Origin of the sequence: Pseudomonas sp. Irchel s3h9 (genome assembly GCF_900187475.1) — a bacterium.
GTDB classification, from domain to species: domain Bacteria; phylum Pseudomonadota; class Gammaproteobacteria; order Pseudomonadales; family Pseudomonadaceae; genus Aquipseudomonas; species Aquipseudomonas neuropathica.
Window position 1 is genome coordinate 287273 of record NZ_FYDH01000003.1, and the last position, 57671, is coordinate 344943.

At 58.1% G+C, this 57671-nt stretch carries 52 protein-coding genes (2 of these 52 running past the window's edge); 28 read left to right on the top strand and 24 right to left on the bottom strand.

All coding sequences use genetic code 11. The annotated features are described in order from the left end of the window. Positions 1-1505, bottom strand: partial view of a YncE family protein gene (locus tag CKW26_RS06315; protein ID WP_095047921.1) — the 5' portion only. The gene continues 493 nt to the left of window position 1, outside the view; only the first 1505 of its 1998 coding nucleotides appear in the window; the start codon lies at positions 1503-1505; its stop codon lies beyond the left edge, outside the window. A 150-nt stretch (positions 1506-1655) separates the two neighbouring features. Between CKW26_RS06315 and CKW26_RS06320 the strand changes: the two genes are divergently transcribed. The 3 genes from CKW26_RS06320 (at position 1656) to CKW26_RS06330 (ending at position 3333) form a co-directional block, all read left to right on the top strand. Further along, positions 1656-1958, top strand: coding sequence for a helix-turn-helix transcriptional regulator (locus CKW26_RS06320; protein ID WP_077572353.1), 303 nt, complete (start codon positions 1656-1658; stop codon positions 1956-1958). A 61-nt stretch (positions 1959-2019) separates the two neighbouring features. After that, positions 2020-3003 (top strand): zinc-dependent alcohol dehydrogenase family protein, encoded by a 984-nt coding sequence (locus CKW26_RS06325; RefSeq protein ID WP_095047922.1) that lies wholly within the window; start codon positions 2020-2022, stop codon positions 3001-3003. A gap of 21 nt (positions 3004-3024) precedes the next feature. After that, on the top strand, positions 3025-3333 hold the full coding sequence (locus CKW26_RS06330) for an antibiotic biosynthesis monooxygenase (protein WP_095047923.1): 309 nt from the start codon (positions 3025-3027) through the stop codon (positions 3331-3333). 121 nt (positions 3334-3454) lie between these two features. Here the strand turns inward: CKW26_RS06330 and CKW26_RS06335 are convergent, their stop codons facing one another. The 3 genes from CKW26_RS06335 to CKW26_RS06345 form a co-directional block, all read right to left on the bottom strand. Then, positions 3455-4042: a LysE family translocator gene (locus CKW26_RS06335; protein ID WP_095047924.1), complete on the bottom strand. Its 588-nt coding sequence runs from the start codon at positions 4040-4042 to the stop codon at positions 3455-3457. 330 nt (positions 4043-4372) lie between these two features. After that, entirely contained in the window at positions 4373-6610 is a 2238-nt protein-coding gene (locus tag CKW26_RS06340; protein ID WP_095047925.1) for an ATP-binding protein, read from the bottom strand. Further along, on the bottom strand, positions 6607-7221 hold the full coding sequence (locus tag CKW26_RS06345) for a biliverdin-producing heme oxygenase (RefSeq protein WP_095047926.1): 615 nt from the start codon (positions 7219-7221) through the stop codon (positions 6607-6609). Before CKW26_RS06345 ends, CKW26_RS06340 begins: the two co-directional genes overlap by 4 nt. Positions 7222-7496: 275 nt before the next feature. Between CKW26_RS06345 and CKW26_RS06350 the strand changes: the two genes are divergently transcribed. After that, positions 7497-8117, top strand: coding sequence for a LysE family translocator (locus CKW26_RS06350; RefSeq protein ID WP_095047927.1), 621 nt, complete (start codon positions 7497-7499; stop codon positions 8115-8117). On the opposite strand, the gene CKW26_RS06355 is transcribed toward CKW26_RS06350, so the two are convergent. Further along, positions 8114-8527: a VOC family protein gene (locus CKW26_RS06355; protein ID WP_095047928.1), complete on the bottom strand. Its 414-nt coding sequence runs from the start codon at positions 8525-8527 to the stop codon at positions 8114-8116. The genes CKW26_RS06350 and CKW26_RS06355 overlap by 4 nt on opposite strands. A gap of 210 nt (positions 8528-8737) precedes the next feature. On the opposite strand from CKW26_RS06355, the gene CKW26_RS06360 reads away from it, so the two are divergent. The 4 genes from CKW26_RS06360 to CKW26_RS06375 all read left to right on the top strand — a co-directional run bounded on the left by CKW26_RS06360 (position 8738) and on the right by CKW26_RS06375 (position 12245). Then, entirely contained in the window at positions 8738-9820 is a 1083-nt protein-coding gene (locus tag CKW26_RS06360) for a bifunctional transcriptional activator/DNA repair enzyme AdaA (RefSeq protein ID WP_095047929.1), read from the top strand. A 32-nt stretch (positions 9821-9852) separates the two neighbouring features. Next, positions 9853-10650, top strand: a complete 798-nt coding sequence (locus tag CKW26_RS06365) for an isocitrate lyase/phosphoenolpyruvate mutase family protein (protein ID WP_095047930.1) — start codon at positions 9853-9855, stop codon at positions 10648-10650. Continuing rightward, positions 10651-11280: a DNA-3-methyladenine glycosylase gene (locus tag CKW26_RS06370; protein WP_095047931.1), complete on the top strand. Its 630-nt coding sequence runs from the start codon at positions 10651-10653 to the stop codon at positions 11278-11280. It begins immediately after the preceding gene. A gap of 449 nt (positions 11281-11729) precedes the next feature. After that, on the top strand, positions 11730-12245 hold the full coding sequence (locus CKW26_RS06375; RefSeq protein WP_095047932.1) for a DoxX family protein: 516 nt from the start codon (positions 11730-11732) through the stop codon (positions 12243-12245). 3 nt (positions 12246-12248) lie between these two features. Here the strand turns inward: CKW26_RS06375 and CKW26_RS06380 are convergent, their stop codons facing one another. Next, entirely contained in the window at positions 12249-13865 is a 1617-nt protein-coding gene (locus CKW26_RS06380) for a murein L,D-transpeptidase (RefSeq protein WP_095047933.1), read from the bottom strand. 151 nt (positions 13866-14016) lie between these two features. Here CKW26_RS06380 and CKW26_RS06385 point away from each other — a divergent pair, with 151 nt between their 5' ends. The 4 genes from CKW26_RS06385 (at position 14017) to CKW26_RS06400 (ending at position 17332) form a co-directional block, all read left to right on the top strand. After that, the gene (locus CKW26_RS06385) at positions 14017-14727 is read left to right on the top strand and encodes a murein L,D-transpeptidase catalytic domain family protein (protein WP_095047934.1); all 711 of its coding nucleotides are present in this window, start codon (positions 14017-14019) and stop codon (positions 14725-14727) included. 254 nt (positions 14728-14981) lie between these two features. Next, a complete protein-coding gene (locus CKW26_RS06390) occupies positions 14982-15239 on the top strand; it encodes a DUF2790 domain-containing protein (protein ID WP_064389346.1) in 258 nt (85 codons plus the stop codon). Between the two features lie 9 nt (positions 15240-15248). Further along, on the top strand, positions 15249-15920 hold the full coding sequence (locus CKW26_RS06395) for a heavy metal response regulator transcription factor (RefSeq protein WP_007918415.1): 672 nt from the start codon (positions 15249-15251) through the stop codon (positions 15918-15920). Beyond that, entirely contained in the window at positions 15917-17332 is a 1416-nt protein-coding gene (locus CKW26_RS06400; RefSeq protein WP_095047935.1) for a heavy metal sensor histidine kinase, read from the top strand. Before CKW26_RS06395 ends, CKW26_RS06400 begins: the two co-directional genes overlap by 4 nt. 28 nt (positions 17333-17360) lie before the next feature. On the opposite strand, the gene CKW26_RS06405 is transcribed toward CKW26_RS06400, so the two are convergent. Next, positions 17361-18773, bottom strand: a complete 1413-nt coding sequence (locus CKW26_RS06405) for an MFS transporter (protein ID WP_095047936.1) — start codon at positions 18771-18773, stop codon at positions 17361-17363. Positions 18774-18876: 103 nt separating this feature from the next. Between CKW26_RS06405 and CKW26_RS06410 the strand changes: the two genes are divergently transcribed. Continuing rightward, positions 18877-19764, top strand: coding sequence for a LysR family transcriptional regulator (locus CKW26_RS06410; protein ID WP_095047937.1), 888 nt, complete (start codon positions 18877-18879; stop codon positions 19762-19764). Here CKW26_RS06410 and CKW26_RS06415 read toward each other — a convergent pair. Beyond that, positions 19761-20381, bottom strand: a complete 621-nt coding sequence (locus tag CKW26_RS06415) for a cell wall hydrolase (RefSeq protein WP_095047938.1) — start codon at positions 20379-20381, stop codon at positions 19761-19763. The genes CKW26_RS06410 and CKW26_RS06415 overlap by 4 nt on opposite strands. Before the next feature lie 199 nt (positions 20382-20580). On the opposite strand from CKW26_RS06415, the gene CKW26_RS06420 reads away from it, so the two are divergent. The 3 genes from CKW26_RS06420 to CKW26_RS06430 all read left to right on the top strand — a co-directional run bounded on the left by CKW26_RS06420 (position 20581) and on the right by CKW26_RS06430 (position 23687). Beyond that, the gene (locus tag CKW26_RS06420; protein ID WP_095047939.1) at positions 20581-21432 is read left to right on the top strand and encodes a CAP domain-containing protein; all 852 of its coding nucleotides are present in this window, start codon (positions 20581-20583) and stop codon (positions 21430-21432) included. 323 nt (positions 21433-21755) lie between these two features. Continuing rightward, the gene (gene moaA / locus CKW26_RS06425; protein ID WP_095047940.1) at positions 21756-22754 is read left to right on the top strand and encodes a GTP 3',8-cyclase MoaA; all 999 of its coding nucleotides are present in this window, start codon (positions 21756-21758) and stop codon (positions 22752-22754) included. Between the two features lie 36 nt (positions 22755-22790). After that, the gene (locus CKW26_RS06430; RefSeq protein ID WP_095047941.1) at positions 22791-23687 is read left to right on the top strand and encodes a bestrophin family protein; all 897 of its coding nucleotides are present in this window, start codon (positions 22791-22793) and stop codon (positions 23685-23687) included. A gap of 802 nt (positions 23688-24489) precedes the next feature. On the opposite strand, the gene glp is transcribed toward CKW26_RS06430, so the two are convergent. Together glp and moaB are read right to left on the bottom strand one after the other, a co-directional pair. Continuing rightward, positions 24490-25695 carry a gephyrin-like molybdotransferase Glp gene (gene glp, locus CKW26_RS06435; RefSeq protein ID WP_095047942.1) on the bottom strand — a complete coding sequence of 402 codons (1206 nt, stop codon included), beginning with the start codon at positions 25693-25695 and terminating at the stop codon, positions 24490-24492. Beyond that, positions 25692-26231, bottom strand: coding sequence for a molybdenum cofactor biosynthesis protein B (moaB, locus tag CKW26_RS06440; RefSeq protein WP_095047943.1), 540 nt, complete (start codon positions 26229-26231; stop codon positions 25692-25694). The genes glp and moaB overlap by 4 nt, the downstream gene beginning before the upstream one ends. 289 nt (positions 26232-26520) lie before the next feature. On the opposite strand from moaB, the gene CKW26_RS06445 reads away from it, so the two are divergent. The 4 genes from CKW26_RS06445 (at position 26521) to CKW26_RS06460 (ending at position 32478) form a co-directional block, all read left to right on the top strand. Continuing rightward, positions 26521-27456: a LysR family transcriptional regulator gene (locus CKW26_RS06445; protein WP_095047944.1), complete on the top strand. Its 936-nt coding sequence runs from the start codon at positions 26521-26523 to the stop codon at positions 27454-27456. A gap of 474 nt (positions 27457-27930) precedes the next feature. After that, on the top strand, positions 27931-29274 hold the full coding sequence (gene chrA / locus CKW26_RS06450; protein ID WP_095047945.1) for a chromate efflux transporter: 1344 nt from the start codon (positions 27931-27933) through the stop codon (positions 29272-29274). Between the two features lie 408 nt (positions 29275-29682). Beyond that, a complete protein-coding gene (locus CKW26_RS06455) occupies positions 29683-31047 on the top strand; it encodes a glutamine synthetase family protein (protein WP_095047946.1) in 1365 nt (454 codons plus the stop codon). A gap of 147 nt (positions 31048-31194) precedes the next feature. Next, on the top strand, positions 31195-32478 hold the full coding sequence (locus CKW26_RS06460) for an FAD-binding oxidoreductase (RefSeq protein WP_095047947.1): 1284 nt from the start codon (positions 31195-31197) through the stop codon (positions 32476-32478). 140 nt (positions 32479-32618) lie between these two features. On the opposite strand, the gene CKW26_RS06465 is transcribed toward CKW26_RS06460, so the two are convergent. Both CKW26_RS06465 and CKW26_RS06475 read right to left on the bottom strand, forming a co-directional pair. Then, a complete protein-coding gene (locus CKW26_RS06465) occupies positions 32619-33404 on the bottom strand; it encodes a DeoR/GlpR family DNA-binding transcription regulator (RefSeq protein ID WP_095047948.1) in 786 nt (261 codons plus the stop codon). A gap of 254 nt (positions 33405-33658) precedes the next feature. Next, positions 33659-34552, bottom strand: a complete 894-nt coding sequence (locus CKW26_RS06475) for a LysR family transcriptional regulator (protein WP_218251731.1) — start codon at positions 34550-34552, stop codon at positions 33659-33661. An 85-nt stretch (positions 34553-34637) separates the two neighbouring features. Between CKW26_RS06475 and CKW26_RS06480 the strand changes: the two genes are divergently transcribed. Further along, positions 34638-35414 (top strand): NAD(P)H-dependent oxidoreductase, encoded by a 777-nt coding sequence (locus tag CKW26_RS06480; RefSeq protein WP_095047950.1) that lies wholly within the window; start codon positions 34638-34640, stop codon positions 35412-35414. A 234-nt stretch (positions 35415-35648) separates the two neighbouring features. Here CKW26_RS06480 and CKW26_RS06485 read toward each other — a convergent pair whose 3' ends face one another. The 3 genes from CKW26_RS06485 to CKW26_RS06495 form a co-directional block, all read right to left on the bottom strand. Continuing rightward, positions 35649-36671: an AbrB family transcriptional regulator gene (locus CKW26_RS06485; RefSeq protein WP_095047951.1), complete on the bottom strand. Its 1023-nt coding sequence runs from the start codon at positions 36669-36671 to the stop codon at positions 35649-35651. 141 nt (positions 36672-36812) lie between these two features. Further along, positions 36813-37235 carry an HD domain-containing protein gene (locus tag CKW26_RS06490; RefSeq protein ID WP_095047952.1) on the bottom strand — a complete coding sequence of 141 codons (423 nt, stop codon included), beginning with the start codon at positions 37233-37235 and terminating at the stop codon, positions 36813-36815. A 15-nt stretch (positions 37236-37250) separates the two neighbouring features. Further along, positions 37251-37640 carry a hypothetical protein gene (locus CKW26_RS06495; protein ID WP_095047953.1) on the bottom strand — a complete coding sequence of 130 codons (390 nt, stop codon included), beginning with the start codon at positions 37638-37640 and terminating at the stop codon, positions 37251-37253. Positions 37641-37804: 164 nt separating this feature from the next. Here CKW26_RS06495 and CKW26_RS06500 point away from each other — a divergent pair, with 164 nt between their 5' ends. After that, on the top strand, positions 37805-38236 hold the full coding sequence (locus tag CKW26_RS06500; RefSeq protein WP_095047954.1) for a hypothetical protein: 432 nt from the start codon (positions 37805-37807) through the stop codon (positions 38234-38236). A gap of 77 nt (positions 38237-38313) precedes the next feature. On the opposite strand, the gene CKW26_RS06505 is transcribed toward CKW26_RS06500, so the two are convergent. Continuing rightward, complete coding sequence (locus CKW26_RS06505) at positions 38314-38598, bottom strand: hypothetical protein (RefSeq protein ID WP_095047955.1); 285 nt, start codon at positions 38596-38598, stop codon at positions 38314-38316. Positions 38599-39178: 580 nt separating this feature from the next. Here CKW26_RS06505 and CKW26_RS06510 point away from each other — a divergent pair. Continuing rightward, complete coding sequence (locus CKW26_RS06510) at positions 39179-39469, top strand: fructose-bisphosphate aldolase (protein WP_095047956.1); 291 nt, start codon at positions 39179-39181, stop codon at positions 39467-39469. A 202-nt stretch (positions 39470-39671) separates the two neighbouring features. Here CKW26_RS06510 and CKW26_RS29395 read toward each other — a convergent pair whose 3' ends face one another. The 7 genes from CKW26_RS29395 to CKW26_RS06545 all read right to left on the bottom strand — a co-directional run bounded on the left by CKW26_RS29395 (position 39672) and on the right by CKW26_RS06545 (position 51429). Continuing rightward, entirely contained in the window at positions 39672-41573 is a 1902-nt protein-coding gene (locus tag CKW26_RS29395) for a response regulator receiver domain (RefSeq protein ID WP_141231851.1), read from the bottom strand. Beyond that, entirely contained in the window at positions 41566-44535 is a 2970-nt protein-coding gene (locus CKW26_RS06520) for an ATP-binding protein (protein ID WP_095047958.1), read from the bottom strand. The genes CKW26_RS29395 and CKW26_RS06520 overlap by 8 nt, the downstream gene beginning before the upstream one ends. Positions 44536-44545: 10 nt before the next feature. Continuing rightward, positions 44546-45733, bottom strand: coding sequence for a DNA cytosine methyltransferase (locus CKW26_RS06525; RefSeq protein WP_095047959.1), 1188 nt, complete (start codon positions 45731-45733; stop codon positions 44546-44548). 223 nt (positions 45734-45956) lie between these two features. Next, entirely contained in the window at positions 45957-46505 is a 549-nt protein-coding gene (locus tag CKW26_RS06530) for a cupin domain-containing protein (protein WP_064120844.1), read from the bottom strand. A gap of 440 nt (positions 46506-46945) precedes the next feature. Next, the gene (locus CKW26_RS06535) at positions 46946-48229 is read right to left on the bottom strand and encodes an FAD-binding oxidoreductase (protein WP_016987688.1); all 1284 of its coding nucleotides are present in this window, start codon (positions 48227-48229) and stop codon (positions 46946-46948) included. A 49-nt stretch (positions 48230-48278) separates the two neighbouring features. Then, positions 48279-49769: an aldehyde dehydrogenase gene (locus CKW26_RS06540; RefSeq protein ID WP_095047960.1), complete on the bottom strand. Its 1491-nt coding sequence runs from the start codon at positions 49767-49769 to the stop codon at positions 48279-48281. A gap of 283 nt (positions 49770-50052) precedes the next feature. Beyond that, positions 50053-51429: a glutamine synthetase family protein gene (locus CKW26_RS06545; RefSeq protein ID WP_007918694.1), complete on the bottom strand. Its 1377-nt coding sequence runs from the start codon at positions 51427-51429 to the stop codon at positions 50053-50055. Between the two features lie 282 nt (positions 51430-51711). Here CKW26_RS06545 and CKW26_RS06550 point away from each other — a divergent pair, with 282 nt between their 5' ends. The 5 genes from CKW26_RS06550 to CKW26_RS06570 all read left to right on the top strand — a co-directional run bounded on the left by CKW26_RS06550 (position 51712) and on the right by CKW26_RS06570 (position 57031). Next, positions 51712-52473, top strand: coding sequence for a gamma-glutamyl-gamma-aminobutyrate hydrolase family protein (locus tag CKW26_RS06550; protein ID WP_095047961.1), 762 nt, complete (start codon positions 51712-51714; stop codon positions 52471-52473). A 345-nt stretch (positions 52474-52818) separates the two neighbouring features. Further along, the gene (locus tag CKW26_RS06555; protein WP_007919249.1) at positions 52819-53961 is read left to right on the top strand and encodes an ABC transporter ATP-binding protein; all 1143 of its coding nucleotides are present in this window, start codon (positions 52819-52821) and stop codon (positions 53959-53961) included. Positions 53962-53990: 29 nt separating this feature from the next. Beyond that, positions 53991-54872, top strand: coding sequence for an ABC transporter permease subunit (locus CKW26_RS06560; RefSeq protein WP_177409232.1), 882 nt, complete (start codon positions 53991-53993; stop codon positions 54870-54872). Then, on the top strand, positions 54869-55744 hold the full coding sequence (locus CKW26_RS06565) for an ABC transporter permease subunit (RefSeq protein ID WP_034155531.1): 876 nt from the start codon (positions 54869-54871) through the stop codon (positions 55742-55744). The genes CKW26_RS06560 and CKW26_RS06565 overlap by 4 nt, the downstream gene beginning before the upstream one ends. A 189-nt stretch (positions 55745-55933) precedes the next feature. After that, positions 55934-57031 carry a polyamine ABC transporter substrate-binding protein gene (locus CKW26_RS06570; protein WP_095047963.1) on the top strand — a complete coding sequence of 366 codons (1098 nt, stop codon included), beginning with the start codon at positions 55934-55936 and terminating at the stop codon, positions 57029-57031. 235 nt (positions 57032-57266) lie between these two features. Here the strand turns inward: CKW26_RS06570 and thpR are convergent, their stop codons facing one another. Then, a protein-coding gene (gene thpR, locus CKW26_RS06580; protein WP_095047964.1) for an RNA 2',3'-cyclic phosphodiesterase crosses the window boundary here: on the bottom strand, positions 57267-57671 show its 3' portion. Its footprint extends 117 nt past the window's final position; 405 of the gene's 522 nt are visible here — the last part of the coding sequence; the start codon falls outside the window, past its right edge; its stop codon occupies positions 57267-57269.

A 57671-nucleotide genomic window follows, 5' to 3' on the forward strand; every position in this document is an offset into this window, starting at 1 on the left:
CTCTCGTAATTGACCACGAGAACCAGACTGTCATCGGGAGTCCTGTCGATTCCTCTGGGGTACGTGGCTACCGGAATGGTTGCGGTCACGCGCAAGTCCAGCGTATCAATGACCGTCACAACATTACCGCTCCAGTTGCTTACGAAGGCACGTGAACCGTCCTGACTCATCACAATGCCAATTGGCTGTGCCCCGACAGGAATGTTCGCGATTAATGTGGAACTACCCGTATCAATGACAGAAACCGTACCGAAATGATTACAGGCAAAAGCTCGCGAACCATCGTAATTCAGGGCAATCTCCCACTGACTAGCCTGCTGTGGTATCGGCGTCTGACCGATCACTTGAGAGTTCCCGGTGTCAATCACATACACTGCGCTTGATCCATGGGTATACGCCCTAGTACCGTCCGGACTGAGCGTAATACCGGTTACGCCGCTCGGCATGAAAATTGATCCGAGATATCCGTACGCCATGATGGTCAAGGCTGCAGTGGCAACGGCGCTACCATTGGCAGCAGTCAAGTCATACGCCCCTGACGTACGCGCCCCCCTCACCCCACGGATCGTCAGCGTGCCATCCGTTTGCGTAGTAAAGTCACGAGCACCTCCAATCCCATCGGGAAATACCGTACCCGCTGGCAAGGTCACAGAAATGGCTCCGGCCGCCCCCTGTCCTTCCCGGGTCAGGCTTAGCTCAATGTCCTTGACGCGCCCGCCGGGAGCGACACTGTAAGGGCCATTGAGAAACGCAACCACATACCGGGACTCGCTGGCATGGATATCCATGAAGGTCGTCGCGGACAAATTGCTGTTGCCCAGTTGATCAACCACCCGGGCACTGATCGGCGTCTGGGGGTTGTCGCCGATTTGCTGGAAATCCGCAGCCATCAACGTCAACGTGATCGGTTGGGCAGGGTCGGTAACGGTAATCGTGCGACGCTCGGTCCCCACGGTCAGCGTCACCTTGTCATACGGGCGCGCGTAACTGACCTTAAAGCTAACCACCACGCCTTGCGCCGCTTCTGTTGGGCCGACACTGGCAGGGTGGGCGATGGTAAAACCCGCTGGTACGGGAAAACCCGGGGCCGGGTTGTGATACAGCAGCTTCAGGATCGGCTCGGAGTCGTTGGGATTTCCTGAAAGGCGAGTCACCCGGTAAAACATTTCATTGATACCGTTCACCAGCAAACCTGACTCCAGGCGCAGGCTGATTCGTTCCGACTCCTCTCCCGCCTCGATGGTTTTACTCGCGGACGTCTTTTCGCCGTTGAGCCACACCGTCACGTTATCGCCAACCGCCATTGCGTTCTCGTAAACGCCCGTCGCGGTCGACAGCTTCGTGAACGGATCAATAAACATCAATAAACCTTTATCCGCCGGATAGATCGATTGGGGAATACCGCCATGGGCAACACCGGCGGGAAGCACAGAGTCTTCCCATCCCGGAATGCTCATCGGATACAGCTTTAATGCTTCGACCGGTTCTGTTGACTGAACATCCATACCGTTCTCCTGGAAAGCAAAGCCTGTTCGGCTGATGCGTCATTACGCAGAACAGGGGAAATCTCGTCTACTGTCAGAAATTACAGGTACAGGTGTAATTCCGATGAACGGCTATATTGACATATCGGTAAATTCCGATATCGTCGCGGCATGGAACTACTCGAAATCTTCAAAGCCCTCTCGAACCGCACACGCCTGGAAATCCTCAAAGGCTTGAAGGATCCCGAGAAACACTTTCCTCCCCAGGACGAAGGTGACGTGCATACGGTGGGTGTTTGCGTCAGCAGTATTCAGGAAGGCGTCGGGCTGTCGCAGTCGACGGTGTCCGATTACCTGGCGACGCTGCAACGCGCCGGCCTGGTCGAAGTCAGGCGTATTGGGCAGTGGACCTATTACAAACGTAACGAAGCAGCGATCAGCGCGCTGGCCGAGATCATCGGCAGCGAGCTGTAATTTTTTGCCCCACGATATCGAGAATTCTCGATATCCCTTTTTACCGAAACGAGGAAATGCAATGCAAGCGATGATCCTTACTTCATTTGGCGGCGCGCAATCGTTCGAACTTTGTGAGGTACCCAAGCCAGTGCCACAAGCGGGCGAAGTCCTGGTACGGGTGCACGCTACCTCCATCAACCCGCTGGATTATCAGGTTCGCCGTGGCGACTATGCCGATCTGGTGCCCCTCCCCGCCATTACCGGGCACGACGTCTCCGGCGTTGTCGAAGCCGTCGGGCCGGGGGTGACGGCGTTCGGGCCGGGTGACGAAGTCTGGTACACCCCGCAGATTTTCGACGGCCCAGGCAGTTATGCCGAATACCACGTGGCGGCCGAAAGCATTATCGGCAAGAAGCCGCCCGCACTGAGCCACCTTGAAGCGGCAAGCCTGAGTCTGGTTGGCGGCACGGCGTGGGAAGCGCTCGTCGTGCGGGCGGCGCTCAGAGTCGGCGAGAGCATTCTGATCCATGGCGGCGCGGGTGGCGTCGGTCATGTCGCAATCCAGCTGGCCAAAGCCATCGGCGCGAAGGTCTTCACTACCGTGCGTGAAGGCAATTTCGAGTTCGCCAGGCAGATGGGCGCCGATGTGCTGATCGATTACGAAAAGGAAGATTACGTCGAGGCGATCCTGCGCGAAACCGCTGGCCGCGGCGTCGATGTGGTGTTCGACACCATTGGCGGCAACACCCTGGCACGCAGTCCCGACGCCCTCGCACAGCTTGGCCGCGTGGTGTCGATCGTGGACCTTGCCCAGCCGCAAAACCTGATTCAGGCCTGGGGCAAGAACGCCAGCTACCACTTCGTTTTCACCCGACAGAATCGCGGCAAACTCGATGAGTTGAGCGCATTGATCGTCAACGGTCAGTTGCGCCCGCACGTTGGCGCGGTCTATGCGCTGGCCGACATCGGCCTGGCCCATGCCCGGCTGGAGACGCCCAACAACGGCCTCCAAGGGAAGATCGCGATTGCTGTCATGCCGTCGTCTCAAGTCGACAATCGCTGAACTCACTTCGAGGAGAACATCATGGTTTACGAGATCGCTCTACTACCCGTTCACCAAGAACAAACTGAAGCGTTTCGGCGTGCGTTCGCCGAGGTCGAGCCTTTGCTCAAACGGGCAAAGGGTTACGGCGGCCACCTGCTCGCGCCAGGAATCGAAACGCCTGAGGTGTTCAATTTGATTGTGCGCTGGCAATCCCTTGAGGATCACACGCCGGGGTTTGAAGCGAGTGAAGACCATCGGCTGTTCATGCTGGGCCTGGAGGAGTATTTTTCGGACGAGCCGAAGGTCTGGCACATCGAAGGTGGCGCGTTTCAGCAGCCATTCAACTAATCAATCTCTCGGCTACCCGTGATCCATTGTAGGAGTGAGCCTGCTCGCGATAGCGGTCTATCAATCGACATTTATATTGACTGATACACCGCTATCGCGAGCAGGCTCACTCCTACAGGGTTTACGGTAGCAGCAGGTATATCGCGCTGACGGCCAACAACCCCGCCATCACCCGATTGAACCAACGCATTCCCGCCGCATTGCTCAAATACCCACGCAAAAACGTCCCGGCATACGCCCAGCAGCCGACCGACAGATAACAAATCACCAGATACACCGCCGCAAACTGCCACACCAGCCGCGCCTCGCCATCAGCGACAAACGCGCCCATACCCGCGACGCATGCCAGCCAGGCTTTCGGGTTGAGCCATTGCATCACCGCGCCATACAGCATCGATGGCGCCCGCCCTGACTCACCGGCATTCAACTGTCCGTCATCCATGGCCAGTTTCCACGCCATGAACAGCAGAAACGCCACGCCGGCCAGTTGCACCACACGGGTCATGAACGGCCAGAGCTTCAACACCTCATGCAGGCCCAATCCCATCAACACCAGCAACAGCACAAACCCCAGCGTCGCTCCGGCAACATGCCGCTGACTGGCGCGAAAACCGAACTGCGCCCCGGAACTCAACGCCACGATATTCACCGGCCCCGGCGTGATCGACGCAGCCAACGCAAAAGCCGCCATGGAAACAATCAGACTCATCGCACACCTGCTTCAAATCGAGGAACAAGGTGCTCACGGTAGCGAGCACCCGGTCCTCGGTATTGAAGAAAATGCCCCTGTGATCCTGATCGTTCCCACGCTCTGCGTGGGAATGTAGCCCGGGACGCTCCGCGTCCCTTCCAGAGCCGAACGCAGAGCGTCCGTTGAGGCATTCCCACGCAGAGCGTGGGAACGATCAAACGACACAAATCCCCTGTGGGAGCGAGCCTGCTCCGGGCGGCGTTCCGACGAAAGCGGTGGGTCATTCAGCACTGCATTGCCAGGACGACCCCATTCGCGAGCAGGCTCGCTCCCACATAAAAGCTGTGTTCAGTCCAAACGCGGCACGGTGAAGCGGAACTCGCTGCCCTGCCCCGGTTCACTCTCGGCGAAGATCCGCCCGCCATGGGCTTCGACGATACCTTGGGTGATGTATAACCCCAGACCGGTGCCGGTCGGATTGCCCTCTTTCACCGTCCAGTAACGGTCAAAGACGTGCGGCAGATGTTCCTTGGGAATGCCCTCGCCGCTGTCGCGCACAGTGAAAACGATATCATCGCCGACCGACGTGGCATGCACGCCCACCGTGCCCAGGCGCGGGGTGAACTTGATCGCGTTGCCGACCAGATTAGACAGCACCTGAAACAGCCGCTCGGGGTCGGCATGGATACGCAGATCGGGGTCGGCGGCGAAGGAAATGCTGATGTCCTTGTCCAACGCCAGCGGCGCGAGCAACGCCTGCGCCTCCTCGAACATCTGCCCGACATCGAGTTTCTGCGGGGTGATGGAGTAGCGCCCGGCATCGATTTTCGAGGTGTCGAGCAAATCTTCCAGCAACGTATTCATGCGCCCGGCGGCCTGCTGCATGGTGTCGATGGCCGTGGAGATCCTGCGCGAAGTGTGCGGGCCGTCGGAGCTGAAAGCCTTCTGCATCATGCCGCAGAGCATCGAGATCACGGTCATCGGGTTACGCAGATCGTGCGACACCACCGCCACCAATTCATCGCGGGCGCGCACCGCTTCCTGCTCACGGCGGACCTGCCGGGCCAGATCGTTTTCCAGTGCCGAACGGCGCAGATCATTGGCGGCGAACAAATCACCGTGGCTCCACTTGGTGGAGATCCCGGCCATCTCTACTTTCCAGATTTCGAACGAGGTACGCGGGCGCAAACGCAGGCCGGCGCCGGAGTTTTCCAGGTCCAGCGGCTTGCGCGGATCGCCGCTCCAATTGATGTTCTCCTTGACCTCGGGACGGAACCAGAACACACCGTTGTCCACCGGTTTCGGCAAGCTCATGGCGAGCACGCCGCTGGCCACCTGCTGATACTGCGCGGCCGGCGGGTAGACGCTGGCCAGGTGATGACTGGCAAACACTGGCTCGCCGCTGTCCTGCAGCCACTTGTGCAAGGCGCGAATGTCTTCCGGTTCCGGGCAGTTGCCGTAACGGTGCAGTTGTTTGTCTTCGATGATCGCGATGCCGCCGGCATTGGTCAGCGCCATCAACGTCTGCGGTTGATTGGCCAGACCGTCGAAGACATTCTGCGGCGAGTCGATCATCGCCTGATTGAGCAGCGCCAAGGCTTCGACTTTTTCTTCACGCTGACGGCTGATCTCCAGCGCTTCCATGGCGCTAATCTGCAACGACAGTACCTGGCCGATGGTCTGGCACGCCGCACGCAACTCATGCGGCACGTGCAGTGGCTGACGATTGCCGCAACTGATCAGGCCCCAAAGCTTGTCACCCTTGAGCAGGGAAATGCTCATCGACGACAACACGCCCATGTTTTTCATGTACTGGCAGTGGATCGGCGACACACTGCGCAGGGTGGCGAAACTCAGGTCCAGCGGCGTGTTCGTGTCCGGGCGCAGCTTAGGCACCAGCGGTACCGGTTGGTAGTCGGCATTGGGGATGATCCGCAGCCAATTGGTGCGATACAGCTCACGCGCCTGTTCGGGAATGTCCGACGCCGGGAAAAACAGGCCATTGAACACTTCCATCGACGGGTCGGAGGCTTCGGCGATCACCTGACCGTGGCCCTCCTCCTCGAAACGATAGATCAACACCCGGTCGTAACCGGTCATGGCCTGAATTTCCTTGACGCTGATGTCATACAGCGCCTGCAACGTGGTGGCCCCTTGCAGACGCTGGAGCATGCGCCCCAGATGCGTTTGATTGCCGGCGATATTGCGCGGCTGGAAATTTTCCACGTGGATTTCCAGCTCCAGAATCAGCACACCTTGATGGCGGTGCAGCAAACCCTCGAATGCCGTGCCGTTGAGCCTGAAGCGCAGCGGCTGCACATCGGACAGCGACGGTTGCAGTAAAGCTTCGCGCACTTGCGCCGCTTCGGCGTCGCCGATCAGGCTTTCCAGTGGCTGGCCGATCAGGCTTTGCGGCACCCGGGCCAGCAGGCTTTCGACGTTGGCGCTGACCTGAATGATCGCCAATGCAGGTTCGCTCAGGGTCAACAGCAAGCCGTGGGGCTGGATCGCACCGGGGAAACGAATCGGCTCGTCGGCACAGTTGGCCAGCAGTTCTTCAAAGGCTTCTTTGTCTTGCGGGTTCATGCCAGTACCTCCCGGCTTTCGAGCCAGCGCTCGAAACAGCTGAATGTGGTTTGTGCGGCGGTGACGACAGCGCCGCGCTCGGCGGCGCTCATTGGCCGACTGCCGAGGTATTCGATAAAGTCACGCCAGCGCCGGCCCGTGGCGGCGCCGTAGATATCGAGAAAAGCCGCGCCGTTATCGGCTTCCAGGCCTAACCGCGTCGAGATTTCCCGGCGCAGAATCTGCCCGCCCAGCGTCGCCCCCTCGAGGACGTAGAGCACGCCAAGGCAGGCTGCGCTTGAGTCGATGACCGGCAACTGCTCGCACTGCGGCAGGTTTTGCAGCGCTTCGGCAGTTACGCCCAGCGCGTGCAGATCAGTGCGCAAGGTTAGCGCTTTGAGTCGAGGCGTCAGATCAAAATCGGCAGGAATTGCATCACTGCGGAGCAAGGCGTTTTCCAGCGGCAGATAGAAGCCGTAATAAGCCTGCATCAACCGCACAAAAGCCTGGGTATCGAGGGTATCGGAGAAAAAAGGAAGGCGTTTTTCCAGTGCGATGTGCAGTTCGGCAGTGCCGGCTCGCAGATCTTGCAGCACCGGTGGCACATAAACTTCACGGGCCTTTGCTTGCATGTAGATCGCTCTTGGTGGGGCCGCCGGGGGCCAAACGGGGTGAATGCAACGTCGGTGAAATTTTACACGGCTATCGCGGTTTCTGACCGGCCGGATAGATATTTCTGCCGAAACCATCACCCTCTGAGTCATTCAGAGTGAAGGCATCTGCAAAAAGTTCGACCGCGTTGCCCAACGGCACCGGGCGCTGTACCGCGACAGCGCCGCGTGACTGTATGGGTCTGAGCGCCCGGAGGCTGTGCTAAAAATATCGCTCTCGTTTCTGGAGTGCCGTCATGGATCTCGCCACGCTCATCCTGTTTCTTCCGGCCTGCTTCGCCCTGAACATGGCCCCCGGGCCGAACAATCTGCTGTCGGTCAGCAACGCCACGCGTTATGGCTTTCGCCGCGCCTGCACGGCGGGCATCGGACGGATTCTGGCGTTCGCCGGGATGATCGCACTGGCCGGTGCCGGTCTCTCAGTGGTGTTGCAGACTTCGGAATGGTTGTTCCATGCGATCAAGATCGTCGGCGCGGCGTATCTGTTGTACCTGGCCTGGCAGTTGTGGTGGGCCAATCCCGAGGCCGAGCAGCAAGTAACAGGCGGGACCGTTGGCTTCTTTGCTTTAGCACGACAGGAGTTTCTGGTGGCGGCGGGCAATCCGAAGGCGATTTTGCTGTTCACCGCGTTTCTGCCGCAATTCGTCGACCCGGCGCGCCCGGTGGCGGCGCAATTCGCCGTACTCGGCGTGCTGTTCCTTTTATTGGAGTGGATCGCCATCAGCGCCTACGCCTGGATGGGCCTGCACATGCGCCGCTGGTTCGCCGAGCCGCGCGGCAAACGGATCTTCAATCGTTGCTGCGCAGGCCTGCTGTCGGCGGCGGCTTCGGTGCTGTTGATGGCCAAACGCGCTTAAGCCTCGGACGGGCCTTTGAGTTCGACCTGATTGCCGTCCGGGTCGAAGCAGTACAGCGACAGCCCTTTGCCCTCGGCGCCGAAGCGTGACTCGGCTTTGGCCACGCTCAAGCCGAAGGATTGCAAGTGCGCGCGCAGTGCTTCTTCGTCGAACGGCTCGATGCGCAGGCAGAAGTGATCGACGTTACGCCGTTCGCTGCCGGCCGCCCCGCCGCCCTTGCGGCCGAGTTCGCCTTGCAGGTCGACGAGGTCGATCATCGACGTACCGGCGCGCAGGTGTATCAGGCCCAACGGTTCGTTGCGCTTGACCACTTCGGCACCGAACACCTGGCTGTAGAAGTCGATGCTGCGCGGCAGGTCCGCGACGCGCAGGACGATGTGATCGATATGCTGGATGGAAAACGGATGCATCGGACACACCTCAACAAACGGTAGGAGCTGCCGATAGCGGCGATCTGGGATTTTGGGACGCGGAGCGTCCCGGGCTGCATTCCCACGCAGAGCGTGGGAACGATCAAGATCGCAGCCTGTGGCAGCTCCTACACGGTAGTTCAGAGGGGTTGAAAATTCACTGTCGATTTTTCGGTGGAGCCATCGACAAACTGGTTTTACTCTCAGCCCATGAACATACAAACCGCTGTCCTGCCGCCCCACGCCGAGATGGTTCGCGCCATGCTCGAACGCGACACTGCCTACGAGGGCGTGTTCTTCACGGCCGTGAAAACCACCGGGATCTTCTGCCGCCCCAGTTGCACGGCGCGCAAACCGAAACCGGAGAACGTCGAGTTCTTCGCCCACGCCGACGACTGCCTGTCGGCGGGCTATCGCGCCTGCCTGCGCTGCAAACCACTGGATGCCGCAGCCATCGCCCCGGACTGGGTGCAACGGCTGCTCAACGCCGTGGACGCCGATCCGGAGGTGCGCTGGAGCGACGCACAATTGCTCGCTGAAGGCATCGAGCCGCTGAAGCTGCGGCGCTGGTTCAAGCAGCATTTCGGCATGACCTTCCATGCGTGGTTGCGTACGCGCCGCTTGGGCATGGCGCTGGGCGGGATCAAGCAAGGCACCTCGATTGATCACGCCGCGTTTGATTCGGGTTATGAATCGCTCAGCGGTTTTCGCGATGCCTTTCAGAAGTCCTTCCACATCACCCCGGGCCGCGCCGGACACAGCGAGCCGCTGCTGTTCACCCGGTTGACCACGCCGCTGGGGCCGATGATTGCCATGGCCGAACGCCGTGGCCTGGTGTTGCTGGAGTTTCTTGATCGCCCGGCACTGACCCGCGAAGTCGAGGAATTGCAGAACCGCTACGGTTACGCGGTGGCGCCGGGGCACAACGCGCATTTGCAGCAGATCGAGGCGCAACTGGCGCAGTATTTCGCCGGCCAGCTGAATACCTTTACCGTGCCATTGCACCTGCCCGGCAGCGAGTTCGCCCGGCAGATCTGGTCGGCGCTGCTGCAAATCCCTTACGGCCACACCAGCACCTACGGCGCCATCGCCGCCGGTTTGGGCAAACCCGGCGCCAGTCGCGCGGTCGGCCTGGCCAACGGGCACAATCGGCTGTCGATTGTGGTGCCTTGTCATCGCGTGATCGGCGCGGATGGCTCGCTGACCGGCTATGGTGGTGGGCAGCCGCGCAAAGCGTTTCTGCTGCGACTGGAAAACGCCGCCGTGCAGCTCACGCAACCCCTGGCATTCTGACGAATCGAATCAACTGACAAGAAGGATTTTTGATGAACGCGCTCGCTACGCAGTTTCACCAGTTGCACCAGCAAGGCCTGTTGATGCTGACCAACGTCGGCGACGCCACCGGCGCGCGACTGGTCGAGCACCTGGGCGGTAAAGCCGTGGCCACCAGCAGCGCCGCAGTGGCCTGGGCCCACGGCTACCCGGACGGCAACGCTCTGCCCCTCGAACGGCTGGTGTCGACGGTAGAAGCCATCGCCCGGGTGATCAGCGTGCCGTTGACCGTGGACGTCGAGGCCGGTTATTCCGACGACCTCGGGCGCGTGGCGGAAGTGTTGGATGCGGTGATTGCGGCGGGTGCTGTTGGCATCAATATCGAGGACGGTTCTGCGGATCCGGAGTTGCTCGCGCGCAAGATCGAAGTGGCACGTCAGGTGGCCAACAAGCGCGAGGTGCAGCTGTTCATCAATGCGCGCACCGACGTCTATCTGAAAAGCCTGGTTCCGGCCGAAGATCGCGTCGCCGAAACCCTGCGTCGCGCTGCGTTATATCAAGCGGCCGGTGCCGATGGCCTGTTCGCGGCGGGCGTCACGATTGCCTATGAAATCGAGGCAATCTGCAAGGGCACGGCGCTGCCGGTCAACGTGCTTGGCTTCGCGTGTTTGCCGTCGCCTGAAGAGCTGCTGGCGCTGGGCGTACGCCGCTTGAGCGCCGGCTCCGGCATTGCCGAATTCCTCTATGGCGCGATGGGCGGGCTGGTGAAAAGCTTTCTGGCCAGCGGCAAACTCGACAGCCATGAACTCAAGGCGTTCACCTACGGCGAAGTCAACGGCTTGCTGAAATAAATGGCTGACGACTATCAAGCGGCCAGCGCGTTTCTGGCCGCGCTTGATCCGCACTGGCGGCGCCATATCGAAGCGGTCGGCCCGTGCCTGCATCAACCGCATCCGGCGCGTGATCCGTACGAGTCATTGGTGCGGGCGATTGCTTATCAGCAGCTGCATGCCAAGGCCGGCGATGCGATTGTCGGGCGCTTGGTGGGACTGTTTCCGGGGCAGTCATTTCCGCGTCCCGAGCAGATTCTTGCGACTGATTTCGAACGCATGCGCGGTTGCGGGTTTTCGGCGAGCAAGATTGCGACGATTCAGGGGATTGCTCAGGCGACGCTGGCGGGTGTGGTGCCGGATTACGCTACGGCGCTGGCGATGGATGACGAGGCGTTGATCGAGCGTTTGGTCAGTTTGCGCGGGGTCGGTCGCTGGACGGTGGAGATGTTGCTGATCTACAGCCTGGAGCGCATGGATATTTTGCCGGCGGATGACTTTGGTGTGCGTGAGGGGTATCGGCGATTGAAGGGGCTCGAGGTGCAGCCGACGCGCAGACAGATGGTCGAGATTGGTTTGGCGTGGCGGCCGTATCGGACGGTGGCGGCGTGGTATTTGTGGCGGGTGCCGAAACTGCAGCCCTCACCCTAGCCCTCTCCCAGAGGTAGAGGGGACTGATTGGGGGATATTGGAGATTTACACCGACCTGAAATAGCATCTGTGAATCCACGATCGACAAGACTTCTCAAACCTATAATCGACTGCCCTCACTAGCTCTCTCCCAGAGGCAAAGAGGACTGATTGGGGGAGATGGGAGATTTTACGCCGACCTGAAATAGCGTCTGTGAATCCATGATCGCCAAAACTTAGATCCATAATCGACCGGATTTCTCAGGTCGATGGATGACGCAAGACAACTCGGTCAGCCCCCTCTCCCCCCGTGAGAGGGCTGGGGTGAGGGGCCTTTGACTGTATCGCACTGTATATCCCGAAGCCGCAGACACACCAAAAGCACAATCCCCACACCGTCGACACACACCCGATACACCCCAACGCTGAAATGCCCCGGTCGATTTCACTCAACTCACCGGAGCTGCATCATGACCGCCACCCTTTCAACCGCCATCAAAACCCTGCACCTGAACCTCGACCGCGCCGGCACCTGGCTCGCCCCTCTGACCCTGCGCCTGTTCATCGCCTGGGAATTCTTCGAATCCGGGCTGGAGAAACTCAACGGGCAGAACTGGTTCGAAGACATCCAGGACAGATTCCCCTTCCCATTCGATCAACTGCCGGCAACGCTGAACTGGGAACTGTCGATGTGGGCCGAACTGATCTGCGCACTGGCGATTCTGCTTGGCTTCGGCACGCGCATTTCGGCGGTTTCGCTGATCGTGGTCACCGTCGTGGCGACCGCCGCCGTGCACTGGCCCGCAGACTGGTCGTCACTGAGCGAACTGGCGCAGGGGTATGCGATCACCAACAAAGGCTTCGGCAACTTCAAGCTGCCGGCGATTTACCTGGCCGCGCTACTGCCGCTGGTGTTCGCCGGGGCGGGCAAGTTGAGTGTCGATGCGTGGCTGGCGCGGGTGTTCTGGAACCGAAGCACCCGCTGAGGCTCAGTGCGCTCGATCAAGCCCCACCAGCAACGCGCTATCGCGACTGTAGATGTCCGGTGAGTAGCGCACGCGGCCGCTGCTGTCGACCTGGGCCGTCCAGTAGGTCATCAGGATCGGCACCGGTGCCGACAAGCGAAATTCGTGAGTGGTGCCGGTGGCCAGCAAGGTTTCGGTGCGGGCCTTTTCCGCCGGGGTGAGCAGCAGATCACGCAGTTGCATTGGGTGTTCGACCCGCACGCAACCGGAGCTGAAAGCGCGTGGTCCTTTTTCGAACAGCGCCTTGCTTGGCGTGTCGTGCAGGTACACCGAGAACGGGTTGGGGAAGCGGATGACCATTTGCCCCAACGGATTACGCGGCCCGGCGTCCTGACGCAGCATGATGTTGCCGGGGTTGTCCCAATCGATGTCCGCCGCCGCCAGCGGCTGCCCGTTGGCGTCGAGCACTTGCAGGTTCTGCCGGCTGAGGAAGGTCTGGTCCTTGCGGATTTCCGGCAGCTTGTCTTCTTTCCAGATGGTCGGCGGCACGGTCCAGGTCGGGTTCAGGGTCAGGCGTGTCACCCGCGATTTCAGCAGCGGCGTCTGGCGTTCGGCGCGGCCCACCTGAGTGCGCGTCTGCCACACCGGTACGCCGCCCTGATACAGCGTCAGTTCCGCGGCGGCGACGTTGACCAGCAAGCCATCGGGCTCCATGTCCTGAGCCATCCAGCGGAAACGTTCGAGGTTGACCCGCAACTGCTCGCGACGGGTCAGCGGACTGATGTTGAGTTCGGCAATCGTGCCCGGCCCGACTACACCGTCAGCCTGCAGCGAATGGTTGGCCTGAAAACTCTTCACGGCGTCGACCAGCACGCCGTCATAAGCATTGCCGGGCGTACCAACGACCTGAGTCAGATAACCTTCGTTGTAAAGACGCTGGGCCAGTTCCGGCACGCGTTTGTCTTCCATGGCCGGGCGCAACAGCGGCCCGCTGCCCACCGACTGCCATTGCGGCAAGGCTTTGAGCCGTTGCGCAGCGTAGAGCTGACGCAGGTCCTGATATTGCGCCAGGCGCGGTCGGGCCAGTTCGAACGCGGCGGGAATGTCGTGCATGCCCGGTACCGCGATGGCCAACAATTCCGCCTGACGGTCGCGTGGGGTGGCGTCGGCATGCCACAGCGGTTCGAAGTGTGATTGCAGCAAGCTTCCGTAATGCAGATCCTGCAGGGCCTGGAGGTAGTTGCGGCTGATGTCGATGTCGGCACACAACTCGCCATCCTGCGGCGCTGTGGTCGCGATCGGATAGCGTTTTGGATTGAGGCCATCATCGGCCAAAAACTGTAATTGCGCCTGCAACATCGGCAATCGCGCAGATTCACTCGCCCACACCGGCATCCAGTCCTGCTGCTGATAGAAGGCCTGCAATTGCGTCAGCGCCGGGCCGTTGAGATGCGCGGCAATCGCCGGGCACGACTGCGGCAGATTGATCATTACAGCCTGCAACGGACTTTGCGGCTCGACCGGCATTTCTGCCGGTGGCGTCGGCAGTGTTTCCAGCGGCGGCAGCGGCTCATCGGCACAAGCGACAAACGGCGCAGCGAGCAAACAAATGCTCAAGTAGCATGCGTACTTTTTGAACAACTGCTTTACTCCAATCCATGGCCGTCCAGATGATGGCCAACCTTACATCAGGTGCGCTTGAGAGTCAGGCTCGATCGACGGGCTTGCGGGTATTGACTGGGAGTCAGGAGCCAAAGTGCCAAATAAGTAGCAAGTGAGGACACTTTATAAAATGTTGACGTTTTTGCGCCGACTTCTGTTGACTGCCACCGCTCTCGTCGTGACCAGTCCAGTTTTTGCCGCCGGCAAACCATCGCCGGTTCTCTACACCAGCCTCGCGCACGCCGCGCCAGAACTCAATCCCCAAGCGCTGAAAGGTGCGTTGAACGCCATGCAGTGCGCGGTCAACAACGGTGCGAAACCGTCCCGCCATCTGGCGATCATCGACTATTCGCAGCCATCCACCGAACGCCGTCTGTGGATCTTCGACCTCAACAAAAAGAAACTGGTGCTGCGCGATCTGGTTGCCCACGGCTCCAACTCCGGTGAAAACTTCGCTACGCAGTTTTCCAATGTCGAAGGCAGTTACCAGTCGAGCCTTGGCCTGTTCCGCACGCAGGAAAGCTACAGCGGCACCCACGGTTATTCGCTGCGCATGGACGGTCTGGAGCCGGGTTTCAATGACATGGCCCGCGATCGCGCGATCGTCATTCACGCCGCCAGTTATGTGAATCCGTTGTGGAGCAAGAAACAGGGGCGCATCGGCCGCAGCCAGGGCTGCCCGGCAGTGCGGCCGCAGATTGCCAAGCAGGTGATCGACCGGTTGAAGAATGGCCAGTTCATGTTTTCGTGGTACCCGGATCAGCGCTGGCTGAAGTCGTCGCCGTACCTGAACTGCCAGCCGCAGCAGGTGGCGAGCATCCTCAACACCCACGCGAGCTGACGGCACAACCTGTAACCCTGTGGGAGCTGGCTTGCCAGCGATAGCGGTGGATCAGTCAATGAAATTTTGACTGTGCAGGCCTCATCGCTGGCAAGCCAGCTCCCACAAGGATTTGAGTTGAGTCTGGAAAATCTTCGTACACCGTTTCATTACAACTTTGTCATTCAGCTGTCGGTTTGCCGTGCGGATCGCTCGGTAGCCTGAAGTTGTCCCGGCGCCAATGCCGATCAACTCCGACCACTGAGTGACTGACCATGAAAACCCTTCTGCTCGCCTTCACCGCCCTCCTCGCCACCGGCAGCGCGTTCGCCGCGAACATGCCCGACACCGCCGTGATTCATGACAAATCCGGTTTCTACGTCAATCTGGATGTCGACAAAGTCCTGTCCAGCACCGATATTTCACAAGCGTGTGGCGTGGTCCCGGCGCAATTGAATTACCTCGACCATCAGGGCCGCGAACATGTGCTGGACTATCAGGTACAAGGCAGCGGTTGCATCAATGACCATTGAGACTGATCAATGAATATTCTGGTTGTCGAAGACGAACCCAAGGCGGGCAACTATCTGCTCAACGGTTTGCAGGAACTGGGTTACAGCGTCAGCCTCGCCCGTGACGGCGCCGACGGCCTGCACCTGGCGCTGGAACACAGTTTCGATGTGATCGTGCTCGATGTGATGATGCCGAAAATGGATGGCTGGGAAGTCCTGCGCCGGCTGCGCAAGGAAGCTGATACGCCGGTGCTGTTCCTCACCGCCCGCGACGATATCGCTGACCGCGTCAAAGGCCTCGAACTAGGTGCTGATGATTACCTGATCAAGCCGTTTTCCTTCGCCGAACTGGTGGCGCGCCTGCGCACCCTGACGCGGCGCGGGCCGATCCATGAAGACGAACAATTGCAAGTCGCCGACCTGCAGATCGACGTGCTCAAACGCCGCGTAAGCCGCGCCGGGGTGCGCATCACCCTGACCAACAAAGAGTTCGCGTTGCTGCAGTTGTTCGCCACTCATACCGGCCAGGTTCTCGCCCGTTCGCTGATTGCTTCACGGGTGTGGGACATGAATTTCGACAGCGACACCAACGTGGTTGATGTCGCGGTGCGCCGCTTGCGGGCGAAGATCGATGACCCGTTCCAGCTCAAGCTGATCCATAGCGTGCGTGGCATCGGCTATCGCTTCGATACGCAACCATGAGCGCCCATCGTCCGTATTCCCTGACACTGCGCCTGGCGCTGGTGTTTGCCCTGCTCGCGTTCGCCTCGCTGGCCGGCCTCGGCGCCGCGCTGTACGGCGAACTCGAAGCGCAACTGATTCGCCGCGACGACATCTCACTGGTCAGCCGCGTCGATCAGTTGCGCACCTTTCTCAATGACAGCAACACCCTCGAATTGATCAAGAACAAACCGGCGTTGTTCCAGAACATGCTTGGTAATCGCGAAGCGTTGCTGACCATTGGCTCGCCGGGGCAACCGCCGCTGCTGGTGGTCAATCCGGGCAATCTGAGCACGCCTACGTTGCCGCCGGTGCCCAGCGACCAGCCGATGACGCTCAAGGACGTGCAGCACTTGCCGAGCGTCGACGGCGTGCCGTTTTCGGCGGTGGCGGCGAGTATCGATTCCGGTGAACTGGGCAACTTGCAAGTCACCACCGGGCGTTTGATGAGCGAGCGCACGGCGATGCTCGCCAACTACCGATTGAGTGTTTATGGCCTTGCCTCACTGGCGGCACTGTTGCTGGCGGTGGTGGGCTGTTTGCTGGTGTATCGCGGTTTGCTGCCGTTGCGACGACTGGCGAAACACGCGCATGGCATTGGTGTCGGCAACCTTGGCGAACGCCTTGCCAGCAGCGGTGCACCACGAGAATTGCAGCCGATGATCGAAGCCTTCAATGCCATGCTCGACCGCCTCGCCAAGGGCTTTACGCAGTTGAGTCAGGTGTCCACCGACATGGCCCATGAGTTGCGCACGCCGATCAACAACCTGCTCGGCGAAACCCAGGTTGCGCTGCAGCAGAACCGCAGCATGGAGGCCTATCAACAGTTGCTCGCCTCCAACGTCGAAGAGCTGGAGCGCCTGACGCGGATGCTCGACAACATGCTGTTCCTCGCCCGCACCGATCCGGCCAGTGCGCTGAGCCAGCGCCAGGAGCTGGACGCGGCGGATGAGATGCAGCGCATTGCCGATTATTTTGAAGGATTGGCGGCTGATGTCGGGGTGTACATTGAGGCTCGTGGTAGCGGTGTGATCTGGGCCGAACCGATGCTGCTGCGCCGTGCGCTGGCCAACCTGTGCGCCAATGCGATCAAGTACGGTGCGGCGGATTCGACGGTGCAGGTGGAAGCGATTGCCGAGTTGGATGGCAGTTATCTGCGGGTACGCAATCAGGGCACAACCATTGCCCCTGAACATTTGGCGCGGCTGTTCGAGCGTTTTTACCGCGTCGATCAGTCACGCGAGCGCTCAGCGCAATCCAATGGTTTGGGCTTGTCAATCGTCGCGACCATCATGCAGTTGCATCAGGGCCGCTATAGCGTCAGCAGTGCCGATGGCATCACCTGCTTCGAACTGTTCTTCCCCGCCCGGCAAGACAGCACAAATCCCCTGTAGGAGTGAGCCTGCTCGCGATAGCGGTGGTTCAGCCAACATCCTCATTAACTGACACACCGCTATCGCGAGCAGGCTCACTCCTACAGTTGAACTGCGCTCGGCTTATGATCAAAGCCATAGCCATCAATGCCACCGCGACGCCAAAAGTGATGTGCAAGCCGCTGGCAATGGCGGTTGCAGGGGCCTGAGTCGGATCGCCCGCCGCCAGCGCAAACACTGCACCCATCACAGCCGCCCCGGTGATCAACCCCAGATTACGTGCCAATCCAAGCATCGCCGAAACCACACCGCGTTGCTCCTGACGAACTCCGGCCATCAACCCGGTGTTGTTCGCCGCCTGAAACAGCGCATAGCCGACGGCGACCACTGCAATCGACAGCAAATAGGCGGGCAACCCCAGACTCATCGGCAACAGCGCCAACAAGCCACAACCGCAGGCCATGGCGAGTAACGCGCCCGGCACGATGCGCCGCGCGCCGAAGCGGTCCACCAGACGCCCGGCCGGCACACCGCCAAACGCAGACAACAACGGCCCGAGCGATAACGCTAAGCCGACCACTGCACTGCTGAGGCCCAATCCGCGACTCAGGTAAAACGGTCCCACCACCAGCGTGGTCATCATCACGGTCGTCACCAGCAAGGTCAGCGCCAGGCTGCTGCTCAATCGCCGGTCAGCGAACAGTGACAAGCGTATCAGCGGCGCCTTGGCCTTCTTCTCGATCATGAAGAACAAGCCCGCGCCGCCCAAGCTGGCCAGCAGCAACGGCAACATGAAACCTTCCTGCGTCATTGCCAGCGCATAGGCCGCCAGCGTGAAGACCAGCACCGCGCTGCCAGAATAATCGAACGTCACTCGCGGCCCTGCTGCGCGATCCACCGGCAGAAAGCGATACACCAGCCAGACATTGAGCAAGCCCAGCGGCACGTTGAGCAGGAAAATCGCCTGCCAGCCGACATGCGTCATCAACAACCCACCCAGCGACGGCCCAAGACTGGTGCCCGTCGCCGACATCGTCGCCAGCAAGCCCATCGCACTGCCTGCCCGCGTCTTCGGCACCGCATCGGCCACCAACGCCACTGTCAAAGCGAACATGATCGCCGCGCCGACGCCTTGCACCGCCCGTGCGCCGATCAGCCAACCCAGTCCGGGAGCCAGCGCACAGGCCAACGAAGCGCTGGTGAAAATGCCGATCCCGATCAACAGCAGTCGACGTCGACCAAAACCATCGACCAGACGCCCGACGCTGACGATCAACGTGGTGATCGCCAACAGGTAAGCGAGCACGATCCATTGCACCTGTTGAAACGTCGCCTCGAACGCCGTCGCGAGGATCGGCAAGCCGGCGTTGGCGATGCTGGTGTCCAGGGAAGGCATCAACATCGACAAGGCCAGACTGGTCAGCGCCCAGCGGGCGGGAGTGCTCAGAGGTTCTTGGGGCATGGCAGGCTCACAGTGCAAAGGTGATGCGTCAAAGCCTGAGCCTCGACAACACACGGCGCAAGACGCATGCTTTGCACTCAATACCTGCATGGAACGCCATGTTATGACCACCCCGGATCTGAACCTGCTGATCACCCTCGACGTGTTACTGCGCGAAGGCAGCGTCGCCCGCGCCGCCAAATGCCTGCGGTTGAGCCCGTCGGCCATGAGTCGCGCCCTCGCCCGTTTGCGCGAAACCACCGGGGATCCCTTGCTGGTGCGAGCAGGTCGTGGCCTGGTGCCAACGCCGCGCGCACTCGAATTGCGCGAGCGGGTCAGTCATCTGGTGCAGGAAGCCGAGGCGGTTTTACGCCCTGCCGAGGTGCTCGACCCGCGCCGCTTGCAACGCACCTTCACCCTGCGCAACACCGACGGCTTTGTTGAAACCTTCGCCGCTGCCCTGCTCGCGCGTATCGCTGCAGAAGCGCCCGATGTACGCCTGCGCTTTGTGCAAAAAGCCGACAAGGACAGCACGCCGCTGCGCGAAGGCCGCGTCGATTTGGAAACCGGCGTGGTCGATGACAGCACCGATCCGACGCTGCACAGCCGCATCCTGTTTCAGGATCAATGGATCGGTGTGGTTCGAGAGGGGCATGCCTTGAGTTCGGGAAAAATCACCAGCAGGCGCTTTGCCGGCGGCGAGCACATTCTCATTTCACGACGCGGGCGCAGCAGCGGACCAGTAGACGAAGCGTTACTCGCGCTCGGTCTGACGCGGGACATCGTCACCTCGTTCGGTGGATTCTCGGCGGCGCTGACGCTGGTGCGTGAGTCAGACCTGATCGCCACGGTCCCGCAGCGTCATACCAGCAAACTGCGCACGGGCCTGCACAGCTTTGCCCTGCCCTTCGCGATGCCGGACATCAGTGTGTCGATGCTCTGGCATCCGCGCATGGACGCTGACCCGGCGCATCGCTGGTTGCGTGATTGTGTGCGGCAGGTCTGCGCTTAGCGCGCGTCGCCGCCGGCAGGTTTGTAGAAGAGAAATTTTTTCGTTTCAGCGGTCTTGCGATATTCCTTGGCCCAGCTCGGATGCACATTGCGGTCGTGGAAATACAGCGCGCCGTTGGTGCGATCCTTGAGCTGGCGGTTCAGCGCTTTGCGGGCGATATCCTTGGCCAGCGTGTATTCGGCATCTTCCTTGACCTGATCCGGACGCCCGTCGCACCACCAGGAAAACTGGCAGCTCTTGGTTTCCGAACCTTGTTTGACGACAGCGCACACCGTGTCGGGGAAACCTTCGTGGCCGAGGCGATTCATCACCACACTGGCCACCGCTTCCATTTCCAGCGTGTCTTTGCCTTTGGCTTCCCAATAGATACTGCGCGCCAGGCAAGTGATCGGATCGTCCAGCGGCGCCGCGCCGGCCGGGTCGACCGCTTGCACTTCGGTCGGGGTGATGGCTTCGGCTTTCGGTGCCGGTGCGGCGCTAACCTTGTCCGCCGCTTTCTCTTCCAGCACTTGGGCTTTTTCTTCAGCCTTCGCTTTGATCGGGGCCTGATCGGTGGCCCATGCAGAGCCTGCCAACAGGGTGAATACGAGACAACCCGCCCAGCCTTTCAATCCCATGTCTGTTCTTCCGGCAGCGCCCGAGTCGGGCAAGGTGTTACGTCGGGGAGACACCCGTATCCCGGGGTCTTCGGTGAGTGTAGACGGCAAACCCAGAGACAAAGTTGCGCAGAAAAACCGCTGAATGAAGAAAAAAGACATTGCACTCACCGGGGGCCTTTCGCGCATCATGGGCGCATTCAGCTCAAGGGAGATTTCCATGCGCTTCATGCCATTCGTTCTGCGTCTTGCCGCTTTGTCCGTGGGCGTTATGTTTGCCATTCCGGCGCTGGCTGGCGATGAGTCGCAATTGATCGAGTCGATCAACAGCTACCGCAGCCAACCGCAGCGTTGTGGTTCGCAGGCGTCCAATGAACTGCCGCCGCTGTCGGCTGATCCACGGCTGAGATTACGCGCCAGCGGTGCTGTCGATCTGCAACAAGCCATGGCCAGCGCCAGCTACCCGATGGTCAATGTGCAGGCGATCACGCTCAACGGCCCGCGCGATGCGGCGTCGGCGATGAAGGCGATTCAGGAAAGTTTCTGTCAGGTGGTGCTCGATCCGCAGTTTGTCGATGTTGGTGTCAGCCGCGACGACCGTGACTGGCGCATCGTGCTGGCGCGGCCGCTGCTGTCGGCCAAGCTGGGGGATGCGCAAAGTGAAGGACAGAAGTTGCTCAGTGAACTCAACGTCGCCCGCAGTCAGGCACGACAGTGTGGGGGTCAGGCTTTTGCCGCTGCCGCACCGCTGGCCTGGAACACGACACTGGGCACGATCTCCCAGGATCACAGCCGCGACATGGCCAACAACAATTACTTCGACCACAAGGACCGCGACGGTCGCACCCCCGGCGATCGCGCGGAACTCGCCGGTTACAGCGGCCAACAGGTCGGCGAAAACATCGCCGCCGGCCAGGACACCGTGCACAAAGTCGTCGAAGGCTGGCTCGCCAGTCCCGGCCACTGCGCCAACCTGATGAACCCGCAATACCAGGAACTCGGCGCCGCCTACGCGACCGACCCGAAAAGCAGCGCCGGCATCTACTGGACCGCGATGTTTGGCGCTCAATAAGCCGCTCTCAAGTTCACCACCTTCCCCTGTGGGAGCGAGCTTGCTCGCGAAGAGGCCAGTACATTCAACATCAACATTGTCTGACCTGACGCCTTCGCGAGCAAGCTCGCTCCCACAGTGATCGGTGCAATCCCCGTCATTCTCGGCCAACACAGCTCCCTCAGTGCTAAGCGGTGTATCCATGATCTGTGATACTCAAAACTCGGGTCATCGATGGCGTCAATCGATCAGTCACTAACAGTGATTGGACGCCATGGAACGCTGCCCATAACCTACGTTGCCCCCACTCTTTCCACAGCGGTTTTCATTCCTGCGAGGCTTCCTTGTCAGAGCGTGTCTTGATCGATGGTTACAACCGCCGCGTCGACTATCTGCGCATGTCGGTGACCGACCGCTGCGATTTCCGCTGCGTCTATTGCATGGCCGAAGACATGCAGTTTCTGCCACGCCAGCAAGTGCTGACGCTGGAAGAGATCTATCAACTGGCGCAGAGCTTCGTTGTCCTCGGCACACGCAAGATTCGTCTCACTGGTGGTGAGCCGCTGATCCGTCCGGGCGTGGTCAAGCTGTGCGAGCAGATCGCCGCCCTGCCCGGCCTGCGCGAGTTGTGCATGACCACCAACGGTTCACAACTGGGCAAACTCGCCGCGCCGCTGTTCGACGCTGGGGTCAAGCGCCTGAACATCAGCCTCGACAGCCTCGATCCGCAGCGCTTTAAACAGATGACCCGCACGGGCGATCTGGCGCAGGTGATCAACGGCATCGATGCCGCGCGCAAGGCCGGTTTTACCCGCACTAAACTCAACGTCGTGGTGATGCAGGGCCGTAACGATGAGGAGATCAACGATCTGGTCAGCTTCGCCATTGATCGTCAGCTCGACGTCTCTTTCATCGAAGAGATGCCGCTGGGGATCATCAGTGAACACAGTCGCGCAGAGTCGTTTTTCTCCAGCGCGCAGGTGCGCGAAAAAATCGCCGAGCGCTACACCCTGATCGACTCGGCAGAATCGACTCAAGGCCCGTCGCGCTACTGGCGGCTGGCCGAGGCACCGGAGATTCGCCTGGGTTTTATCTCACCGCACAGCCACAACTTTTGTGGCACCTGCAACCGTGTGCGCCTCACCGTCGAAGGGCGCCTGCTACTGTGTCTGGGTAACGAGCATTCGGTGGATCTGAAAGCGGTGCTGCGTGCGCATCCGGGGCAACCGCAGCGGCTGGAGAAAGCCATCATCGAGGCGATGAAGCTCAAGCCGTATCGGCACAATTTCGAAGTGAACGACGACGTTCAGGTCGTGCGCTTCATGAACATGACCGGCGGCTGATCCCGCCAGTTTCATCGGTTATCGGAACCGCACAGCATGATCATCAGACCCAAGGTCAACCAGTTCGCCATTCTCTTCACCCTCAAGGGTTCGATTGCCAAGCGCATCGCCATGCGCACGTTGATGGTCACCCTGCTCGCCTCGGCCATCGTCCTGGTGGAAATCCTCCATCCGAGCAACTTCACCAAGGTCAATGCCACGCCGTTTACCTTGCTCGGTTTGTCGCTGTCGATCTTCATGAGTTTTCGCAACAACGCCTGCTATGACCGTTGGTATGAAGCTCGTAAAGCCTGGGGCGAGGTGATCGTGCACATTCGCTCGGTGATTCGCGAAACCCATGTGATTCGTGAATCGGCTGAACGCAAGCCGTTGCTGCTTAATCTGTGTGGCTTTGCTCATGCGCTGAACGCGCGGTTGCGCAAGGAAAGTGAAGCGGACGCCAGTAGCCAATGGATCATTCCCAAACCTGATCCGCAGACGCCGGATTACAGCGGGCGCATTTTGCAAACGGTCGGCCAGCAGTGTTCCGATCTGCATCAGAACGGTGAACTGACTGAGTGGCGCTACATGCTGCTGGCCAATCACCTGACCAGCCTGACCCAGGCGCAAGCGGTGTGCGAAAGGATCAAGACCACGCCGCTGCCGTTTCCTTACACGCTGTTGCTACACCGGACGATTTACTTGTTCTGCATCCTGCTGCCTTTCGCCATGGCCGAACCGCTGGGCTGGCTGACACCGTTGTTCACGGCGATTGTCAGCTACACGTTCTTTGGCCTGGATGCGATTGCCGATGAACTGGAAGACCCCTTCGGCCGCGATGAAAACGACCTGCCAACCGATGCGCTGGTGCGCACCATCGAACGCGATATCCTCGCTGAGCTTGGCGCAGAAGTCCCCCCGGCGCTGAAGCCTGTGGACTATGTGCTGAGCTGATCCTTAGCTCTCCAGACACCTCAAAACCCTGTGGGAGCGAGCCTGCTCGCGAAGAGGCCGTATCAGCCAACGTCAATGCCAACTGACCTGCCGCCATCGCTGGCAAGCCAGCTCCCACAGGTTCTGTGTACATCCTCAACATCAAGCATCACCTCAAATCATTGTGGGAGCTGGCTTGCCAGCGATGAGGCCTTATCAGCCAACATCAACGCCAACTGACCTGCCGCCATCGCTGGCAAGCCAGCTCCCACAGGTTCTGTGTACATCCTCAACATCAAGCATCACCTCAAATCATTGTGGGAGCTGGCTTGCCAGCGATGAGGCCGTATCAGCCAACATCAACGCCAACTGACCTGCCGCCATCGCTGGCAAGCCAGCTCCCACAGGTTCTGTGTACATCCTCAACATCAAGCATCACCTCAAATCATTGTGGGAGCTGGCTTGCCAGCGATGAGTAGTATCAGCCAACATCAACGCCAACTGACCTGCCGCCATCGCTGGCAAGCCAGCTCCCACAGGTTCTGTGTACATCCTCAACATCAAGCATCACCTCAAATCATTGTGGGAGCTGGCTTGCCAGCGATGAGGCCTTATCAGCCAACATCAACGCCAACTGACCTGCCGCCATCGCTGGCAAGCCAGCTCCCACAGGTTCTGTGTACATCCTCAACATCAAGCATCACCTCAAATCATTGTGGGAGCTGGCTTGCCAGCGATGAGGCCGTATCAGCCAACATCAACGCCAACTGACCTGCCACCATCGCTGGCAAGCCAGCTCCCACAGTTTTGATTGGTGTTGAGGTCAGAACAGTTCGTTGAAGGGAATAAAGCGCAGCGGGTCGCCGAGGTTGTGCGTGCTGTTCTCGGGGATTTCCACCAGGCCATCGGCCCAGGTCGCGCCGAGCAGGACGCCGGAGCTTTGATTCGGATAGAGCACCGCTCGCCCCGCTTCCAGCTTCACCCGCAGGTATTCACGACGGCCGCCAGCCTTGTGCCAATCGAAACCCGCGTTGACTGTGAAGCTCAGCGGCATGAGATCTTCCACGCCTTGTATGCGCAGCAGATACGGCCGTGCCAACAACCCGAACGTCACCAGCGCCGAGGTCGGGTTGCCCGGCAAACCTATCACCGGCACCGTGCCGAAATGCCCGACCGTCAGCGGTTTGCCAGGCTTGATCGCCAGTTTCCACAACAGCGGTTTGCCGTTGTCGCGTAGTACCTGTCCGAGGCAATCGGCATCACCGGCAGACACGCCACCCGTAGTCAGAATCAGATCAGCGCTCACTTGCAGTTGCTCAAGTTTGAGCCGCGTCTGCGCCGGTCGATCCGGGAGGATGCCGGCGTCGATCACTTCGCAGCCCAGCTCCCGCAACCAGTGGCCGAGCAATACGCGGTTGCTGTTGTAGATACTGCCGGGGCGCAACGGCTGACCCGGCTCGACCAGTTCATCACCGGTCGACAACAACGCCACACGCGGGCGACGCACCACGTGCAGTTGCGCCAGCCCTTGCCCGGCGGCGACCGCCAGTTCGAACGGTCCAAGGCGTTTGCCGGCGCGCAGCAGGATGTCGCCGACGCGATTTTCCTGACCTTGCGCGCGGATGTTCTGCCCCGCTTTCAGTGGCTGCAAGAAGCACACGCGGCTGTCCTCCAGCACTTCGACGTTCTCCTGCATCTCGACGCAGGTAGCGCCGGGCGGCAGCGGTGCGCCGGTAAAAATCCGTGCGCAGGTGCCGGGCAGCAACGTGTCCGGCGCCTGCCCGGCGTAAACCTTTTGCGAGACCTTCAGCGGCTGTCGGTGCAGATCGGTGAGATTGAGCGCGTAACCGTCCATGGCGCTGTTCGGCCACGGCGGCAAGTCGAGTGTCGCCACCAGATCACTGGCCAGCACCCGCCCACGCGCATCGTCGAGCGCCAGCAGTTCGCTGTCGGCCAGACGTTGCTCATTGGCCATGCCGAGCAATTGGTCGAGAGCGTCCTCGACCGGCATCAGCGGTGCCTTGCTCATCCGCGTGGCCCACAGGCTTGCACGGCTTTCAGGTGCGGGACGAAGTTGCACGGGCGATGACGGTTATCCAGTTGTTCGGCAAGAATGCCTTCCCACGCGGTGCGACAGGCGCCGGTCGAACCGGGCAGGCAGCACACCAACGTGCCGTTCGACAGCCCGGCCAGCGCACGGCTTTGCACGGTGGACGTACCGATATCCAGAATCGAAATCGCCCGGAACAGTTCGCCGAAGCCGTCAATGTGTTTATCGAACAGACAGGCCACCGCTTCCGGCGTGCTGTCGCGACCGGTAAATCCGGTGCCACCAGTGATCAGCACGACCTGAATACCTTCGTCGGCGATCCACTGGGCGACCTGCGCGCGGATCTTGTACAGATCATCCTTGAGCAAGTTGCGCTCGCTCAAGGTGTGCCCGGCTTCCAGCAAACGACTGACGAGCAACTGGCCGGAGGTATCGCTGGCGTAATCGCGAGTATCGCTGACCGTCAGCACGGCAATATTCAGGGGGACAAACAGGGCATCGGCTTTTGCGCTCATGGCAGTTCTCCGGCAGCATTTAATCAACATTGCCGAGCAGCCTAAGTGCCACTTATGAGCAGTGTCTAATCACTCCGGCCAACCACATTATCGACCGCCTCTATCGGTGCCTTTCACGTTGTTGCATGCCAGTAAAACCGGGCCTTATAGAGCTGATCGATAGTCCTTCAAGCACTTCTGATTGGACGAACAACTGTTCAGATGAGATCGTCGCAACCTGCGCTTTTCGTGCGCCCCGCGCATCTGCGTTACTACTCAATCAAAAAATCCCCATCAAGCAGGTGCCATCGTGGACATCAAACAACTCAAGTTCCTGATCGCGCTGGACGAAACCCGACACTTCGGCCAGGCCGCCGCCCGCTGCCACATCACCCAACCGACGTTGTCGATGCGCCTGCGCAATCTGGAAGACGAGCTGGATCTGGTGCTGGTCAACCGTGGCCAGCGTTTTGAAGGTTTCACCCAGGCCGGCGAGCGCGTATTGGCGTGGGCACGCACCTTGCTCGCGGCCCATGACGGTTTGTTCGCCGAAGCGGCGGCGTGTCGCGGGCAACTGGTGGGTAGCTTGCGTCTGGGCCTGGTGCCGCTGAGCAGCTTCAACCCGGTCAATTACATTCAGGGTTTGTCGGGGACGTATCCGGAGTTGAAGTTCAGTCTATCGTCGCTCAGTTCTGACGAGATCATCGCCCGGCTGGGCAACAATCAGCTCGATCTGGGCGTGTGCTATTTGGATCACGTCAACCCGAACTATTTCGAGTTTTTCGAGATCGGCGAAACCCGTGTCGGTCTGCTCTACGACAACCGCCACTTCCAGTTCGAAGGCTCGCAAATGAGCTGGGAAGACGCCGCCGAACTGCCGCTGGGGATGATCACCGCCGGCATGCATTACCGTAAATCCATCGACTTGAGCTTCCGCAGCCGTGGACTCAGTCCGCAGCCGATCATGGAAAGCGACTCAACCTATCAGCTATTGCAGGCGATTCACCAAGGCTTCTGCTGCGCGATCATGCCGCTGGACAGTGGCCTGGAAGAGCCGATCGAGCACCTGTCGTTCATGCAGTTGCCGGATGCCAGCGTGCTCGCGCCGCTGGGCCTGGTGATGCGCAAGACCGAACCGCGCTCGGCGATTGCCGAGAAGTGTTTTGCCGAGGCGCGGAAGTTGTTTGGGTGTGGCGTTGCACTGGAGTATGGCGCATGCCTGAAAAGCAAAAGCCCCTCACCCTAGCCCTCTCCCCGAGGGAGAGGGGACTGATTGGGGGATATTGCAGAAGTACGCCGACCTGAAGGAATTGTGGTGAATCCATAATCGATGGGATCTGTCAGATCGATGGACGATGCCAGACGCCTGCGCCAGCCCCTGCGGCTGGTAACCAAATCCATAATCGACTCGATTTTCCAGGTCGATGGATAACACCAGACACCTCGGTCGGCCCCCTCTCCCTCTGACCCTTAGCTGAAGACCCAATCCATAATCGACTCGATCTTCCAGGTCGATGGATAACACCAGACACCTCGGTCGGCTCCCTCTCCCTCTGACCCTTAGCTGAAGACCCAATCCATAATCGACTCGATCTTCCAGGTCGATGGATAACGCCAGACACCTCGGTCGGCCCCCTCTCCCTCTGGGAGAGGGCTGGGGTGAGGGTTGAAAGTCTGATTAGATAGCCGCTCCGCCAGGACCCAACTCCGGAGTCTCCGCTTGAGCACAGCGCCGAACAACCTGCCCCGCCCCGATCCCGTCACCCTGCGCCAGGCCTGGCGTTTTTGGCTGAAACTCGGCTGCATCGGTTTCGGCGGGCCGGCCGGGCAGATCGCGATCATGCATCAAGAACTGGTCGAGCGCCGGCGCTGGATCTCCGAAAAACGTTTCCTGCATGCACTCAACTACTGCATGTTGCTGCCCGGCCCCGAGGCTCAGCAATTGGCGACGTACATCGGCTGGCTGCTGCATCGCACCTGGGGCGGTGTCATCGCCGGTGCGCTGTTTGTGCTGCCGTCGTTGTTCATTCTGATCGCGTTGTCCTGGCTGTACATTGCCTTCGGTGACGTGCCGGCAGTGGCCGGGGTGTTTTACGGGATCAAACCGGCGATCACCGCGATTGTGCTGCACGCCGCGCATCGCATCGGCTCGCGTGCATTGAAGAATGCCTGGCTGTGGACGATTGCCGGCGCCTCGTTCGTGGCGATTTTCGCCTTCAACGTGCCCTTCCCTTTGATTGTCCTCGGGGCCGCGTTGATCGGCTATCTGGGCGGACGATTCGCGCCGCAACGGTTCAGCAACGCAGGTGCGCGTAACAGCGAGAAATCCTTCGGCGCGGCGTTGATCGACGACGATACGCCGGCGCCCGAACACGCCCGTTTCAGTCTGCCGAAGTTGCTGCGTCTGGGGTTGATCGGTGCGGTGCTCTGGTGTTTGCCGATGGCGTTATTGACAGTGCTGTTCGGCTGGGACGGCACCTTCACGCAAATGGCCTGGTTCTTCACGAAAGCCGCGCTGCTTACCTTTGGTGGCGCCTACGCGGTGCTGCCTTACGTCTATCAGGGCGCCGTCGGGCATTACGGCTGGTTGACGCCGACGCAGATGATCGACGGCCTCGCCCTCGGCGAAACCACTCCCGGGCCGCTGATCATGGTGGTGGCATTCGTCGGTTTCGTCGGTGCCTATGTGCAACCGGCGTTCGGCCCCGAACATGCCTTTGCTGCCGGCGCACTGGCAGCAACCCTGGTAACCTGGTTCACCTTCCTGCCCTCGTTTCTGTTCATCCTCGCCGGCGGGCCGTTGGTGGAATCGACGCACAACGAACTGAAGTTCACCGCACCGTTGACGGCGATCACCGCCGCCGTGGTCGGGGTGATTGTCAATCTGGCGTGTTTTTTCGCCTATCACGTGTTGTGGCCAAACGGTTTTGCCGGGGCGCTGGATCTGTTTTCGCTGATGCTGGCGGTGGCGGCAGCATTGGCTTTGTTCGTTTTCAAACGCGGCGTGATCAGTGTGTTGATCGTTTGCGCCCTCGCCGGGCTGGGCTTTCACCTGATGCGCTGAACTTTGGCCCGCGAATCTCCCGTTTACACGCCCGCGAATTCCCCCTTACTATCCGGGCACACCGGTCGGCGGCTCAGCCCGCCACCGACGTTTTCCGCCAACGGAAACACGCGTTATGAGTACGTCACTACAACAACCAGAATCGTTGAACGTCTCTACCCTGCGCGCCCTCTCTCACAGGGGCGGCGTATGAATCGTATCGTCAATCTCCCCATGGCCCTGCGCCGTTCCAAGCTGCGTCACTCCGCACGCCCGCCGGATATCGCCCGGTCTGTCTGATCGCGTCCGTTAAAGAACCGCGACAGTCCCCTACTTCTTGATATCCCTGCCAGGACACCTACGCCTTTTTGTCGCGTCGTGCCCGGCCCGAATCTGCGCGCCTGTGCGGCGCCATCGTGAGTGATCGTTATGAAATTCGCAGCTATTGAAGACGCACGCCTGTTCCTTGAACAGAACCCCGATATCGACATGATCGAGCTGTTTATCCTCGACGCCAACGGCGTGCCGCGCGGCAAGCTGTTGCACCGCGAAGAACTGCTTGCCGTGTACCAAAGCGGTCGGCCGCTACCCAGCACCATCCTCGGCCTGACCGTACAGGGTGAAGACGTCGAAAACTCCGGTCTGGTCTGGGATGTCGGCGACATCGACTGCCGTGCCTATCCGCTGGAAGGCAGTCTGGTACGCCTGCCATGGCGCAAGATTCCGACCGCCGCCGTGCAGGTCAGCATGCATCCGACCGAGGGCATGCCCGCGAGCATCGCCGACCCGCGACACTTGCTGATCAAGGTTATCGACGGGCTCAAGGCCGAGGGTTATCACCCGGTGATGGCCTGCGAACTGGAGTTCTACTTGCTCGATGCCAAACGCGATCACAACGGCCGCCCGCAACCGGCACTGGACGCGGACGGCGGTCGACCGCGACACACCCAAGTCTACGGTTTGCGTGAACTGGAGCAGATCGAACCGTTCCTCGCCGACCTCTACAGCGCCTGCAAACTGCACGGCATTCCGGCGCGCACGGCGATCTCCGAATACGCGCCGGGTCAGGTGGAAATCACCCTTGAACATGGCGATGCGCTGGAGGCGATGGACCAAGCCGTGCGCTACAAACGTCTGGTCAAAGCCATCGCCCATAAGCACGGCATGCAGGCAACGTTCATGGCCAAGCCGTTCGATGATCTGGCCGGCACCGGCATGCACATGCATGTGAGTCTGGCCGATGGCGAGGGACGTAACCTCTTTGCCTCGGAAGACCCGGCCGGCACCCCGCTCCTGCGTACGGCGATTGGCGGCATGCTCGCCTCGCTACTCGATTCGTTGCTGCTGTTCTGCCCGAACGCCAACTCGTACCGGCGCTTCCAGGCCAATAGCTATGCACCGTTGGCGCCGACCTGGGGCGTCGACAACCGCACCGTCAGCCTGCGCGTACCCGGTGGCCCGGCCAACACTCGGCACATCGAACACCGCATCTGCGGCGCCGATGCCAACCCGTATCTGGCCGCTGCGGCGATCCTTGCCGGGATTCATCGTGGCATTCGTGAAGACCTTGATCCCGGTGCGCCGGTTGAGGGCAATGGTTATGCGCAGGCGAAGGAATTGTTGCCGACCGATTGGTTGACCTCGCTGCAGGCGCTGGAGAATTCGGTGTGGGCACGGGATGCCTTGGGGCAGGAATTTCTCGGGGTGTATCTGGCGGTGAAGCGTGCCGAGTACCGGCAGTTCATGGCCGAGGTGGGTGAGCAGGATTGGCGCTGGTATCTCACCGAGGCCTGAAGACTCACCCCTACCCCCTGTAGGAGTGAGCCTGCTCGCGATAGCGGTGTGTCATTCAGCAATAATGTGTCTGACATGGCCTCATCGCGAGCAGGCTCACTCCTACAGGGGAGCGCGTACAACCTAAGAATTCGTGTGGACACTGACATGACCGAACGCTGCAATTCCTACTACACCGCCACCCTTAACCAAGACACCAACTACCCGACCCTGCAAGGCCGGCACAAGGTCGACGTGGTGATCATCGGCGGCGGCTTCACCGGCGTCGCCACCGCTGTCGAACTCGCCGAAAAAGGCCTGAAAGTCGCCATCGTCGAAAGCCACAAGATCGGCTGGGGCGCCACCGGGCGCAACGGCGGACAAGTCACCGGCAGCCTTTCCGGCGATGGTGCGATGCGCAAACAGATGCGCGCGAAACTCGGCGACGAGGTCGATGATTTCATCTGGCACCTGCGCTGGCGCGGACATGAAATCATCCAGCAACGCGTCGACAAGTACGGCATTCAATGCGATCTCAAACACGGCCACTTACACGCTGCGTACAAACCCAGCCACATGACCGACTTGCGCAAAGATTATGAAGAAGCCGTACGGCGCGGATTAGGCGATGAGGTCAGCCTGCTCGACCGCAGCCAAGTGCGTGACCTGCTGCAAAGCGACCTGTACCACGGCGCAATCAAGAACACCCGCAACATGCATCTGCACCCGCTCAACCTGTGCATCGGTGAAGCGCGGGCGGCGGAAAGTCTCGGGGCACTGATCTTCGAAAACAGCGAAGTGCTGGAGATCATTCACGGCGCTTCGCCTAGCGTAAGAACCGCCCACGGCCAGATCGACGCCAAGCAGGTGATGCTCGCCGGCGACGTCTATCACAAGCTCGAACCGGGACAGCTCAAGGGCAAGATTTTCCCGGCCATGGGCGGCATCGTCACCACCGCGCCACTGGGCGATCTGGCAAAACAGATCAACCCCGAAGACCTCGCAGTGTACGACTGCCGTTTCGTGCTCGACTACTACCGCCTCACCGCCGACGGCCGCTTGCTGTTCGGTGGCGGTGCCAACTACAGCGGCAAGGATTCACGGGACATCGCCGCCGAACTGCGCCCGTGCATCGAGCAAACCTTCCCGGCGCTCAAAGGCGTGCAGATCGATTACCAGTGGAGCTGCGCGATGGGCATCGTGATCAACCGCATCCCGCAACTGGGCAAGCTCTCGGACAACGTCTGGTACTGCCAGGGCTACTCGGGGCACGGCATCGCGACGACGCACATCATGGGCGAAATCATGAGCCGGGCGATCACTGGGCAGATGGAGCAGTTCGACACGTTTGCCCAGTGCCAGCACATTCGCGTGCCGATGGGGAATTTGTTGGGTAACCCGTTGCTGGCGGCGGGGATGTGGTATTACCAGATGCTTGAGCGACTTCGCTAAGCCTGTGTTGATCCTGCTGACCCCATCGCTGGCAAGCCAGCTCCCACAGTGTCCGTGGCGTACCCAAATTTCATGTACACCGCAAAAACCTGTGGGAGCTGGCTTGCCAGCGATGAGGCCATCAGCCCCACTACAAAACTTCAATCCGCCAACTGCTCGACCACAATCCCCAACCGCCGGTAATCCTCGACACTCCCCGACGCCACATGCCGCTCGGTAATCAACGTATGCAGGCGCGTACACGGCGCCACCACAAACGGCTCCACCGCTCCCAACTTGTCCGCCGAAGTCACCGCAATCACCCGCGTCGCGCCCTCCAGCATCGCCTGCTTCACCGGCACTTCATCGAAATGCAGCGAGGTAATCCCCATCTCCGGATGAATCGCGCACACCCCGGTAATCGCCAGATCTGCCTTGATCCCCGCCAGCAGCCGCAGCGCCTCATGCCCTCCCGCCGCCATCGTCCGCGGGTTCAACTGGCCGCCGGCGAGAATCACCTTCACCCCCTTGAATTCCGAGAGCGCAATCGCCGTCATCGGTGAAGCCGTCACTGCCGTGATACTGATATCTGCACGCAACGAGCGCGCCACCTGCAACGTGGTCGAGCCGGAATCGAACAGCACAATCTGCCCGTCTTCAATCTCCTGCGCCGCCCGTTGCGCCAGGCGGATTTTCACCTCATCCGTCTCGTCCAGCCGGGTGAAATAGTCCTTGCCGGAGTCTTTCGGACGCGGCAGCGCCCCGCCGTGCACGCGTTGCACCAGCCCGGCGTTATCCAGTTCGGCGAGGTCGCGGCGGATGGTGTCTTCGGAGACTGCGAAGTGCTGACTCAACTCGGACGCCATAACTTTGCCGTCACGTTCGAGGAGCAAGAGGATTTTCTGCCGGCGCAGGGATGGTAGTTCAGCCGCGGAATGATCGTGCATGGTTGTGCCTGTTTGTGCTTGTAATTGCAGGTTTCGCGAGATTAGCGAAAGCCTTGCACGAACACAAACCGACGGGGTATCAATTGTTTCGATCATTGGAATCAACAAGGCGAATTTTTTCTTTGCTTTCAACCTGTTCAGAATGGCCCCACTCTAAAAGGCTCAGGATGAACACCTCATGAATCTCAATTTTGCATTTGCGTGCATGATCGTCGTGTCGTTTGCGATTGCCCTCGGCCACGCCTGACAGCGCCTCAGACCGACGCCAGCAATTGCTCGCGCAACCATTTGTGCGCCGGATCGCGATGCGAACGCTCGCCCCAGAACATCGCCATCTCGTAACCGGGTACTTCCAGCGGCGCGTCGACCACTTGCAACGCCTGGTTGCCATGCACCAGGCGTGACGGCAGCATCGCCACCAGATCGGTGCTGGCCAACACCGACATCGCCATCAGAAAGTGCGGCACCGACAACACCACTTTGCGCATCAGCCCGACATCGGCCAACGCCCGATCGGTCACCCCGAAAAAGCCCCCGCCCTCGCGCGACACCATGACGTGTTCCAGCGCGCAGAATTGCTTGCGTGTGGGTGCAGACTTCAATCCCGGATGGCCGATACGGCCGGCCAACACATAACGCTCAGTGAACAGTGGTCGCCGATACAACTCCGGCGGAGCGTCTTCGCTGATGTGCAGCGCCAGATCAAATACACCCTGCTCGGCCTGTTTGACCAAATGCGCCGGGGTCAGATCGACCACCGCCAGCCGCGTGCCCGGCGCCTGTACGCGCAAGCCGTTCAGCGCCGGCAGCACCACCGTCGTCTCGCCGTAATCGGTCGCGGCGATTTTCCAGGTGTGCGTCGCCTGCGCCGGGTCGAACGCACTGGCCGGCGCCACCGCCCTCGCCAACGCCTCCAACGCTTCGCGCAACGGTTCACGCAGTTCATCGGCGCGCGCCGTCGGGCGCATACCACGCGGCCCGGGCAACAGCAGCGGATCACCAAAGATGTCGCGCAACTTGGCCAGATGCACGCTCACAGACGGCTGCGACAGGTTCAGCCGTTGTGCCGCGCGGGTGACGTTGTGCTCCGACAGCAACACATCGAGGGTCAGCAGTAGATTGATATCCAGTCGTCTCAAATTATTCATGGCTATACCAGACATATCAGACATTCATTTCCAATATACCTGTTGAACGCCGATCCTGCTGTTACTCAGCTAACGGAGCTTCAACATGAATGTCTTACTCGTTTACGCGCACCCAGAACCGACGTCCCTCAACGGCTCGCTGCGCGACTTCAGCGTCCAGCGCCTGCAAGCCGCCGGCCACACCGTGCAGGTCTCCGACCTCTACGCGATGAACTGGAAAGCCACCCTCGACGCCGACGACGCCCCGCAGCGCGACGCGACGAAACCGTTCCACGCCTCCCTCGACTCGAAAGTCGCCTACGCCGAAGGCACTCAGGCTACCGACATAGCTCGCGAGCAGGAAAAACTGTTGTGGGCCGACGCGCTGATTCTGCAGTTTCCGCTGTGGTGGTTCACCATGCCGGCGATTCTCAAAGGTTGGGTCGATCGGGTGTACGCCTACGGTTTTGCCTATGGCGTCGGCGAACACTCCGACAGTCGCTGGGGCGAGCGTTATGGCGAAGGGAAAATGAAAGGCAAACGGGCGATGTTGATGGTCACCACCGGTGGCTGGGAATCGCACTACGCACCGCGTGGGATTAACGGGCCGATTGATGATTTGTTGTTTCCGATTCAACACGGGATTTTGTACTACCCGGGGTTTGAAGTGGTGCCACCGTTTGTGGTGTATCGGACTAGTCGGATGGATGCGGCGCGGTATGCCGAGACTTGTGATGAGCTGGGGCGGCGGCTGGATGAGTTGTGGAGTGCGCGGCCGATTGGGTTTCGGCAGCAGAATGGCGGCGAATACGAAATTCCTGCTTTGACGTTGAAGAGCGATATCGCACCGGATAGCGAAGGCTTCCAATCACACATCCGCTAGCGCCGCATCGACCACGTAGAGCAAAAGCCCCTCACCCTAACCCTCTCCCAGAGGGAGAGGGGACTGACCGAGTTGTTTTTTCGAGCTACGCCGACCTGGTATATCGAGCCGAACTCAAGTTTTGAACAGCCCACAATCGGCTCCCTTCCCCCTCGCCCCCTTGGGGGAGAGGGCTGGGGTGAGGGGGACGGATCTAACTGACACACCGCAACATGCAGGCATCAGTGGCTCCGGTCAGGCTTCTTCGCGCGCCCGACGCACCTGCACCAACAACGCCGGCGCGAAATGCAGCAACACCATCCGGCTCAGATGGTGAGTCAGAATAAACACCACATTCAGCCCGCCACCAAACGCGACAATCGCAATCGTCTCAATCGCCCCCGGCATATACGCCAGCCATAGCGACAGCGGATCGCTGCCCAACCAGCGTGCCGCGACTTCAGCAAACACCGCCGCGACCACGATCATCAAACCAACCGAGACCAACGCCGTGCGGCCGTGACGCGTCAGCTCCGCGAAGCCGAGACCTTGAAACCGTGAGCCGATCCGCACGCCGAGAATCAGCGCCGCAAGATTCAAACTCCAGTCCGGCATGTGAAACCCGTGCAACCATCCCGATTTCACAAACACCGCCGTAATGATGATCGCCGTGAGCATGAACGGCGCCGGTACACCGATCACCAGCAGTAAGCGCCCGAGCAGCACGCTCAACGCGATCACCGAAAACGCGGTCAGTGCCATGCCTGTCGTTAAAGGATCACCATCGGCAACCGCCACGGCAGCGGCTTGACCGGGAATCAAGAAACTCACCAACACCGTGATGAGCAGCAAGCGCATCAGATGCACGATGATGACCTTGCTCGACGCCTTTTCCGACTCGAGTAGATCGAACACTGCGGCCAGCGCACCGGGATAAACCGCCAACAGCGCATCAGTGCGGTTCCAGCCTGCACCGCGCGTCAGCCACCATCCGGCCAATGCGATCTGCACTGCCAGGCAAATCAGCAACACGCCGAGGCTCGGCAACATCGTCGAGGCCGTCTCGCTGTCCCACGCTTCGAACATCAGCCCGGTGGCGATGCCCAGCGTGACCTGGATGTAGCCCAGTCCATAAGGAGTTGCCGGCGCGATACCAGTTTTGCTGGCAAACAATGCGGTAACGACAATCGAACCCAACAGCAGGCCATGGGGTACGCCTTCGAACTGCAACAGCGCGCCGAAACCGGCAGCCATCAACAAACAGAGAATGGATTTCATAGTCGCCTTCCTGGCTTTTTACCTGACACACCACAACCCGTGTAGGAGCTGCCGAAGGCTGCGATCTTTTGACTTTTGTTTTTAAAAGCAAGATCAAAAGATCGCAGCCTTCGGCAGCTCCTACAGGGGATGTATTCGTTTTCAGCCGCGCAACCGGCCAATCGCGCGGCGATATTTCTCGACTCGTTCGAGGTCCTCCCAACTCGGCGAGGCAATCCGCGACAAGTCGCTGTTCTCTTCCAGATCCGCCAATTTCACCACCCGACCGATCGGGTTCTGCGCGGCGCGGTCGACGAAGTCTTCATAGGACTCGCCCGGCACTTTGGTCACGGATTCGATAGCGCTCAAAACTTCCTCGCTGAAACCTTCCTTGCGCAAGTCATCGAGACTGATACCGCAATCCTCAACCACATCGTGCAGCACGGCGACGATGCGTTCTTCCTGCGTGCTCATGCGCAACATGACTTTCAACGGATGCAGAATGTACGGTGCACCGCCCTTGTCGACCTGCCCGGCGTGGGCCGTGGCGGCGATGGCGATAGCGCGTTCGAGGGTCTGGGTCATGGGAGTCTCCGAGGGTTAGACGCCGTAGCGGCCGCCGACATGGATGTTGCGTTTGAGCCAGTTGCCGATTGCTTTCAATCGTCCGACTGGCTCCGCAGGCCCGGAATGACGCTGAAGAATCAACGACACCAAGGTAGCCTGATCGGCTTTCGGATGAGCATCGATCAATTCGGCAACCCAGGCACAATCAGCCTTGTTCAGATGCTCACGCCAATCGCCGGGCCAGGCGTCCAGCTCATCCAGCGCCAACCATCGCGCACCGCCCTGCTCGGCATGCCCGCCACCTATTGACTGCTCGAAACACAAAGGCGTGGCCGGCCGGGACAGGTCGATGCTGAAAATGTAGACGTCGTGGGTTTTGTGTTGCGTCGTGGGAGCGTTGTTGCGGCTACCGATGACCATCATGGTGATGCTCCATTCCTTGGGCGCTAATGTTTCTGATTGTTTCGCAGTGTACGCGACGGGAGCAAATCAAAAACCCGATGGAACCTCCCTCCTCCACAGAATCTCGAATCTGTATTAGCGCCAAATCACCGATCAGACACGGCGCCATTGAAGAGGAAACCCCGATGAACATTCGCTTCCTGCTTCTGATCGCCACCTTCGCCATCATCCCCACCTGCGTCATGGCCGAAGGCTGCGACGTCCAGACCCAATCCTCCAGCGCCTCGGTACCAGCGGTGGAAACCCACAGTTGTTATGAATACGAAGGCATGCCCGTCAACTCCATCGACTGGTCGTGCAGCAACGAAAGCAAAGACATGCTCAACAGCACAAAAACCAAGGTTGAACATTGCGCCGATCACTACCAGGCCACGTGTATCGCCACGATCACCCAGGAATCCCTGGCCAACCCGCACTCAACCAGCAAAGACAAAAACGCCAAAGCCCTAAACATCCCCGACAACGCACAAGTGACCACGTATTACTACGACGTGGAACATTTGGCGCAGGCGCGGATTGATTGTGAGAATGGCGGCGGGCATTGGAAAACGAAGTAAACGACTGATATCCACGCTTGCGACAGACAAAGAAAAGCCCGGCTTAAAAAACCGGGCTTTTTAGTGCGCGATTTCCTTTAACCACCGCCATTACCACCACTGCTGCTACCGGACGGTTGACCCGCAGGGCTGGGTTTGGAGGCAGAAGGCACCGGCCCATTGTCGGTCTTGCCACCATCACCACCCTTGGGCAGCGAATCGGCATCCGGGTCGGCATTGGTGGCTGGAGACGCCGGTTCACGAGTCTGGCTGTTGCCGTCGTTCGCTGTCGGAGTCGGCGTTTCGCCAGCCGCGATCGCGTACAGCGAACTGCCGGACAGCAACGCCGCGAGGGTAAACACCGCGATTTTATGGTTCAGCATGGTGGCTCTTCCTTTGCGTGGGGAGTTACAGTATTGGAAGGAGGTGTGCGGCGAAGGTGCGGTGTGTCGGACGAATGGTTATCGCCCAAAAGGCTCGCGCAATTTCGACGTCTGAAAACTTCGTAGGAAAACACCCCAGGTGGCGAGAGAGCTTGCTCCCGCTGGGCTGCGAAGCTGCGCCAAAACCGGATAGTCCGTTTCTCCCAGAGATACCGCACGCCCCGAATTACGACGGATGTGTCGCCGAGCGGGAGCAAGCGCCCTCGCCACGGGTACGGGTTTCACATCCTACAGGTCGGTTGTGGCTGGTGAAATTGATGCCTAGAGTGGGTCTGTCGCTGAGCAAATTCAGCACCAGGGTTTCGCAGCCCCGACGATACGTGTAGTAACCTAGCGCCCCCTAAAAACGGTGGCGGTCGCACTAGCGCCCGAAATCCGTTCAATGGTGGCTGTGTGTGGGAGACCTTCGGGTCTGCCGGGTTCCTCGTATCCTCGGTCTGCGAACCCGCACACAGCTACCACCCTTCGACTCGCAGCGAATGGCAGTAGCTTCTCTCCCGGATACGAGGAAGTTTTACTTATGCCGATAGACAAACCGCTCCACCATTACGCAAAAATGTCCCACCCCGCCACCGACCACCCGGTCCTCTTCATCGACGCCAATGCCCCGCTACGCGACCTTCACGCTTGCGCCTCTGAACGCCTCACCGCCGTCCTCAAATACCTCGACCTCATCGCCTGCACCCGCCTCCCCGATCACGCTGAACACGACATCAATACCGTCACCAACATCGCCAGGATCATGGTGCAGGATGTGAGCGATGTATTTCGAATTATTGAGAAGCGGGGGCTTGATAGCCGAGATAACTAACCCTAAAAAATATAGAAGGATAACTCTGCAGATGAACAGAACAAATAGCCCCAGAGTAAAAAACACAGCTCCCGTATAAAGTAAAAATATAAAACAATAAAAAGCAATAAACTGCTCGAGATCATCCAAACTTGAATGATCTCGCACCAAAACTGAAAACTTCACTGGATAAAATTAAATTATCGAAAGTGAATTAACTCTATTATGGCTGATTCGCAGAAACTTGGTTGACTACACCGCTGGACATTTCTGTTTGTAGTACGGGAACAGCACCACCAGCGAATCCAATAAAATCAAGCCCAACCCTAGACAAATTCGAACCTAGCCTATTCAGCAAATTCAACGCATATTCATATCGTAAATGAGCAACGACCTGCGCAGATTGCTTTTTAAAAGCTAAATCGCCACCAGTTCCATCGGCACGAGTAACCGTAATATTTTGTGTCCCGGAAGCAAACCTTCCTTGATCCCCCGCAAACATCTGTTCCCATTTTGGATTCGATGTCTTTTCTCCAAGAGGGTCTTCTTTCAGACTCAGAGGGGGCGTAAAGCTAAAGCATAAAACTTTATTTTCTATTTTCAGAAACAGATGATTTCCAGCGAAAGCGTTTTTTAATGCTTCGCCTTCTTTAACAGGAAATAATTCAACAGCGATAAATGGTGTGTGATTTCCTAGCCTTTTTGGCCAACCAGAACTTTTCTGACCAGGAACCAAATCGCATGCGGGAGAAAGGCATAACCAAAAGCATCCATCTCCTACACATTTGTCAAACCGTATAACGTGCCCCGTGGTTAGGTACGACCCCTCGACACTTACTTTGCTGCTGACGTAACTATTTAAGTAACTTTTTACCTCTTGCTCACTTAATTGCGGATACCACTGCTTTACTACTTCAGCACGTCCCTCGGCTATCAAGTATTGTGCAAGCCTGTCTGCAAAATTTGTTACTCCTAAACGTATAGAATCACCCAAGCCTTCCCAATGCCGATTAATCGTACTATGAACTTTCCACTGTCGCTCATACATATCTTCGGTAAGGTATTCCTGTAGCCATCCTGCTTGCAAGTATTGATTATCTAATACCGTACCCTCAGCCAAAACACCACGTTCGTCTAGCTCTGCACGCATTTTTGACATCAGTAATCTGTGCGGTTCCGGATTCCACCGCACCAATGAAGAAAGCAGCTTACTTGGTAAAGAAGCTGGATCCTCCGTCTTACTCACTACTGTCACAAACAAACGATCCGTGCGAATCCAATTAATGCCAGTAACACCTTCAAAACCCCAATCTAATTTGCCAAAATCCTTTTCCGACAATTTTCCTTTCAGTTCTTCTTGCTTATAATTAACAGAAAATTTCAAAAAACTAATATACTTACTTGAAACTTCAGGAGGGCCAGCCTCTACAAAGGCTTTGAATGACTCCAATTCTGGCCACCCACCTACGGTGAGCCAATCAATACTCTTGTCCTTAATCGACTTTAACTTTAAATACAAATTATCATCGATAAAACCCAGCACTCGCTCCGAAGCACCCCGACTTACATCCTCCCAACTATCTAATAACTCTGCTACTATTGCAGTGGCATTCGCATGCTGACCCAACCGGGCATCAATTGAAGAAAGGCCGAGTGAAACTTCAGTTACAACTCGAGAAATATGTCCCCCAGTCAACCCATACCCTTTGGTATAAACAATCACAAGGTTGAAGTGGTCATTGTCAGCCAGCCGGCGAAGGATAGAAACAGCATTTCCGCCATCCTCTGGCTGATCCCTATCCAAATGGTAATCTAGAATCATTAGATCTGAATGATGAAAATGGGATACTCCCTCACCTTCTCCTTCGATTGCGAAAGAGTTTTGGCCGTCGTGAATATCTACTACCCAACGACGCTCGTCACTCCTGCATGACTCGATAATACGGCAAGCTCGTTCAACATTAGTAGAAACCCAACTACCTCCCCCTCCGAGCTCTTTTTGAAGTAATGCATCCACTGTAGGAAATTCATCATCAACGACCATAACGGTACGAATTGGTTTAATGAAAACCTCTTCAATGAGATTACCATACTCACTCGTTACTTCGATGCTTGCCTTATGCATACACGGCACCTTTGAAGTCCATTACAAAATTAGCGCCCGGAAGGATTTTAAACTTATCTTCCACAGCATATTGGATTGTATGCCCACCAGCAGACAAGTTAGCACGACACAAATATAATCCTACACCTCTCCCACCACGAATTTTCCGCGTAAAAAACAGGGAAAATAAATGCTTTTGATCCTCACTATCTACACCAGCACCACTATCGCCAATTACAACTTTACCATCGACTACATCTATTAAAACCTGGGGATCACCCATACTACGCTGACCGACCCAATATATAGCATTGTTTATCAGATTTATAAAAACAGGAAAAATTCTCGCTGGTTGCTCGTAAACACTAAAATTATTGAACTTATCAGTAGCTTCAACTCGAACTTCCTTTTCTTGCAGTCCAATGCCAAAAAACTTCAAGACATACTGCATGATTTCTTGACCGCTGATTGAAACCTTAAGATTTGAACCTGAAAGCTTTAAGGGAGACAAAAATCTCAAACGATCTGCTAGCATCTCATGAGCAATTTTAACTTCGGAGTATGCCTTTAAATTTTTCACCTCTTGTGGAAGGTTTTCCAAGCCTTCACTGATTGACAGTTCCAACCCCTCAACCTCGTGACCGATTATCTCAACAGTTATGCCTAGCTGCGCTAGAGAGTGAAGCCGATCTAGCTCTTCTCTCATCTCATCCACCGCATCCATGCCGTAGGTAGCCAACGTTTCCAAATCAATGTTTTCCTGCAAACTCCTCATGGCCGATATATAAGGCTCAAATACCTCAGAGTTCTCAAAATCAACCTTATCTCTCTCTACAGCTAGCCGTTCAAGCACATCAGAAAGAGCTACTCTATCATTCTCAACATCATCTAATAGCGGCAGTGTTAAAGCATGGTAACGTTTACTGCTCTCCTCATAAAGTTCGGCAATTCGCTGCTGCTCAGCATCCAATAGATCGCGAGCTTCTTTATGCCATCTGCGCAACCTAACTTGTAAAAAAGATGCATGACTATTTAGATCGGAATAAGCGATATCACGCGGCGCTTTAGGCTTCAATATAGAAAGTGCAGACGTTAATGACTGATCTAAAGAGCTAACCATTTCTGCGGAGCGCCGTTGGTTGTAGCGATATCCTTCATACTCCTGCTCTATTAATCCAAGATTTTTTGGAGCCTCACCTAAGGAAAACTCTTTAGATCTATCCTTAAGAATCAAAAGTTGATCCCGCAGACTTAACACTTCCTGCTCAGTACTTAACGTTGCGTTTCGCACCTTAACAATTAGCTCATCAAGCTCTTCACAGTGCAACTTAAGTATTGGCAAATTCTTTTTCAATGCTCCTCTAAATCGCTTCCGCCTGGATGCCCGTGCTTTATTACGCTGTTCTTCGGCTTTTTCCTTTGCTCGGGACTCTTGAATTCCAGGGAGAAATTTCTTTTGTAGGTCAGAATCAGTACCGAAATAATTATACGCAGTTTTCATAAGGATATTTTCCACCAGATCCCGGAAAACCTTAACTGCTTTATTATCAATCAGCCCCTCTCTACCAGCCTTGTCTTTTAAGTTCGGATTTCCTTCTCTTGTAAGAGCAACTCGGCCAAACGTCCTGCGATTGGACCAGAAGTGCCGCCCAGCATGTAGGGATCTGCGTTTTTCGATCTCAAAAAAGTCACTATCCTCTCTACCATAGGGCATAACTCGAAGCCCGTTCCGATAGACCATTACTCCGCCGTACTTTGAAGACTGTTCAACAAGCTTTCTATGTATCTCTGGCGGGTGTGAAGAGGAACCGGGCATCTGCTGGAAAGTACCCAACCTCAGATGAAAGCAACCCACTTTTGAGTTACTTCTGATAGAAATTTCGCTCTTGGGAGAAATAACTACATCGCCATCTAACCATCGGCCGAATGCTTTAACACGTCCTGTGAACACGCCAAATTCGTCAACTGTACCCTCGACGACGTGCTCTAATTCTTCCAAATTCTTCACGTCAAACTCACGCTGATTGGAAATTACTGAGCGACGTAGTCCTCCACTCCAGGCAGTCACCGAATAATTAAAAGCTTCAGCCGTAAATCCTTCGATGCGATTTTCTTCATCAGAATAGGGGTCAGTAAAATTTGAAAGCGTTTGAAAAAGCCGTTCTTTCGCTTGTGCAGCAGCATCCATATCTTCAGGCGCAACTCTTGATTCAATTTGAGCTTCCAAATCAAAAACGATATCTGCTATCAGCAATATAGTGCCGTGCTTTTTCTCGTCTTGCCACAACGGCCACTGTTCGAAGTGACTTAACTCAAACGTAGTGTTACCAGCCACCTCTTCCATAGCAGACCGGGTTGAGTTTTTCCCCTCAGAAGCTTCCAGCTTATCAAATGCATTCCATGCATCAATGATCCTGACATCTCTAGCTCGGTCTTTCCCATCTCCAAACAGGTTGCCACGCAACGATTCAAACATTGACGGCAGGAAACCAAAAATCTCTTCTTTCTTCTCAAATTCCACAACAGGAACTTCTATATCCTGCAAGTATAGGAATGGATTTTCAAACAACCGCCAATCAATAAGCGCAGCGGTGAATAAATCGTGCTTTCGCTTGGAGACTACTAATAGAAGAGGTCCCAGAAAAGCTGAGGATAAACGTCCTATGCCTTTCTGTCCCTGCTTGGGCCTGACCATGAGGCCATTGCGATCTTCTTCATCTGTGCTCTTTCCTGTTGCTTTGGATTCGGTCCCTATCACGAGCCATTTTTCAACAAACTCGTCACGACTCATGCCATGCCCATCATCTACCAATGTGACTATTGGTAGCTTGCCATCATATATATGGAGACCTATGGTCGTCGCATAAGCATCGTACGCATTTTTCCAAAGTTCCGACACTGCCGTTGGACAGTCCGCGATTTGCTCTCGCCCTAGATGGTCAATTGTACGAGCCCGAGTTCTGAAGGATACCGCGTCAACCATGACTTCAACCTCAGTTTATATTTAAGTTGCCTACAAGTCCCTGAGAGACAGCCTTTAACAATACTTCTCCAAGATATACCGGCACTGCGTTCCCAATTTGTACGCCAGCTGCTGTTAACCCACCTTTGAACACAAAATCATCTGGAAACGTTTGAAACCTAGCTGCTTGCCTTATCGTCAACCCATGATGCTCGGTTGGATGAACGAATCTACCCTTAGACGGGTTTATACATGCAGTGGTCATCGTCGGACCCGGCTCACTGAGATTTATACGGCCGTACACATCGTTGTGACCAGAGTGCCCCTTATGACAAGGCAAAACTCTATTCGAGTCATGTCGACTACCATTAATTGGTGTAGCGCGAAACACCTCGACGAGCTTGTCCGAATGATTCATATGAATATCATTTTTATCATTAGGCAAAAGAGGTTTTGAAAAAACTTCTGATGCAGCAACCCAAGGTTTTAAATCAGGTCGAATGGCAATAGTCTTAGAATCACCATGTGTTTTTTTTGGAGGCCAAACCGAGTCATCAAACTCCACATCTTTACGTATTCCAAGTATAAAAACACGAACACGACGCTGAGGCACTCCGTAATCCCTGGCATCTATTCGAATCGGCCCTAAAATTCTGTATCCCGCGTCCTCGCTCTCCGCCAGAAAAGCATCCAAAAACTTCTTATGTCTAGGCCAAAGTATTCCGGGCACATTTTCCATCAAGAAAATTTTTGGAGTCAATACTCTCACATACTCAAAATATCGAAGAATCAATTCATTACGAGGATCATCAACACCCGCGCCATTAATCCGATGAACTGAGAAACCCTGACACGGAGGTCCTCCCAAAACAATATCGCAACTCTCGCCTTTCGAAAAGTGAGAGCGGCTGAGATCAAGAGGTTCCAAATCGAGAATATTTTGCGAATAGAGGAGAGGACGATCACTATCACCCTCATGATGGTCAATCAAATTCGCACGATATGTTTCACACGCATATTTATTAAGTTCAACTGCAGCGACCACTTGGATATTTGCCTTGCGCGCCGCGAGAGAGAACCCTCCTGCGCCAGCGAATAGATCTACGCATTTGAGGACTGTATCGTTTCGCGCCAAGCTAGGCTCCTGGACAGTATTAATAACGTTATCTTGAAATCCGCCAGAACTTACATTCAGCTCAACACCAGCTTTACTATTCATCAAATATATACTTCAAGTCACTATCAATCAGAGGTAAGTTTTTTTGACAATTTCGCCACTGGCGGAAAACTATAAGTCTTATATACAAACATTCTCCCCCCTACTTTTTATGTCGAGACGCGGGATGACGCGTCAATCCCAACTCTTCAGCTCTCCATCTACAGACTGCCAACGAGAATGTGGAAGAATGTAGCACCAAATCGCCACCACGCGAGAGAAACAATCAAAAATTCGCCGGCGTATTCGCACTAATAATCTCAGCCTCATCCGCCCCGATATTCCGGAACTTATGCGGCAGCGTCGTCGGAAAGTAATACCCATCCCCGGCATTCAACACACTCACCGCCCCATCAACAGTCAACTCCACCGTGCCACGGGTGACAAGCCCACACTCCTCGCCCTCAGCATGCACAATCGGCTCTTCCCCCGAACTCGCGCCTGGTGCGTATTGCTCGCGCAGCAAGCGCATCTGCCGGCTGGGCACCGAGGCGCCGATCAGCAGCAGTCGCAAGCCATGGCGGCCGAGGTCGGGTTGTTCGTTGGCGCGGAAGACGTATTGGTGTTCGCGCGGGGGTTGGTCGAAGGTGAAGAAGTCGGCCAGGGACATCGGTATGCCTTCGAGCAGCTTTTTCAGTGAGCTGACGGAGGGGCTGACGCGATTCTGTTCGATCAGGGAGATGGTGGCATTGGTCACGCCGCTACGCCGGGCCAGCTCGCGCTGGGAGAGTTTGTAGCTTTCGCGTACTAGTTTGAGTCGAGAACCCGTATCCATGACTGCCTTATGTAAGAACGACTTAAGGGCGATGGGGGTGGGTGGCGGGTGACGCGCCGAGGGGCGCGGATCACGTTGCTCCCGTGTCCCGGAACCGTGAAAGGCGGCTATTAAATCACGTTTGCCGGTGTTGCTCAGCAGGTTCGATGGACGGTGGGGCAAAAGTCCTTCTTGCCTTGGTAATACAGCCCAGTAGGCCTTCGCCTGCTCGCGATTCGGTGGCACATTCAACATTATTTTTGACTGGATGGCCGCCTTCGCGAGCAAGCTCGCTCCCACAGGGTTTTTGGTGTTTCTGTGGGAGGGAGGGTGGCTGGGCTGGCCTCTTCGCGAGCAGGCTCGCTCCCACAGTTGGACATCTGGGTGTCAGTGACATCGGTGGTGTTGCTGCAGCATTAAAAAACCGGCGGGGTCTTGGGGGCCGCCGCCGGGGAGGTAACTTAGATGCCGAAACGGTCGCGCAGTGAGTAGTAGACAGCACCGAGGGCGGTCAGTGGCGCGGAGAAGGTGCGGCCGCCGAGCATTGGCATGTGCGGCAAGGACGCGAAAGCGTCGAAACGTTCGGCGTCGCCACGGATCATTTCCGAGATCAGTTTGCCGGCCAGGTGCGAGCAGGTGACGCCGTGGCCGCTGTAGCCTTGCATGTAGTAGGCGTTCTTTTCGATGCGGCCGAATTGCGGCATGCGTGACATGGTCAGCAGGAAGTTGCCGGTCCAGCGGTAGTCGATCTTCACGTCTTTGAGCTGCGGGAAGGTCTTGAGGATCTTCGGGCGGATCAGTTGTTCGATGTCGTCCGGTTCCCGCGCGCCGTAGACCACACCGCCGCCGTAAAGCAGACGGTTGTCGGCGGTGAGGCGGTAGTAATCCAGCAGATAGTTACAGTCTTCGACGCAGTAGTTGTTGGTGATCAGGCTGCGCGCCTGCTTTTCGGTCAACGGCTCGGTGACGACGATCTGCGAACCGCACGGCATGCTTTTCGCGGTCACGCGGTTGTCGAGACCTTGCGGCAGATAAGCGTTGCCGGCGATCAGCAGGTACTTGGCGCGGACCTGGCCTTTGGCGGTGCGCACGACGTTAGGCTCGCCGTATTTGATTTCTACAGCCGCTGATTGCTCGTAAATCTTGCCGCCCAAACGCGTGATCGCAGCCGCTTCACCGAGCGCCAGATTCAGCGGATGCACGTGGCCGCCCTGCATATCGAGCAGACCACCGACGTAAGCATCGGAGCCGACTTCACGACGAATCTCAGCCGCGTCGAGCATCTTCAGATTGCGGTTGCCATAACGCTCCCAGCCGCGCTTCTGCTCGGCCAGACCGTTGAGTTGTTTCTTGTTCATCGCTGCGAAGATACCGCCCGGGCGGTAGTCGCATTGGATGTCGTATTCCTTGATGCGCGAACGGATGATGTCGGCGCCTTCGAAGATCATGCTGCCGAGGATTTCTGCGGTCTTGTCGCCGTAGCGCTCTTCGATCACGTCGACGTCGCGGCTGTAGGAGTTGACCAGTTGACCGCCGTTGCGACCGCTGGCGCCGTAGCCGACTTTCGCCGCTTCCAGCACCGTCACTTTGTAGCCGGCTTCGGTGAGGAACAGCGCCGAAGACAGGCCGGTGTAGCCAGCGCCGATGATGCAGACGTCGCACTCGACCGACTCTTCCAGAACCGGAAAGTCGATGACTTCATTGCGAGTGGCGGCGTAGTAGCTGTTTACGTGTTGTTGTTTCATACGTTTCTCCGATGGCCGCCAGACGCTGGCGACCGCCGCTGTAAAAGAATTAGAGCTTGATCCAGGTCGCTTTCAGCTCGGTGTACTTGTCGAACGCGTGCAGCGATTTATCGCGACCGTTGCCCGACTGCTTGAAACCACCGAACGGTGCGGTCATGTCGCCACCGTCGTACTGGTTGACCCAGACGCTGCCGGCACGCAGGCCACGGGCGAAGGTGTGCGCCTTGCTCAGGTTGCTGGTCCAGACGCCGGCGGCGAGGCCGAAGATGCTGTCGTTGGCGATCCGCAGCGCTTCTTCGGCGGTGTCGAAGGTGATCAGCGACAGCACTGGGCCGAAGATTTCTTCCTGGGCGATGGTCATCGCGTTGGTCACGCCGTCGAACAGCGCCGGTTGCACATAGAGGCCGCCAGTTTCTTCAAGGGTGCGTTGACCGCCAGCAATCAGCTCGGCGCCCTGCTCGCGACCGATGCTGATGTAGCGCAGCACGTTGTCGAGTTGACGCTGATCGACCACGGCACCGACGGTGGTGGCAGGATCCAGTGAATGACCCGGTTTCCACGCTTGCAGCGCTTCCACCAACAGCGGAATGAACTGCTCGCGGATCGAACGCTCGACCAGCAAGCGCGAACCGGCGGTGCACACTTCGCCCTGGTTGAAGGCAATGGCGCCGGCCGCTGCTTGTGCTGCCGCGCGCAAGTCCGGTGCGTCGGCAAACACCACGTTCGGGCTCTTGCCCCCTGCTTCGAGCCAGACGCGTTTCATGTTGCTTTGGCCGGCATAAATCATCAGTTGTTTGGCGATTGCCGTGGAGCCGGTGAAGGCCAGCACGTCGACGTCCATGTGCAACGCCAGCGCCTTGCCGACGGTGTGGCCGAAGCCTGGCAGCACGTTGAACACGCCTTTCGGAATGCCGGCATCCAGCGCAAGCTGAGCAATGCGGATTGCGGTCAGCGGCGATTTTTCCGAAGGCTTGAGAATGAACGAGTTGCCTGCTGCCAGCGCTGGTGCGAATTTCCAGCTGGCCATGATCAGCGGGAAGTTCCACGGCACGATGGCCGCGACCACGCCGGATGGCTCGCGGGTGACGAGGCCGAGTTGGTCGTGGGGTGTGGCGGCGACTTCGTCGTAGATCTTGTCGATGGCTTCGGCGCTCCAGCGGATCGCGTTGGCGGTCGCCGGGATGTCGATGCTCATCGAATCGCTGATCGGTTTACCCATGTCGAGGGTTTCCAGCAGCGCCAGTTCTTCCTGGTTCTGCAGGATCAGATCGGCGAAGCGAATCAGGATGCGCTTGCGCTCGGCCGGGGCTTTTTTCGCCCACACGCCGGATTCGAAAGACTGGCGCGCGACTTCAACGGCGAGGTTGGCGTCGGCTTCATCGGTGCTGGCCACGGAGGCGAGGAAACGGCCGTCGACGGGGCTCAGGCATTCAAACGTGTCGCCACTGATGGCCGGGCGGTATTCACCGTTGATGAACGCGCGGGCTTCGATGGTCAGGGACTGGAAGCGTTGTTCCCAGTCGTTGCGGGTCGTTGTCATTGTTGTGGCTCGACAAGGGGGGATTGGGGGTGTCGGGGTGTTGTGTCTGGTTTGAGATGGCTGCCCTCACCCTAGCCCTCTCCCGGGGGTAGAGGGGACCGACCGAGTTGTCTTGGGAGATACACCGACCTGAACGACCGAGTCGAATATAGATTCGGCAAAAATCGTTCAGGTCGGCGGATTCCCCGAGCATCCCCGAATCAGTCCCCTCTCCCTCCGGGCGGTCCGACGTTTCGGGAGGGTTAGGGTGAGGGGCTCTTCAGCTTTTGAGGGCCTCAGCCAATCACACCGTATGCAGATACCAGTTGTACTCAAGGTCAGAAATCGAGTTCTCGAACTCGGCCAGCTCGCTTTCCTTGCACGCGACAAACACGTCGATGTACATCGGGTCGATGTAGCGGGCCATGACTTCGCTGTCGTCCAGTTCGCGCAGTGCGTCGCGCAGGTTGTTCGGCAGGCTCTGTTCGTTCTGCTCGTAGCTGTTGCCTTCCACCGGGGCGCCCGGCTCGATCTGATTGGTCAGACCGTGGTGAATACCGGCCAGCACCGAAGCCATCAGCAAGTACGGGTTGGCGTCAGCACCGGCGACGCGATGCTCGATACGCACAGCATCGGCCGACCCGGTTGGCACACGAACCGCAACGGTGCGGTTATCGATACCCCAACTCGGCGAGTTCGGTACGTAGAACTGCGCGCCGAAGCGGCGGTACGAGTTGACGTTCGGGCAGAGGAACGCCATTTGCGCAGGCAGGGTCTCCAGCACACCGCCGATCGCGTGGCGCAGCGCGGCGTTCTGCTCGGGATCCTCGCTGGCAAAGATGTTGTTGCCCTCTTTGTCCAGGATCGAAATGTGCACGTGCAGACCATTGCCCGCCTGGCCCGGATACGGCTTGGCCATGAAGGTGGTGTCCATCTCATGGTCGTAGGCGATGTTCTTCACCAGACGCTTGAGCAGGACGGCGTAGTCGCACGCCTTGATCGGGTCGGAGACGTGATGCAGGTTGACTTCGAACTGCGCCGGGGCGCTTTCCTTGACGATCGCGTCAGCCGGGATGCCCTGCTCTTTCGCGCCTTCGAGGATGTCTTGCAGGCAATCGACGTATTCGTCGAGGTCGTCGATCAGGTACACCTGAGTCGACACCGGACGCTTGCCGGACACCGGCGAACGTGGCGATTGCGGACGACCGTTCACGTTGTCCTGGTCGATCAGATAGAACTCGAGTTCGAATGCCGCGCAGATGGTCAGGCCGAGGTCGTCGAATTTGCGCACGACGTTGGCCAGCACTTCACGCGGGTCGGCGAAGAACGGCTGGCCTTCGATCTCGTGCATGGTCATTAGAAGTTGTGCGGTTGGGCGCTTCTGCCACGGCTCGATACTAAGGGTGCCGGGGATCGGGTAGCAGATGCGGTCAGCGTCGCCGATATCCAGACCCAGACCGGTGCTTTCCACCGTGGAGCCGTTGATGTCGAGCGCGAAAAGCGAGGCCGGCAGGTTGATGCCTTTCTCGTAAACCTTATGAAGACTGGTGCGTTCGATACGCTTGCCGCGCACCACACCGTTCATATCCGCAATCAGAAGGTCGACGTACAAAACCTCAGGATATTTCTTAAGGAATGCGTTTGCTTCGTTGAGTTGAACGGTACGCAGAGGGACCGACATGATGCACCTATTTAGCTGTTAATTATTATGTTCACTGCTGTTTCGCCGAGCCAGTCAACCCGAACGGCAAAGTGAAGTCAATAGCGAACAGATGGCCGTTCAGGGTTTATTTTTCGGGCTTTTTTTAACACTTGCGTGCCAATACAGGCGCCACAGCCCCGAGAATCATGAAGATTTGATGAACGGCGTTTAGAATTTTTTACATGGCAGTTGTTAATTAAAATCAACGAGGCTAAGCTCCGGAAAAGCTCGTTCAAGTGTCAAACTTCGAGGTGAATAAAAATGGCATTCAAGCCATTGATCGGCGTTACTGCCTGCGTCAAACAGATTGGCCTGCACCCCTATCACATCAGCGGCGACAAGTACGTACGTGCTGTCAGCGTTGGCGCTAACGGGCTGCCAGTGGTCATTCCTTCCCTTGGCAAGCTGACTGAAATCGAAGACCTGCTCGGTCAACTCGACGGTCTGCTGCTGACCGGCTCGCCCTCGAACGTGGAGCCCTTCCACTATCAAGGCCCGGCCAGCGAACCCGGCACGGATCATGATCCGGCGCGGGATGCCACCACCCTTCCTTTATTACGTGCAGCCATCGCGGCGGGCGTTCCGGTGCTCGGCATTTGCCGGGGCTTCCAGGAAATGAACGTGGCGTTCGGCGGCAGCCTGCATCAGAAGGTGCATGAGCTGCCAGGCATGCTTGATCACCGTGAAGCCGACAGCCCTGATGTGGCCGTGCAATACGCGCCGGCTCACGCGGTGACCGTGCTTGCTGGCGGCGTGTTCGAGGCGCTGGGATTGCCCGGCGAGTTCCAGGTCAACTCGATTCACAGCCAGGGCATTGATCGCCTCGCTCCCGGCTTGCGTGCCGAAGCGGTGGCGCCGGACGGCTTGATCGAGGCGATCTCGGTCGAGCACAGCCCGACCTTCGCCCTCGGCGTGCAATGGCACCCGGAATGGCAAGTGCTCGATAACCCGAACTACTTGAAGATTTTCCAGGCATTCGGCGCGGCTTGTCGGCAACGGGCGGCGCGGCGCAACCAGCGCTGACACACCCCAAAGGTCACAACGATTTACTGCCCCCACGGACGTCGGGTGTGCCTTTGCGCATCCGTCATTCGTGAACAACAACACCCGTAATAACAACAAGTACGACCCAGGCAGCCAGGACGGCGGCGCCGAACAAGCCAGGACAACCCACTGAAAATGTGGCCCCTGTAGGAGCTGCCGAAGGCTGCGATCTTTTGATGTTGATTGTAAAAAACAAGATCAAAAGATCGCAGCCTTCGGCAGCTCCTACAGGGATATGTGTGAGGGGGATGGTTGTTCCTGGCTTGCAATCCACTTAAGCCCGGCCACATTGGCCCGGCGAACGAAACCTGTTGGGAGTTTCACATGGCAAACGCCTCCAGCACTTACAGGAAGGCACTTGAAGGTCATCAGCAACCGAAAAAGGTGCTGGTGAAAGTCGATCGTGTCACCAAGAAGTTCGACGAAACCGTGGCAGTGGACGATGTGTCCCTGGAGATCCATCAGGGCGAAATCTTCGCCTTGCTCGGCGGCTCCGGTTCGGGCAAATCGACCCTGCTGCGCATGCTCGCCGGTTTCGAGCGGCCGACCGAAGGGCGGATTCTGCTCGACGGCGTGGACATCACTGACATGCCGCCGTACGAGCGGCCGATCAACATGATGTTCCAGTCCTACGCGCTGTTCCCACACATGACCGTCGCGCAGAACATCGCCTTCGGCCTCAAGCAGGACCGTTTGCCGGCCAGTGAAATCGATGCCCGTGTCGATGAAATGCTGCGTCTGGTGCATATGACTCAATACGCCAAACGCCGTCCGCACCAGTTGTCCGGCGGTCAGCGTCAGCGCGTCGCCCTCGCCCGTTCGCTGGCCAAGCGTCCGAAGCTGTTGCTGCTCGACGAGCCGATGGGTGCGCTGGACAAAAAGCTGCGTTCGCAGATGCAACTGGAACTGGTGCAGATCATCGAACGCGTCGGCGTGACCTGCGTGATGGTGACCCACGACCAGGAAGAGGCCATGACCATGGCTGAGCGCATCGCGATCATGCACCTGGGCTGGATCGCGCAAATCGGCAGCCCCGTCGACATCTACGAAGCCCCGGTCAGCCGCATGGTCTGCGAATTCATCGGCAACGTGAACGCCTTCGATGGCACCGTGGTGGAAGACCTTGAAGGTCACGCGATCATCCACAGCCCGGACTTGCAGCAGAAGATCTACGTCGGTCACGGCGTCAGCACCTCGGTGCAGGACAAGTCGGTCACCTACGCGATCCGTCCGGAAAAAATGCTCGTCAGCACCACCCAACCCGAGTTCCGCTACAACTGGTCCGAAGGCAAGGTGCATGACATCGCCTACCTCGGCGGTCACTCGGTGTTCTACGTCGAATTGCCCGGCGGCAAAATCGTCCAGTCGTTCATGGCCAACGCCGAACGCCGTGGCGCGCGCCCGACCTGGGACGACAAGGTCTACGTCTGGTGGGAAGACGACAGCGGCGTGGTACTGCGCTCATGAAAACCTTCAATCAGCAATTCCTGCGCCTGGTGCCCAGCGGGCGAAAACTGGTGATCGGCATTCCGTTCATCTGGCTGTTCCTGTTCTTCATGCTGCCGTTCTTTCTGGTGATGAAGATCAGTTTCTCGGAAGCCGCGCTGTCGATCCCGCCGTACTCGGAGATCTACACCTACGCCGAACAGAAATTCCAGCTGCTGCTGAACATCGGCAACTACACCATGCTCGGCGAAGACGAGCTGTACCTGTCGGCCTACCTCGGTTCGCTGAAGGTCGCGGCGCTGAGCACGCTGATGTGTCTGCTGATCGGTTTCCCGATGGCCTACGCGATCACCAAGACCGGCAAGGAAACGCAAAACGTCCTGCTGCTGTTGATCATGATGCCTACTTGGACCGCGATCCTGATCCGCGTTTACGCATGGATGGGCATCCTCAGCAACAACGGTTTGCTCAACGGGTTTCTGATGTGGACGGGGCTCACCGACCACCCGATCGAGATCCTCAACACCAACACGGCCGTGTATATCGGCGTGGTCTACGCCTACCTGCCGTTCATGGTGTTGCCGCTGTACGCCAACCTGGTGAAGCACGACGGCAGCTTGCTGGAAGCCGCGCAGGACCTGGGTTCGAGCAACTTCAACAACTTCTGGAAAATCACCGTGCCGCTGGCCAAGAACGGGATTATTGCCGGCTGCATGCTGGTGTTCATTCCGGTGGTCGGTGAGTTCGTGATTCCCGAACTGTTGGGTGGCCCGGAGACCCTGATGATCGGTCGCGTGCTGTGGCAAGAGTTCTTCAATAACCGCGACTGGCCGGTGGCGTCTGCGCTGGCGGTGGTGATGCTGTTGATCCTGATTGTGCCGATTCTGCTGTTCAACCGCAGCCAGGCCAAAGAGATGGAGGCACGGGGATGAAACGCTTCGGTTTTTCCAAGTTCATGCTGATCTTCGGCCTGATGTTCATTTATCTGCCGATGCTGATTCTGGTGATCTACTCGTTCAACGCCTCGAAACTGGTGACGGTATGGGGCGGCTGGTCGGTGAAGTGGTACGTCGGCCTGCTCGACAACACGCAACTGATGGGCTCGGTGGTGCGCTCGCTGGAAATCGCCTGCTACACCGCGATTGCTGCCGTGGCGCTGGGCACCCTCGCCGCTTTCGTGCTGACCCGCGTCACGCGCTTCAAGGGTCGCACGCTGTTCGGTGGTCTGGTCACCGCGCCGTTGGTGATGCCTGAAGTGATCACCGGTCTGTCGCTGTTGCTGCTGTTCGTGGCCATGGCGCAGTTGATCGGCTGGCCGCAGGAGCGTGGCATCGTCACGATCTGGATCGCCCACACCACGTTTTGTGCCGCTTATGTCGCGGTGGTAGTCTCCGCGCGCTTGCGGGAACTGGATCTGTCGATCGAAGAAGCGGCGATGGATCTCGGCGCGAAACCGTTCAAGGTGTTTTTCCTGATCACCATTCCAATGATCGCGCCGTCGCTGGCGGCGGGCGGCATGATGTCGTTCGCCTTGTCGCTGGATGACTTGGTGTTGGCGAGCTTCGTTTCCGGCCCGGGTTCGACCACGTTGCCGATGGAAGTGTTCTCGGCGGTGCGTCTGGGCGTGAAGCCTGAGATCAACGCCGTGGCCAGCCTGATTCTGCTGGCGGTGTCGCTGGTGACCTTCCTGGTCTGGTACTTCGGCCGCAAGGCAGAAGCCAACCGCAAGCGGGCAATTCAGGAAGCGATGGATCAGACGGCGAATGAGTCGTGGCAGCAACCGCAACAAGCCGCCACCGCATAACCCTGTAGGAGCTGCGGCACGCTGCGATCTTCTGATCTTGATGTGAAAGATCAAAAGATCGCAGCCTCGTTTCACTCGACAGCTCCTACACAAATGTAGTCAGCCCCTCGGTCAGCCACTCTCCCCCTGGGAGAGGGTTAGGGTGAGGGGGCTTTGCGTAACGTGAATAAAAAGAATGGAGTTGTACCGATGAAAATGTTTGGCAGGACTCTGCTGACACTGTCCTTAATGGGCGCAATCGTCATGGGCGCCCAGGCCAACGACAAGGTGCTGCGTGTTTACAACTGGTCTGATTACATCGCGCCGGACACCGTCAAGAAGTTCGAGGACGAGACCGGCATCCGCGTGACCTACGACGTCTTCGACAGCAACGAAACCCTCGAGGCGCGTTTGCTGGCGGGCAAATCCGGCTACGACCTGGTCGTTCCGTCGAACAGTTTCCTGGCCAAGCAGATCAAGGCCGGCGTCTATCAGACGCTGGACAAATCCAAGCTGCCGAACTGGAAGAATCTCAACCCGGTGCTGCTGAAAAACGCCGCCGCCAGTGATCCGGACAACGCCCACGCGTTCCCTTATATGTGGGGCTCGATCGGCATCGGCTTCAATCCGGCCAAGGTCAAGGAAGTGCTCGGCGCCAACGCCCCGACCGATTCATGGGATTTGTTGTTCAAACCGGAAAACGCTGAAAAACTCAAAGCCTGCGGCATCAGTTTCCTCGATTCGCCGACCGAAATGATCCCGGCCGCCCTGCACTACCTGGGCTACCCGGTGAACGACAAGGACACCGCGCACATCAAGGAAGCCGAGGCGCTGTTCATGAAGATCCGCCCGAACGTGGCGTACTTCCACTCCTCGAAATACATCTCGGATCTGGCCAACGGCAACATCTGCGTGGCGGTCGGTTACTCCGGCGACGTGCTGCAGGCCAAGGCTCGCGCGGTGGAATCGGGCAACAACGTGGTGATCGACTACAGCATTCCCAAAGAAGGCGCCGGCAGCTTCTACGACATGGTCGCGATCCCCCGCGATGCGGCGAACGTCGAGAACGCCTACCTGTTCATGGACTTCCTGATGCGCCCGGAGATCATCGCCGAGATCACCAACAGCAACGGCTACAGCAACGCCAATGCGGCGGCGACGCCATTGGTGGATGAAGCGATCCGCAACGACCCGGGTTCGTACCCGTCGCAAGCGGTGATGGCGACGCTGTATGCGGTGCCGGATCAGCCGATTGCCACCCAGCGGATCATGACCCGTGGCTGGACCCGGGTGAAACTCGGTAAGTGAGCCGATGATCGTTCCCACGCTCCGCGTGGGAACGCAGTCCGGGACGCTCTGCGTCCCAAAGCGTGACGCGGAGCGTCACAAGAGGCATTCCCACGCAGAGCGTGGGAACGATCAGTGTAAAAATTTCCCGTTCACGCAGCGCCTTACCACCGCTGCACCCTGCAATGAACGGCCTCACCTGGCTTCCTCGGTCAAGGTGAATTTCAGGCGCCCTCGGGCGCCTTTTTTTGTGCGCTCAAATCAGCGGCCAATCCTGCAGGATGCGATAGCGACCCTTGTGCGATTCGAACAAGGCAAAGCGTTCGGCACGCAAGAAAAACTCCGGCGGCGTGGCGGATTCCGGCTCTGGCGCACGGTAGTCTCGGGCGAGGGTCAGATGCGGACGAAACTCTCGGGGCGTCTCTTCAAAACCAAAAGGCAACATCGCCTGCTCCAATGCGTAGACCAGCCGCAGCAGCGCCTGCGGGGCCTGCTCGGGGGCGAGCGACAACACCCCGGCACGATGCCAGACCTGCAGTCGATCAAGCGGAATTCTCAAGGCCTCTCCCGGCGTACGCACTTGTCCGGCGGCCTCGCAGACTTCGTTGATCTGCGCCAAGGGCACGGCGCCGAGAAACAGCAGCGTCAGGTGGAAATTGTC

What these genes read in the sequence shown, in the direction of transcription:
- CKW26_RS06545 (WP_007918694.1), bottom strand. Translation starts at nt 51,429, where the DNA reads ATGTCGGTCCCTCTGCGTACCGTTCAACTCAACGAAGCAAACGCATTC.
- CKW26_RS06520 (WP_095047958.1), bottom strand. Translation starts at nt 44,535, where the DNA reads ATGGTTGACGCGGTATCCTTCAGAACTCGGGCTCGTACAATTGACCAT.
- CKW26_RS06330 (WP_095047923.1), top strand. Translation starts at nt 3,025, where the DNA reads ATGGTTTACGAGATCGCTCTACTACCCGTTCACCAAGAACAAACTGAA.
- CKW26_RS06485 (WP_095047951.1), bottom strand. Translation starts at nt 36,671, where the DNA reads ATGAAATCCATTCTCTGTTTGTTGATGGCTGCCGGTTTCGGCGCGCTG.
- CKW26_RS06490 (WP_095047952.1), bottom strand. Translation starts at nt 37,235, where the DNA reads ATGACCCAGACCCTCGAACGCGCTATCGCCATCGCCGCCACGGCCCAC.
- CKW26_RS06455 (WP_095047946.1), top strand. Translation starts at nt 29,683, where the DNA reads ATGAAATTCGCAGCTATTGAAGACGCACGCCTGTTCCTTGAACAGAAC.
- CKW26_RS06555 (WP_007919249.1), top strand. Translation starts at nt 52,819, where the DNA reads ATGGCAAACGCCTCCAGCACTTACAGGAAGGCACTTGAAGGTCATCAG.
- CKW26_RS06565 (WP_034155531.1), top strand. Translation starts at nt 54,869, where the DNA reads ATGAAACGCTTCGGTTTTTCCAAGTTCATGCTGATCTTCGGCCTGATG.
- CKW26_RS06415 (WP_095047938.1), bottom strand. Translation starts at nt 20,381, where the DNA reads ATGGGATTGAAAGGCTGGGCGGGTTGTCTCGTATTCACCCTGTTGGCA.
- CKW26_RS06360 (WP_095047929.1), top strand. Translation starts at nt 8,738, where the DNA reads ATGAACATACAAACCGCTGTCCTGCCGCCCCACGCCGAGATGGTTCGC.
- CKW26_RS06320 (WP_077572353.1), top strand. Translation starts at nt 1,656, where the DNA reads ATGGAACTACTCGAAATCTTCAAAGCCCTCTCGAACCGCACACGCCTG.
- CKW26_RS06550 (WP_095047961.1), top strand. Translation starts at nt 51,712, where the DNA reads ATGGCATTCAAGCCATTGATCGGCGTTACTGCCTGCGTCAAACAGATT.
- CKW26_RS06405 (WP_095047936.1), bottom strand. Translation starts at nt 18,773, where the DNA reads ATGCCCCAAGAACCTCTGAGCACTCCCGCCCGCTGGGCGCTGACCAGT.
- CKW26_RS06375 (WP_095047932.1), top strand. Translation starts at nt 11,730, where the DNA reads ATGACCGCCACCCTTTCAACCGCCATCAAAACCCTGCACCTGAACCTC.
- CKW26_RS06465 (WP_095047948.1), bottom strand. Translation starts at nt 33,404, where the DNA reads ATGCACGATCATTCCGCGGCTGAACTACCATCCCTGCGCCGGCAGAAA.
- CKW26_RS06480 (WP_095047950.1), top strand. Translation starts at nt 34,638, where the DNA reads ATGAATGTCTTACTCGTTTACGCGCACCCAGAACCGACGTCCCTCAAC.
- CKW26_RS06530 (WP_064120844.1), bottom strand. Translation starts at nt 46,505, where the DNA reads ATGGATACGGGTTCTCGACTCAAACTAGTACGCGAAAGCTACAAACTC.
- CKW26_RS06430 (WP_095047941.1), top strand. Translation starts at nt 22,791, where the DNA reads ATGATCATCAGACCCAAGGTCAACCAGTTCGCCATTCTCTTCACCCTC.
- CKW26_RS06420 (WP_095047939.1), top strand. Translation starts at nt 20,581, where the DNA reads ATGCGCTTCATGCCATTCGTTCTGCGTCTTGCCGCTTTGTCCGTGGGC.
- CKW26_RS06525 (WP_095047959.1), bottom strand. Translation starts at nt 45,733, where the DNA reads ATGAATAGTAAAGCTGGTGTTGAGCTGAATGTAAGTTCTGGCGGATTT.
- CKW26_RS06475 (WP_218251731.1), bottom strand. Translation starts at nt 34,552, where the DNA reads ATGAATAATTTGAGACGACTGGATATCAATCTACTGCTGACCCTCGAT.
- CKW26_RS06385 (WP_095047934.1), top strand. Translation starts at nt 14,017, where the DNA reads ATGTTGACGTTTTTGCGCCGACTTCTGTTGACTGCCACCGCTCTCGTC.
- CKW26_RS06370 (WP_095047931.1), top strand. Translation starts at nt 10,651, where the DNA reads ATGGCTGACGACTATCAAGCGGCCAGCGCGTTTCTGGCCGCGCTTGAT.
- CKW26_RS29395 (WP_141231851.1), bottom strand. Translation starts at nt 41,573, where the DNA reads ATGCATAAGGCAAGCATCGAAGTAACGAGTGAGTATGGTAATCTCATT.
- CKW26_RS06540 (WP_095047960.1), bottom strand. Translation starts at nt 49,769, where the DNA reads ATGACAACGACCCGCAACGACTGGGAACAACGCTTCCAGTCCCTGACC.
- CKW26_RS06510 (WP_095047956.1), top strand. Translation starts at nt 39,179, where the DNA reads ATGCCGATAGACAAACCGCTCCACCATTACGCAAAAATGTCCCACCCC.
- CKW26_RS06340 (WP_095047925.1), bottom strand. Translation starts at nt 6,610, where the DNA reads ATGAACCCGCAAGACAAAGAAGCCTTTGAAGAACTGCTGGCCAACTGT.
- CKW26_RS06400 (WP_095047935.1), top strand. Translation starts at nt 15,917, where the DNA reads ATGAGCGCCCATCGTCCGTATTCCCTGACACTGCGCCTGGCGCTGGTG.
- CKW26_RS06350 (WP_095047927.1), top strand. Translation starts at nt 7,497, where the DNA reads ATGGATCTCGCCACGCTCATCCTGTTTCTTCCGGCCTGCTTCGCCCTG.
- CKW26_RS06390 (WP_064389346.1), top strand. Translation starts at nt 14,982, where the DNA reads ATGAAAACCCTTCTGCTCGCCTTCACCGCCCTCCTCGCCACCGGCAGC.
- CKW26_RS06365 (WP_095047930.1), top strand. Translation starts at nt 9,853, where the DNA reads ATGAACGCGCTCGCTACGCAGTTTCACCAGTTGCACCAGCAAGGCCTG.
- CKW26_RS06535 (WP_016987688.1), bottom strand. Translation starts at nt 48,229, where the DNA reads ATGAAACAACAACACGTAAACAGCTACTACGCCGCCACTCGCAATGAA.
- CKW26_RS06460 (WP_095047947.1), top strand. Translation starts at nt 31,195, where the DNA reads ATGACCGAACGCTGCAATTCCTACTACACCGCCACCCTTAACCAAGAC.
- CKW26_RS06505 (WP_095047955.1), bottom strand. Translation starts at nt 38,598, where the DNA reads ATGCTGAACCATAAAATCGCGGTGTTTACCCTCGCGGCGTTGCTGTCC.
- moaB (WP_095047943.1), bottom strand. Translation starts at nt 26,231, where the DNA reads ATGAGCGCAAAAGCCGATGCCCTGTTTGTCCCCCTGAATATTGCCGTG.
- CKW26_RS06395 (WP_007918415.1), top strand. Translation starts at nt 15,249, where the DNA reads ATGAATATTCTGGTTGTCGAAGACGAACCCAAGGCGGGCAACTATCTG.
- CKW26_RS06355 (WP_095047928.1), bottom strand. Translation starts at nt 8,527, where the DNA reads ATGCATCCGTTTTCCATCCAGCATATCGATCACATCGTCCTGCGCGTC.
- CKW26_RS06495 (WP_095047953.1), bottom strand. Translation starts at nt 37,640, where the DNA reads ATGATGGTCATCGGTAGCCGCAACAACGCTCCCACGACGCAACACAAA.
- CKW26_RS06500 (WP_095047954.1), top strand. Translation starts at nt 37,805, where the DNA reads ATGAACATTCGCTTCCTGCTTCTGATCGCCACCTTCGCCATCATCCCC.
- CKW26_RS06410 (WP_095047937.1), top strand. Translation starts at nt 18,877, where the DNA reads ATGACCACCCCGGATCTGAACCTGCTGATCACCCTCGACGTGTTACTG.
- CKW26_RS06335 (WP_095047924.1), bottom strand. Translation starts at nt 4,042, where the DNA reads ATGAGTCTGATTGTTTCCATGGCGGCTTTTGCGTTGGCTGCGTCGATC.
- CKW26_RS06325 (WP_095047922.1), top strand. Translation starts at nt 2,020, where the DNA reads ATGCAAGCGATGATCCTTACTTCATTTGGCGGCGCGCAATCGTTCGAA.
- CKW26_RS06570 (WP_095047963.1), top strand. Translation starts at nt 55,934, where the DNA reads ATGAAAATGTTTGGCAGGACTCTGCTGACACTGTCCTTAATGGGCGCA.
- CKW26_RS06345 (WP_095047926.1), bottom strand. Translation starts at nt 7,221, where the DNA reads ATGCAAGCAAAGGCCCGTGAAGTTTATGTGCCACCGGTGCTGCAAGAT.
- glp (WP_095047942.1), bottom strand. Translation starts at nt 25,695, where the DNA reads ATGAGCAAGGCACCGCTGATGCCGGTCGAGGACGCTCTCGACCAATTG.